This window comes from Streptomyces sp. NPDC031265, from assembly GCF_055570295.1.
On the sequence record NZ_JBVIHM010000003.1, the window covers coordinates 1 to 57,061 of the forward strand.

47 protein-coding genes, 1 rRNA gene and 1 pseudogene (1 of these 49 cut by a window edge) are annotated in these 57,061 nt (G+C 71.7%); 25 read left to right on the top strand and 24 right to left on the bottom strand.

Translation table 11 applies throughout. The features are described 5' to 3' along the window. Window positions 1-141 precede the first annotated feature (141 nt). Window positions 142-258 (top strand): 5S ribosomal RNA (gene rrf, locus ACZ499_RS06410). Between the two features lie 86 nt (window positions 259-344). On the opposite strand, the gene ACZ499_RS06415 is transcribed toward rrf, so the two are convergent. Continuing rightward, the gene (locus tag ACZ499_RS06415; protein ID WP_468672876.1) at window positions 345-731 is read right to left on the bottom strand and encodes a VOC family protein; all 387 of its coding nucleotides are present in this window, start codon (window positions 729-731) and stop codon (window positions 345-347) included. 59 nt (window positions 732-790) lie between these two features. Here ACZ499_RS06415 and ACZ499_RS06420 point away from each other — a divergent pair, with 59 nt between their 5' ends. The 3 genes from ACZ499_RS06420 to ACZ499_RS06430 all read left to right on the top strand — a co-directional run bounded on the left by ACZ499_RS06420 (window position 791) and on the right by ACZ499_RS06430 (window position 3,683). Further along, window positions 791-1,438: a nucleoside/nucleotide kinase family protein gene (locus ACZ499_RS06420; protein ID WP_468672878.1), complete on the top strand. Its 648-nt coding sequence runs from the start codon at window positions 791-793 to the stop codon at window positions 1,436-1,438. A gap of 83 nt (window positions 1,439-1,521) precedes the next feature. Further along, a complete protein-coding gene (locus ACZ499_RS06425) occupies window positions 1,522-2,481 on the top strand; it encodes a DUF1444 domain-containing protein (protein ID WP_468672880.1) in 960 nt (319 codons plus the stop codon). A gap of 71 nt (window positions 2,482-2,552) precedes the next feature. Next, window positions 2,553-3,683, top strand: coding sequence for an aminopeptidase P family protein (locus ACZ499_RS06430; protein WP_468672882.1), 1,131 nt, complete (start codon window positions 2,553-2,555; stop codon window positions 3,681-3,683). A 24-nt stretch (window positions 3,684-3,707) separates the two neighbouring features. On the opposite strand, the gene treZ is transcribed toward ACZ499_RS06430, so the two are convergent. Then, window positions 3,708-5,459, bottom strand: a complete 1,752-nt coding sequence (gene treZ / locus ACZ499_RS06435) for a malto-oligosyltrehalose trehalohydrolase (RefSeq protein WP_468672884.1) — start codon at window positions 5,457-5,459, stop codon at window positions 3,708-3,710. Window positions 5,460-5,576: 117 nt separating this feature from the next. On the opposite strand from treZ, the gene ACZ499_RS06440 reads away from it, so the two are divergent. The 3 genes from ACZ499_RS06440 (at window position 5,577) to ACZ499_RS06450 (ending at window position 8,474) form a co-directional block, all read left to right on the top strand. Next, window positions 5,577-6,926 (top strand): GH1 family beta-glucosidase, encoded by a 1,350-nt coding sequence (locus tag ACZ499_RS06440; RefSeq protein WP_468672886.1) that lies wholly within the window; start codon window positions 5,577-5,579, stop codon window positions 6,924-6,926. Window positions 6,927-7,324: 398 nt separating this feature from the next. After that, entirely contained in the window at window positions 7,325-7,879 is a 555-nt protein-coding gene (locus ACZ499_RS06445; RefSeq protein WP_371655300.1) for an FHA domain-containing protein, read from the top strand. A gap of 106 nt (window positions 7,880-7,985) precedes the next feature. After that, window positions 7,986-8,474: a GNAT family N-acetyltransferase gene (locus ACZ499_RS06450; protein WP_468672889.1), complete on the top strand. Its 489-nt coding sequence runs from the start codon at window positions 7,986-7,988 to the stop codon at window positions 8,472-8,474. A 15-nt stretch (window positions 8,475-8,489) separates the two neighbouring features. On the opposite strand, the gene lpdA is transcribed toward ACZ499_RS06450, so the two are convergent. Further along, the gene (gene lpdA, locus ACZ499_RS06455) at window positions 8,490-9,935 is read right to left on the bottom strand and encodes a dihydrolipoyl dehydrogenase (RefSeq protein WP_468672891.1); all 1,446 of its coding nucleotides are present in this window, start codon (window positions 9,933-9,935) and stop codon (window positions 8,490-8,492) included. Between the two features lie 120 nt (window positions 9,936-10,055). On the opposite strand from lpdA, the gene ACZ499_RS06460 reads away from it, so the two are divergent. Together ACZ499_RS06460 and ACZ499_RS06465 are read left to right on the top strand one after the other, a co-directional pair. Further along, a complete protein-coding gene (locus tag ACZ499_RS06460; RefSeq protein WP_468673316.1) occupies window positions 10,056-10,988 on the top strand; it encodes a LysR family transcriptional regulator in 933 nt (310 codons plus the stop codon). Between the two features lie 421 nt (window positions 10,989-11,409). Continuing rightward, window positions 11,410-12,318: a cytochrome P450 gene (locus ACZ499_RS06465; RefSeq protein ID WP_468672893.1), complete on the top strand. Its 909-nt coding sequence runs from the start codon at window positions 11,410-11,412 to the stop codon at window positions 12,316-12,318. Here ACZ499_RS06465 and treY read toward each other — a convergent pair. Further along, window positions 12,278-14,719 carry a malto-oligosyltrehalose synthase gene (gene treY / locus ACZ499_RS06470; protein WP_468672896.1) on the bottom strand — a complete coding sequence of 814 codons (2,442 nt, stop codon included), beginning with the start codon at window positions 14,717-14,719 and terminating at the stop codon, window positions 12,278-12,280. The genes ACZ499_RS06465 and treY overlap by 41 nt on opposite strands. A 599-nt stretch (window positions 14,720-15,318) precedes the next feature. Here treY and ACZ499_RS06475 point away from each other — a divergent pair. Beyond that, window positions 15,319-15,717 (top strand): annotated as a pseudogene (locus ACZ499_RS06475) (MFS transporter); the annotation flags it as partial. A gap of 135 nt (window positions 15,718-15,852) precedes the next feature. Here ACZ499_RS06475 and glgX read toward each other — a convergent pair. Continuing rightward, window positions 15,853-17,973 (bottom strand): glycogen debranching protein GlgX, encoded by a 2,121-nt coding sequence (gene glgX / locus ACZ499_RS06480; RefSeq protein WP_468672898.1) that lies wholly within the window; start codon window positions 17,971-17,973, stop codon window positions 15,853-15,855. Window positions 17,974-18,349: 376 nt separating this feature from the next. Between glgX and ACZ499_RS06485 the strand changes: the two genes are divergently transcribed. Both ACZ499_RS06485 and ACZ499_RS06490 read left to right on the top strand, forming a co-directional pair. Beyond that, a complete protein-coding gene (locus ACZ499_RS06485) occupies window positions 18,350-19,585 on the top strand; it encodes an SAV2148 family HEPN domain-containing protein (protein ID WP_468672900.1) in 1,236 nt (411 codons plus the stop codon). A gap of 88 nt (window positions 19,586-19,673) precedes the next feature. Further along, window positions 19,674-20,396: an exonuclease domain-containing protein gene (locus ACZ499_RS06490; protein WP_468672903.1), complete on the top strand. Its 723-nt coding sequence runs from the start codon at window positions 19,674-19,676 to the stop codon at window positions 20,394-20,396. Between the two features lie 134 nt (window positions 20,397-20,530). Here the strand turns inward: ACZ499_RS06490 and ACZ499_RS06495 are convergent, their stop codons facing one another. Then, window positions 20,531-21,334 carry a phosphotransferase enzyme family protein gene (locus ACZ499_RS06495; RefSeq protein WP_468673317.1) on the bottom strand — a complete coding sequence of 268 codons (804 nt, stop codon included), beginning with the start codon at window positions 21,332-21,334 and terminating at the stop codon, window positions 20,531-20,533. A 318-nt stretch (window positions 21,335-21,652) separates the two neighbouring features. Here ACZ499_RS06495 and ACZ499_RS06500 point away from each other — a divergent pair, with 318 nt between their 5' ends. From ACZ499_RS06500 to ACZ499_RS06510, 3 genes are read left to right on the top strand one after another with little or no spacing between them, the layout of a single operon-like run. Next, complete coding sequence (locus ACZ499_RS06500; protein ID WP_468672905.1) at window positions 21,653-22,582, top strand: carbohydrate ABC transporter permease; 930 nt, start codon at window positions 21,653-21,655, stop codon at window positions 22,580-22,582. After that, window positions 22,579-23,436, top strand: a complete 858-nt coding sequence (locus tag ACZ499_RS06505; RefSeq protein WP_468672907.1) for a carbohydrate ABC transporter permease — start codon at window positions 22,579-22,581, stop codon at window positions 23,434-23,436. Before ACZ499_RS06500 ends, ACZ499_RS06505 begins: the two co-directional genes overlap by 4 nt. Further along, window positions 23,436-24,728, top strand: coding sequence for an ABC transporter substrate-binding protein (locus ACZ499_RS06510; RefSeq protein WP_468672909.1), 1,293 nt, complete (start codon window positions 23,436-23,438; stop codon window positions 24,726-24,728). Before ACZ499_RS06505 ends, ACZ499_RS06510 begins: the two co-directional genes overlap by 1 nt. Before the next feature lie 229 nt (window positions 24,729-24,957). On the opposite strand, the gene ACZ499_RS06515 is transcribed toward ACZ499_RS06510, so the two are convergent. Then, window positions 24,958-27,219, bottom strand: a complete 2,262-nt coding sequence (locus ACZ499_RS06515) for an MMPL family transporter (protein ID WP_468672911.1) — start codon at window positions 27,217-27,219, stop codon at window positions 24,958-24,960. 410 nt (window positions 27,220-27,629) lie between these two features. Here ACZ499_RS06515 and ACZ499_RS06520 point away from each other — a divergent pair, with 410 nt between their 5' ends. The 4 genes from ACZ499_RS06520 to ACZ499_RS06535 all read left to right on the top strand — a co-directional run bounded on the left by ACZ499_RS06520 (window position 27,630) and on the right by ACZ499_RS06535 (window position 32,999). Continuing rightward, window positions 27,630-28,838, top strand: coding sequence for a S8 family peptidase (locus ACZ499_RS06520; RefSeq protein ID WP_468672913.1), 1,209 nt, complete (start codon window positions 27,630-27,632; stop codon window positions 28,836-28,838). Window positions 28,839-28,914: 76 nt separating this feature from the next. Then, window positions 28,915-29,463, top strand: a complete 549-nt coding sequence (locus ACZ499_RS06525) for a DUF1697 domain-containing protein (RefSeq protein WP_468672916.1) — start codon at window positions 28,915-28,917, stop codon at window positions 29,461-29,463. 89 nt (window positions 29,464-29,552) lie between these two features. Next, on the top strand, window positions 29,553-30,179 hold the full coding sequence (locus ACZ499_RS06530) for a mycothiol-dependent nitroreductase Rv2466c family protein (protein WP_468672918.1): 627 nt from the start codon (window positions 29,553-29,555) through the stop codon (window positions 30,177-30,179). Window positions 30,180-30,344: 165 nt separating this feature from the next. Next, on the top strand, window positions 30,345-32,999 hold the full coding sequence (locus ACZ499_RS06535) for a fibronectin type III domain-containing protein (protein ID WP_468672921.1): 2,655 nt from the start codon (window positions 30,345-30,347) through the stop codon (window positions 32,997-32,999). Window positions 33,000-33,151: 152 nt separating this feature from the next. On the opposite strand, the gene ACZ499_RS06540 is transcribed toward ACZ499_RS06535, so the two are convergent. Beyond that, a complete protein-coding gene (locus ACZ499_RS06540; RefSeq protein ID WP_468672924.1) occupies window positions 33,152-34,429 on the bottom strand; it encodes an MFS transporter in 1,278 nt (425 codons plus the stop codon). A gap of 90 nt (window positions 34,430-34,519) precedes the next feature. Between ACZ499_RS06540 and ACZ499_RS06545 the strand changes: the two genes are divergently transcribed. Continuing rightward, the gene (locus tag ACZ499_RS06545; protein ID WP_468672926.1) at window positions 34,520-35,500 is read left to right on the top strand and encodes an ArsR/SmtB family transcription factor; all 981 of its coding nucleotides are present in this window, start codon (window positions 34,520-34,522) and stop codon (window positions 35,498-35,500) included. Here ACZ499_RS06545 and ACZ499_RS06550 read toward each other — a convergent pair. The 11 genes from ACZ499_RS06550 to ACZ499_RS06600 form a co-directional block, all read right to left on the bottom strand. After that, on the bottom strand, window positions 35,490-36,248 hold the full coding sequence (locus ACZ499_RS06550; protein ID WP_468672929.1) for a sirohydrochlorin chelatase: 759 nt from the start codon (window positions 36,246-36,248) through the stop codon (window positions 35,490-35,492). The genes ACZ499_RS06545 and ACZ499_RS06550 overlap by 11 nt on opposite strands. Window positions 36,249-36,254: 6 nt before the next feature. After that, the gene (locus ACZ499_RS06555; RefSeq protein ID WP_468407676.1) at window positions 36,255-37,175 is read right to left on the bottom strand and encodes an ABC transporter permease; all 921 of its coding nucleotides are present in this window, start codon (window positions 37,173-37,175) and stop codon (window positions 36,255-36,257) included. After that, on the bottom strand, window positions 37,162-37,950 hold the full coding sequence (locus ACZ499_RS06560) for an ABC transporter ATP-binding protein (protein WP_468672930.1): 789 nt from the start codon (window positions 37,948-37,950) through the stop codon (window positions 37,162-37,164). The genes ACZ499_RS06555 and ACZ499_RS06560 overlap by 14 nt, the downstream gene beginning before the upstream one ends. 36 nt (window positions 37,951-37,986) lie before the next feature. Beyond that, window positions 37,987-39,099, bottom strand: a complete 1,113-nt coding sequence (locus tag ACZ499_RS06565) for an aliphatic sulfonate ABC transporter substrate-binding protein (RefSeq protein ID WP_468672932.1) — start codon at window positions 39,097-39,099, stop codon at window positions 37,987-37,989. Window positions 39,100-39,348: 249 nt separating this feature from the next. Beyond that, a complete protein-coding gene (locus ACZ499_RS06570; protein WP_468672934.1) occupies window positions 39,349-40,701 on the bottom strand; it encodes a sulfate adenylyltransferase subunit 1 in 1,353 nt (450 codons plus the stop codon). After that, window positions 40,702-41,640 carry a sulfate adenylyltransferase subunit CysD gene (gene cysD / locus ACZ499_RS06575; RefSeq protein ID WP_468672937.1) on the bottom strand — a complete coding sequence of 313 codons (939 nt, stop codon included), beginning with the start codon at window positions 41,638-41,640 and terminating at the stop codon, window positions 40,702-40,704. Continuing rightward, window positions 41,637-42,206 carry an adenylyl-sulfate kinase gene (cysC, locus tag ACZ499_RS06580; RefSeq protein ID WP_468672940.1) on the bottom strand — a complete coding sequence of 190 codons (570 nt, stop codon included), beginning with the start codon at window positions 42,204-42,206 and terminating at the stop codon, window positions 41,637-41,639. The genes cysD and cysC overlap by 4 nt, the downstream gene beginning before the upstream one ends. Continuing rightward, a complete protein-coding gene (locus ACZ499_RS06585) occupies window positions 42,206-42,913 on the bottom strand; it encodes a phosphoadenylyl-sulfate reductase (RefSeq protein WP_468672942.1) in 708 nt (235 codons plus the stop codon). Before ACZ499_RS06585 ends, cysC begins: the two co-directional genes overlap by 1 nt. Continuing rightward, complete coding sequence (locus ACZ499_RS06590; RefSeq protein WP_468407667.1) at window positions 42,910-43,089, bottom strand: hypothetical protein; 180 nt, start codon at window positions 43,087-43,089, stop codon at window positions 42,910-42,912. Before ACZ499_RS06590 ends, ACZ499_RS06585 begins: the two co-directional genes overlap by 4 nt. Continuing rightward, on the bottom strand, window positions 43,086-44,783 hold the full coding sequence (locus ACZ499_RS06595) for a nitrite/sulfite reductase (RefSeq protein WP_468672946.1): 1,698 nt from the start codon (window positions 44,781-44,783) through the stop codon (window positions 43,086-43,088). Before ACZ499_RS06595 ends, ACZ499_RS06590 begins: the two co-directional genes overlap by 4 nt. A gap of 113 nt (window positions 44,784-44,896) precedes the next feature. Next, window positions 44,897-44,980, bottom strand: a complete 84-nt coding sequence (locus tag ACZ499_RS06600) for a putative leader peptide (RefSeq protein ID WP_310591794.1) — start codon at window positions 44,978-44,980, stop codon at window positions 44,897-44,899. Window positions 44,981-45,161: 181 nt separating this feature from the next. Between ACZ499_RS06600 and ACZ499_RS06605 the strand changes: the two genes are divergently transcribed. Continuing rightward, complete coding sequence (locus ACZ499_RS06605) at window positions 45,162-48,095, top strand: NACHT domain-containing protein (protein WP_468672948.1); 2,934 nt, start codon at window positions 45,162-45,164, stop codon at window positions 48,093-48,095. Between the two features lies 1 nt (window position 48,096). Here ACZ499_RS06605 and ACZ499_RS06610 read toward each other — a convergent pair whose 3' ends face one another. The 3 genes from ACZ499_RS06610 to ACZ499_RS06620 form a co-directional block, all read right to left on the bottom strand. Continuing rightward, window positions 48,097-48,657: a GNAT family N-acetyltransferase gene (locus ACZ499_RS06610; protein WP_468672950.1), complete on the bottom strand. Its 561-nt coding sequence runs from the start codon at window positions 48,655-48,657 to the stop codon at window positions 48,097-48,099. 58 nt (window positions 48,658-48,715) lie between these two features. Further along, complete coding sequence (locus ACZ499_RS06615) at window positions 48,716-50,011, bottom strand: helix-turn-helix domain-containing protein (RefSeq protein ID WP_468672952.1); 1,296 nt, start codon at window positions 50,009-50,011, stop codon at window positions 48,716-48,718. 437 nt (window positions 50,012-50,448) lie between these two features. After that, complete coding sequence (locus ACZ499_RS06620; protein WP_468407658.1) at window positions 50,449-52,083, bottom strand: acyl-CoA dehydrogenase family protein; 1,635 nt, start codon at window positions 52,081-52,083, stop codon at window positions 50,449-50,451. A 17-nt stretch (window positions 52,084-52,100) separates the two neighbouring features. Here ACZ499_RS06620 and ACZ499_RS06625 point away from each other — a divergent pair, with 17 nt between their 5' ends. Next, window positions 52,101-53,270, top strand: coding sequence for a YihY/virulence factor BrkB family protein (locus tag ACZ499_RS06625; RefSeq protein WP_468672956.1), 1,170 nt, complete (start codon window positions 52,101-52,103; stop codon window positions 53,268-53,270). Here the strand turns inward: ACZ499_RS06625 and ACZ499_RS06630 are convergent. Further along, complete coding sequence (locus tag ACZ499_RS06630) at window positions 53,267-53,680, bottom strand: hypothetical protein (RefSeq protein WP_468672958.1); 414 nt, start codon at window positions 53,678-53,680, stop codon at window positions 53,267-53,269. The genes ACZ499_RS06625 and ACZ499_RS06630 overlap by 4 nt on opposite strands. Before the next feature lie 82 nt (window positions 53,681-53,762). Between ACZ499_RS06630 and ACZ499_RS06635 the strand changes: the two genes are divergently transcribed. Next, window positions 53,763-54,485 carry a DUF6597 domain-containing transcriptional factor gene (locus ACZ499_RS06635; RefSeq protein WP_468672960.1) on the top strand — a complete coding sequence of 241 codons (723 nt, stop codon included), beginning with the start codon at window positions 53,763-53,765 and terminating at the stop codon, window positions 54,483-54,485. On the opposite strand, the gene ACZ499_RS06640 is transcribed toward ACZ499_RS06635, so the two are convergent. Continuing rightward, window positions 54,425-54,817, bottom strand: a complete 393-nt coding sequence (locus ACZ499_RS06640) for a VOC family protein (protein WP_468407651.1) — start codon at window positions 54,815-54,817, stop codon at window positions 54,425-54,427. The genes ACZ499_RS06635 and ACZ499_RS06640 overlap by 61 nt on opposite strands. A 174-nt stretch (window positions 54,818-54,991) precedes the next feature. On the opposite strand from ACZ499_RS06640, the gene ACZ499_RS06645 reads away from it, so the two are divergent. Together ACZ499_RS06645 and ACZ499_RS06650 are read left to right on the top strand one after the other, a co-directional pair. Continuing rightward, window positions 54,992-56,509, top strand: coding sequence for a hypothetical protein (locus ACZ499_RS06645; RefSeq protein WP_468672962.1), 1,518 nt, complete (start codon window positions 54,992-54,994; stop codon window positions 56,507-56,509). Window positions 56,510-56,600: 91 nt separating this feature from the next. Then, window positions 56,601-57,061, top strand: the 5' portion of a protein-coding gene (locus tag ACZ499_RS06650) for a LysR family transcriptional regulator (protein ID WP_468673318.1). 496 nt of this gene lie beyond the right edge of the window; only the first 461 of its 957 coding nucleotides appear in the window; the start codon lies at window positions 56,601-56,603; the stop codon falls past the right edge of the window.

The following is a 57,061-nucleotide window of genomic DNA, read 5'->3' on the forward strand; positions in this document are numbered from 1 at the left end:
CCAGATGTGGAAGCCTCGTAAGGGGTGGAGCTGACTGGTACTAATAGGCCGAGGGCTTGTCCTCAGTTGCTCGCGTCCACTGTGTTAGTTCTGAAATAACGAACGGCTGTGTAAACACCAGCATCGTTAATTTCATAGTGTTTCGGTGGTCATAGCGTTAGGGAAACGCCCGGTTACATTCCGAACCCGGAAGCTAAGCCTTTCAGCGCCGATGGTACTGCAGGGGGGACCCTGTGGGAGAGTAGGACACCGCCGAACAAATTTTGAGAAAAGCCCCGTACCGGGATCCGGTACGGGGCTTTTCTGCGTTTACCGGCACCACATCAGGCGCCAAATGCCGACGTTCACGCGGGCTGGAGCAGGTCCCAGCGGTTGCCGTAAAGGTCCTGGAAGACCGCGACTGATCCGTACACCTCGTGGCGCGGCTCCTCCAGGAACCGGACGCCGGCCGCGGTCATCCGGGTGTGGTCGGCCGCGAAGTCCTCGGTGTACAGGAAGAAGCCGACGCGGCCGCCGGTCTGGGCGCCGATGCTGGCGCGCTCGGCCTCGTTCTTGGCGCGGGCCAGCAGCAGCGACGCGGTGCCGGTGCCGCGCGGGCGGACCACCACCCAGCGGGAGCCGTCCCCGCGGTCGGTGTCCTCGGCCAGTTCGAAGCCGAGGGCCTCGGTGTAGAAGGCGATGGCCTCGTCGTAGTCGCGGACGACGAGCGTGATCAGGGCGATATGGGACATGGCATGAGGTTATACGTATGACTGCCAGGGCGCCAAGCCGCCACGGGACAATGCCCGGCATGGAGATCGCTACGGAGAGCGCTGTGCTGAATCGTCTCGTCCAGCGCGCCCGGCTGCTCGCCGCCCCCGGCCGTCGGCGCGTGCTCGGTATCGCCGGGGCGCCCGGCGCCGGGAAGTCCACGCTGGCCGGGCGGCTGGTGGAGCGGCTCGGCGGGCAGGCCGTGCTCGTCCCGATGGACGGCTTCCACCTCGCCCAGGCCGAACTCGTCCGCCTCGGGCGCGCCGACCGCAAGGGCGCCCCCGACACCTTCGACGCCGCCGGATACGCCGCGTTGCTCACCCGGCTGCGGACACCCGAGCCCGGCGCTGTGGTGTACGCGCCGGCCTTCGACCGGTCGATCGAGGAGCCGGTCGCCGGAAGCATCCCGGTCGGTCCCGCCGTTCCGCTCGTCGTCACCGAGGGGAACTACCTCCTGCACGATCAGGACGGCTGGGCGCCGGTCAGGTCGCTGCTCGACGAGGTCTGGTTCCTGGAGATCGACGGCGCGGAACGGGTGCGCAGGCTCGTCGAGCGGCACGTGCGGTACGGGAAGGCCCGCCCGTACGCCGAACGGTGGGTCAGGGAGTCCGACGAGGCCAACGCGCGCGTGGTGGCAGGTGGCCGGGACCGTGCGGATCTTGTCGTCAGTCAGATGGGGGCTGGGTAGGCTCGGCCTTCACCGGGCGTGGGAACGGCGTAGGGATCTACCGCGGGGCTACCGTGTGACCCGTGTGACGGAAGGCAGCTGACGTGGGGATATTCCGACGGGGGCCGAAGCGTGACCGGAGCGATGCGCCCCGGGACGCGGAGTTCGGCTATTTCTCGGCCGACGAGGGCTCGCGGTTCCGTGCCCAGGTGCGCGAGGCGTTCGCCGAGCAGGGCCTGGAGGTGACCCTCTACGCGGACTCCGTGAAGGACAGCGGCGACCGCCGGTTCGGCCTCGCGAACCTCGCGGCGGTCTGTCACAACGACCGCCGGGGCCCCCGTGTGTGGCCGGAACTGATTCGTCGCCACGTCGGAATGGTGCTGCGCACCATGGACGGCCCCTCCGCACTCGACACCCTGCCGCCCGAGCAGATCCGCGCCCAGCTCTACCCCCGGGTGATCAGCGAGGCGGGGCTCGACCCGCAGACCTTCAGCTACGCGCGCGGTGTCGCACCGGGCTTGTACGAGATCCTGGCCCTGGATCTGCCGGAGAGCGTCATGATGCTCACCGACGAGGCGCTGGAACCCCTCGGCCGCCTTCCCGAACTGCGCGCCCAGGCCCTGCGCAACCTCAAGCAGCTGCCCGTCGAGTCGCACGAGAGCGTCAAGGGCGAGGACGGCATGCGGTTCGAAGTGGTCGTCGGGGACTCGTTCTACACGGCCAGCCGGGTGCTCGCCCTGGACCTCCTGGTGCCGCAGCTCACCGGGCGCGAACTGACACCGGACGGCGCCCTGGTCGCCATGCCGTTCCGGCACCAGCTCGCGTTCCATGTGATCCGCGACTCCGGCGTGATCCCGGCGCTCAACGCCATGGCGTCCTTCGCCGCGGCCGGCTTCGAGGACACACCGGGCGCCATCAGCCCGTTCGTCTACTGGTGGCGTGACGGCACGCTCACCCAGCTCAGCGACCGCGAGGACGAGGGCGACGGCCTGCGGATCGTCGTCGGCGACGACTTCCAGGAGCTCATCGAACGACTGGTGGGCGACAGCCAGGAGGGCGCCTGACGGCGTCCGGGCCGCAGCCCCGTTCGCCGTCCCGATCGCGTGCCCTGCGGCGTACGGGCAGGATGGGGCCCATGCCTATGACACCTGTTCCCGCGCCCTTCACCGCCGACGACTACCGGGCCAGGATGGTCCGCGCCGCCGAGTCCGCCGCCGACGCGGGACTTGCCGGGGTTCTGGTCGCGCCCGGACCCGACCTGGTCTATCTGACTGGGTATCAGCCGACCGCGACCACCGAGCGGTTGACGATGCTGGTGCTGGCGGCCGGGCAGGAGCCGGTCCTCGTCGTACCGAAGCTGGAGGCGCCGGACGCCGAGCGCGCCGTCGGGGCCGCGGCTCTCACCTTGCGGGACTGGACCGACGGCACCGACCCGTACGGAGTGACCGCGCCCCTGCTGGACGTGGACGGCCGGTTCGGCGTGAGCGACAACGCCTGGGCGATGCATCTGCTCGGACTGCAGCAGAAGCTCCCCGGAACCTCCTACGCGGCCCTCACAGAGGCGCTCCCGATGCTGCGGGCGGTCAAGGACGCGCACGAGCTGGCGCGCCTGGAGGCGGCCGGAGCGGCGGCGGACGAGGCGTACGGAGAGATCCTCAAGGTCCGGTTCGCCGGGCGCAAGGAGACGGACGTGGCGGCCGATCTGGCCGCGCTGCTCATCGAGTTCGGCCATTCGCAGGTGGACTTCACGGTCGTCGGGTCCGGCCCCAACGGCGCCAACCCGCACCACGAGGCGGCCGAGCGGACCATCGGGCGCGGTGACATGGTCGTCCTCGACTTCGGTGGCCTCAAGCACGGCTACGGCTCGGACACCACCCGTACCGTCCACGTCGGCGAGCCCGGCGCCGAGGAGCAGCGCGTCCACGACGTCGTACGGGAGGCCCAGCGGGCCGGGCGCGAGGCCGTGAAGCCAGGGGTGGCCTGCCAGGACGTCGACCGGGCCGCGCGCGCGGTGATCGAAGAGGCCGGATACGGCGAGTACTTCATCCACCGCACCGGCCACGGCATCGGTGTCACCACCCATGAGCCGCCCTACATGATCGAGGGTGAGGAGCAGCCGCTGGTGCCCGGCATGTGCTTCTCCGTGGAGCCGGGGATCTATCTGCCGGGCCGGTTCGGCGTACGGATCGAGGACATCGTGACGGTCACCGAGGACGGCTGGCGCAGCTTCAACAACACCGCGCGCGAGATGGCGCTCGTCGACTAGCCGACGAATCGGTGAGCCGGCCGGTCAGACGCTCGGCGGGCCGAGGACCGCGCACGACTCGGGCGGCAATCTGAACTCCCCGTCCGGGCGCGGTGGTTGCACCGGCTCCCAGGCGGCCAGCACCTGGCAGTTGTTGCGGCCCAGGGGGATCAGCGCGGGCTCCTTGCCGAGGTTGACCACGGTCCTGAGGTCGCCGCGCCGGAAGGTGAGCCAGCGCGCCTCCTCGTCGTGGACGACCTTGACCGCGGCGATGTCCGGGTCGGTGAGGTCGGGGCGGGTGCGGCGGAGCGCGATCAGCAGGCGGTACCAGGCGAGCACGCGCGCGTGGTGCTCCTTTCCCGGCTCGTCCCAGTCCAGACAGGAGCGCGCCCGGGTGGCGGGGTCCTGCGGGTCGGGGATGTCCTCCTCGGCCCAGCCGTGCGCCGCGAACTCCCGCCGCCTGCCCACCCGTACGGCTTCGGCGAGCTCGGGATCGGGGTGGTCGGTGAAGTACTGCCAGGGCGTGCGGGCGCCCCACTCCTCGCCCATGAAGAGCATCGGCGTGTACGGGCCGGTCAGCACCAGCGCGGCGGCGCAGGCGGTCAGGCCGGGGGAGAGCGTCGCCGAGAGGCGGTCTCCCAGCGCCCTGTTGCCGATCTGGTCATGGGTCTGGGCGTAGCCCAGGAAGCGGTGTGCGGGAGTCTTCGTGCGGTCGACGCGTCGTCCGTGGGTGCGGCCGCGGAAGGTCGAGTAGGTGCCGTCGTGGAAGAAGACCCGGGTGAGGGTCTTGGCCAGGGCGGCGAGCGGGGCGCGCGCGAAGTCGGCGTAGTAGCCCTGGGACTCGCCCGTCAGCGCGGTGTGCAGGGCATGGTGGAAGTCGTCGTTCCACTGGGCGTGCAGCCCGAGGCCGTTCTGCGCGCGCGGGGCGGTGGTGCGCGGGTCGCACCGGTCGGACTCGGCGACCAGGAAGAGCGGGCGCCCCAGCTGGACGGAGAGCACGTCGACTGCGGTGGAGAGCTCTTCGAGGAACGGCAACGCGCGCGTGTCGAACAGCGCGTGCACGGCGTCCAGGCGCAGCCCGTCGAGCCGGTAGTCGCGCAGCCAGGCCAGTGCGCTCTCCAGGAGGTACGCGCGCACCTCGTCGGATCCCGGGGCGTCCAGGTTGACGGCGGCGCCCCACGGTGTGTGGTGGGTGTCGGTGAAGTACGGGCCGAAGGCGGGGAGGATGTTGCCGGAGGGGCCGAGGTGGTTGTGGACGACGTCGAGGACGACTCCGAGGCCGTGGTCGTGCGCCGCGTCGACAAATCGTTTCAGCCCTTCGGGACCGCCGTACGGCTCGTGCACGGCCCACGGTGCCACGCCGTCGTACCCCCAGCCGTGCCGCCCCGGGAACGGGCACACCGGCATCAGCTCGACATGCGTCACCCCCAGTTCGGCCAAATGGGCGAGGCGGGCGGCCGCGGCGTCGAAGGTGCCCTCTTCGGTGTAGGTGCCGATGTGCAGCTCGTAGAGGACCGCGCCGGACAGTGGGCGGCCCTCCCAGGGGTGCTGCCAGGGGAAGTCGTCGTGGTCGACGAAGGCGCTGAGGCCGTCGGGCCCGTCCGGCTGGCGGCGCGAGCGCGGGTCCGGCAGCGGACGGCCCCCGTCCACGACGTACCCGTAGCGGTCGCCGTCCCGGGCCCCGGCCTCGGTCAGCCACCATCCGGTCCGCACCGGGTGCGGCTCCATGTCGTGGGTCGTGCCCTCCAGCTGGAGCGCGACCCGGTCCGCCCGCGGCGCCCACACCTCGAACAACATTCTTGATACCTCCCGTTGCCCGCGTACCGTCAAACCGTGCAAGAGGGCATCCATCGTCCGCGGAAGGCGGGATCAAGGTCTGGAGGTTGTGGTTACTCGCCATTAAGGTCCGGATCCATGACCCTGCCGCCGTTCCCGCACGGCTTCCTCTGGGGAGCCTCCGCCTCAGCCTTCCAGACCGAGGGGGCCGCCGCAGCCGAGGGCAAGGGCCCCTCCGGCTGGGACGCCTTCGCCGCCGAGCCCGGCCGCATCAAGGACGGCGCCGACGCCGCCCGTGGCACCGGCTTCCACGAGCGCTACCGCGAGGACGTCGCCCTGCTCGCCGGGCTCGGCGCCGGAGCCTTCCGCTTCTCCGTCAGCTGGCCGCGTGTCGTCCCGGGCGGCAGTGGCCCGGTCAACATGGCGGGTCTCGACTTCTACGACCGGCTCGTCGACGAGCTGTGCGCTCACGGCATCACCCCGGCGCCGACCCTCTACCACTGGGACACGCCGCTGGAGCTGGAGGAGGCGGGCGGCTGGCTCCAGCGTGACACCGCCTACCGGTTCGCCGACTACGCGCGCGTAGTGGCCGAAAGGCTCGCCGACCGCGTCCCCATGTGGATCACCGTCAACGAGCCGGCCGAGGTGACGCTGCTCGGCTACGCGCTCGGTGAGCACGCCCCCGGCGAGAAGCTCCTCTTCGACGCCCTCCCGGCCGCCCACCACCAGCTGCTTGCCCACGGCCTGGCCGTCGGGGCGCTGCGCGCGGCGGGCGCCCGGAGCATAGGCCTCGCGGTCTCGCACACCCCCGTGTGGCCCGCGGGCGAGAGCGAGGAGGACCGTTTCGGCGCGGACCTCTACGACACCATCAGCAACTGGCTGTTCGCGGACCCCGTCCTCACCGGCCGCTACCCCGACGAGAACTTCGCCGCCCTGATGCCGGGCCCGGTCGCGGACGACCTCGCCGTCATCTCGGCCCCGCTCGACTGGTACGGGGTGAACTACTACAACCCCACGCGCGTGGGCGCGCCCGCGCCCGAGGCCGTCGAGTCCTTTGCCGGGTTCGAGATGCCCGCCGAACTGCCCTTCGGGATCAGGGAGATCGAGGGGTACGAGACCACCGCCTTCGGCTGGCCGGTCGTCCCGGACGGCCTGCGCGAGATGCTCGTCCAACTGAAGGCACGCTACGGCGACCGGCTGCCGCCCGTGTACATCACCGAGAACGGCTGCTCCTACGACGGCATAGAGGATGCCGGCCGCATCCGCTACCTGGACGGGCATCTGCGCGCCCTGCACCGCGCCATGGCCGAAGGCGTGGACGTACGCGGCTACTTCGTGTGGTCCCTCACCGACAACATCGAGTGGATCGAGGGCGCCGCACAGCGCTTCGGCCTGGTTCACGTCGACTACCCGACGCTGCGGCGCACCCCCAAGGCCTCCTACCGGTGGTACCGGGACGTGATCCGGGCCCAGCGCGCCGTCGGCTGAGCCCGGAGAGACGTTTCAGCTGCGGGACTTCGTGGTCCGGCGGTGTCCACCAGGAGAGGCGGGCCAGCACCCGGTCCCCGTGCAGCGCCACCCACATCCATGCGGGCAGACGGCGCCCGGTGGCCAGATCGCCCTCGATCTCGTGGTCGAGTACGTAGGAGAGCTGCTGGAAGAGCCCGAGTTCCTCGGGCCCGGCGAGCGGACGGAAGGTGATGTCCGACGGGGATGTCGTCAAGGGGCTCCCCTCATGGGCTGTACACGGTCGCCAGACCCTAACAATCGTGCGCGGCGGCTCGGCAAGGGGTTTTCTGCGCAGGTCAGAGGGGGCGGGACGGGGAACTGAGGCAAAGTCCGGCCCTGCTGGACACACCGAGGCCGTCGGCCCGACAATCTCTGTTGTGACGTCGTCCTTCCAGTTCTCCACGTATCCCGCTCCCGCCCGGCTGTCGGACGACGAGCGCGACCGTGTGCTCGACGTGCTCAGAGAGGGCGCCGCGCAGGGAAAGCTGTCGCACGACACGTTCATGCGCCGGATGGAACTTGCCCTGTCCGCGCGCCGCTCCGACGAACTGGCCGCGCTCACCGCCGACCTGGACACACAGGGCCGCTGGTCGCGGGCGCTGTACGGGGCGGTGAGCCGGGTGTCCGGGTTCAGCGTCGCGATGCGCCGGGCGTGGCAGTCCGAGCGGCTGCCGAAGCTGCTGTTCCCCGTGCCCGGCCCCTACCCGCTGCGGATCGGCCGCGATCCGCACAACGGGCTGCGGCTCAGCCACGAGACGGTCTCCCGGGTGCACGCCGAGCTGAGCCACCAGTCCGGCGTGTGGGTGCTGCGCGACCTCGGCTCCACGAACGGCACGAGCGTCAACGGGCGCCGGGTGACCGGGGCGGTGGTCGTCAACGACGGCGACCAGGTGAGCTTCGGGCGGATGAGCTTCCGGCTCGCGACGCACTGATTTGCAGGGCACTGACTCACCGGGCAACGCACTGGCTCACACCGCGCTGAGCTGGGCGAACGCCGTCGCCGGGGCCGTTGTCAGTGGTGCCCCTCATCATGGCGGTATGAACGACGACCAGCAGCCCCGTGTGAGGCCCGCCCGCCCCTCCGACCTGCCGCGCCTGGCCGAACTCGCCGCGGAGCACGCGGTGTACGAGAAGGCCGCGCCGCCCGCGCCCGATCTCGCGGAGCGGCTCGGAGCCCTGCTCTTCGGCCAGGACAGGCCCCGGTTGCGCTGCTTCGTCGCCGAGATACCGGGCGGCGAGGTCGTGGGATACGCGAGCTGCGCACCCGAGCTCTCCACCTGGCAGGCGCGCGAGTACCTGCACATGGACTGCCTCTACCTCCGCGACGGCCACCGGGGCCTCGGCCTCGGCGCCCTGCTGGTCGACGCGGTGGCCGCCGAGGCCCGGGAGCTCGGGATGGACCAGGTGCAGTGGCAGACGCCGGTCTGGAACGAAGGGGCGCGGCGGTTCTACGAGCGAATGGGCGCGACCGGCCGCGAGAAGCTGCGCTACTCGCTTCCCGTCGGCCGGGACGAGGTCTCCGAGTAGCTTCGCGTACGGCCGTCACTGCTGGTGGAGGCCGCGTCCCGCGAGGGTCAGGAACGTCTCGCCGACCGCTTCCGACAGGGTCGGGTGGGCGTGGATGTGGCGGGCCACATCGGACGGTTCGGCGTCCCAGCCGACGATCAGCTGGGACTCGGCGATCATCTCGGAGACATGGGGGCCCACGAGATGGACGCCGAGGACCTGCCCATCGCGCTCGGCCACGACCTTCACCACACCGCTCTGGCCGTGCACCATCCCCTTGGCGACGGCCGTCAGGGGCATCGAGTTGACGACGACATCGTGTCCGCGGTTGCGGGCGTCCGCCTCGGTCAGACCCACCGACGCGGTCTGCGGAGAGGAGTACGTGACACGGGGCACCGCCGCGTAGTCGACCGGCGGTGGTGCCAGACCGGCGAGGGTCTCGGCCACCAGGAGGCCCTCGGCGAACGAGGCGTGGGCCAGGCCGAGGGAAGGAGGGGGCAGCAGATCACCGACGACATGGATGCCGGGAACGGCGGTTTCGAGCCGGGTCCAGTCGGCGGGGGCCACGAACCCGCGCTCGTCCGTGGCCAGTCCGGCCGCGGCCAGGCCGAGCCCGTCGGTCACCGGGGCTCGGCCCACGGCGACCAGCAGCCGCTCGGCCTCGACGGTACGGGTCTCGCCGCGCGCGGTGCGCAAGGTCGCTCGTACGCCGTTCTCCAGGATCCCCGCACTCAGGAAGCGGGCGCCGGTCTGGACGTCGATGCCGCGCTTCTTCAGGCCACGGGTCAAGTGGCGGCTCACATCGGCGTCTTCGAGCGGCACGAGCCGGTCGGCGGCCTCGACCAGGGTGACATCGGAGCCCATCGAGCGGTGGAACGAGGCGTACTCGACACCGATCGCGCCGCCGCCGAGAACCAGGACGGACTGCGGAAGGCCAGGAGCGAAGAGCGCGTCGTCGCTGGTGACCACACGCCGTCCGTCGGCCTCCAGACCGGGCAGCATCCGGGGGCGGGAGCCCGTGGCGAGGACGATGCCGCGCCGGGCGGTGAACTCGCCGTGCCCCTCCACGTGTACGGTCCGGGATCCGGTCAGCCGCGCGCTGCCCCGGACCACCATGACCCGGGCGTGCGAGAGGTGGCCCTCCACGCCCTTGTGGTTGCGGGAGACGATGTCGTCGCGGGTGGCGACCAGGGCGGGCCAGTCCACCGAGTCGAGCGTGGCCTTCACGCCCCACCGCTCGCGGGCCTCGGCGATGCCGTCGACGAGCTCGGCTGCGTGCAGCATCGCCTTGCTCGGGATGCAGCCGCGGTGCAGGCAGGTGCCGCCGACCTTGTCGCGCTCGGCCAGGACGACTGTCAGGCCGAGGGCGGCGGCGCGCAGCGCGGTGGAGTAGCCACCGGTGCCGCCGCCGATCACGATCACATCGGGCACGCGGTTCGCATCTGACGTGTGGTGCACGGGGGTTGCGGAGTTCTGGGTCATGGGTCCAGCCTCCGTCCGGACCTTGTCATGAGTCCAAGGCAATGTTCTTGTGGGGTCGATGCACAATGCTTATGGGAAAACGCTAATGGGAGAAGTGGGGTCGGAGTGAGTCTTCGGCAGATGGAGTACTTCGTCGCGGTCGTCGAGGAGTCCTCCTTCACACGCGCGGCCGAGCTGCTGCACGTCACCCAGCCCGCGCTCTCCCACCAGATCAAGGCGCTGGAGAGGTCCGTCGGCGGCGATCTGCTCGAACGGCTGCCGCGCGGGGTGCGGCTCACCCCCATGGGCCGCGCCTTCCTGCCCCATGCCCAGCTCGCTGTGCGCAGCGCCGCACGCGCCCAGCGGGCGGCTCGCGCCTCGGCCGGGGCACAGGGCGGCGAACTGCACATCGCGGCCGTGCACTCGGTGGCCGTGGGAGTCCTCCCCGACGTCTTCGCCCGCTGGCGCCGTGAGCACCCGGGCGTCGGCCTCGTCCTGCACGAGTACGCCTCCACCGAGGCGCTGGAGGAAGAGCTCGAACGCGGCACGGCCGACCTTGCCGTGGGACCCCGGCCGCGCCGCTGGGACGGGCCGGTGGTCGAGGTCGGGGACGAGGAGATCGCCCTCATCGTCCCCTTCGACGACCCGCTTGCCGGGCGGTCGAGCGTGCGGCTGGAAGAGCTGGCGGACCACAACTGGGTGCGGTGTGCGATGGAGCCGTCGGTCGACGGGGTGCCGTTCCTCGACCTGGTCTGCGGCAGAGCGGGCTTCGCGCCCCGCACCGCCCTGCGCACCGAGCACACCTCCACGGCGGTACGGATGGCCGCGGCCGGGGTCGGTGTTGTCGCCGCCCCGTCCCACGTGGTCCGGGGCGGGATCGGTGAGGACTGCGTGGTGCTGCCCGTCGACCCGCCGTGGAAGCGGGCCCTCGCGGTCTTCTCCCGCGTGGAGCTGACCGGTGCGGCGGCCGCCTTCGCCGAGCTGCTGCGCAGGTCCGCGCCGTACGGGGGCAAGGGCGTGTCACCCGTACGGCCGAACGCCGATCGCGACTGCGAGGCGCCGGTGGTCCGCTGAGAACAACCGCGCCCACCCGGGCGCCGACCGGGGAGGACACCTCATGCCGGTCGACCCGGGCGCACCGATACCGCCGACGCCGCCTCCGGCCGCGCCGACGGGCCGGGGCGCCGCGAGTGGGGCTGCGGCGGTTGTGCCGGCGGACCCTGCGTCTGACGTGGTTGGGGCGGTGGACCTCGTGCGCGACGCGGTTGTGCCGGTGGCCCTCGGGTCCGACACGGTGCCGGCGGGTTCCGGGCCTGACGTGGTTCGCCCGGTGGACCTCGCGCCGGACGCGGTCGGCCTGTCGGATCCCGCGTCCCGTGCGGCTGCCCTTGGCGGCCCCGGGCCCCACTCGGTTGTCCCAGCGGGCCCTGCGTCCCGCGCAGGTGCCCCTGCGCCCGGCGCGCCCGCTGCCCCCTCCCTCCTCGGCCCCGAAGCGGTGAGCGACCGGTACGGCTTCTATCGCACACTGCGCGAGTCGTACCCCCTCGTGTGGGACGACCGGCTCGGGGCGTGGCTGGTCAGCCGGTACGGGGATGTCGCGGCCGCGCTGGGCGACCCCGGGCTGGTCCGGCCGCGGCGTGGGCCGTGCTGCCGACCCGGTGAGGTGTGGTGCGAGGGGCCCCGCCGCGAGGTGGACGACGAGGCGTTCGGGGTTCTGCGCGAGGTGTCCGAGCGGACTGCCTTCGTGCTCGCGCGGCGGCTGGCGCAGCGCGAAGTGGCGGACTTGGCCGAGGAGTTCTGCCACTGGCTGCCCGTGGGGACCGCCGCCACCGCACTGGGGCTGTCGTGCGCGGAGCTGGCACGCGGCAACCGGGCCGGGGGCCGGCGTGCGGGCCCGGCCGCGTCGCTGGCCGTGCTCTGCGCCGATCGGTCCGCCCTGATCGGCAAGGCGCTTTCCTCCTTTCTCGCCAACCTCCTTGATCGTCCGGATGAGTGGGCAGCCGTGCGGGACGCGCCGGGCGCCCTCACGGCCGCGTGGGGCGAGTCCCTGCGGCGGAACCCGCCCGTCCATGTCGTGCTGAGGCGGGCGTGCGGGGACACCCGCATAGCCGACGGCACCATCCCCGCGGGCGCCGCGGTCGCCCTGCTGGTCGGGGCCGCGAGCCGGGACCCCGATCGGTTCGCCGCCCCGGACCGGTTCGACCCCCGCCGGACCGCTCCGGCCCAGCTCGCTTTCGGTCCCCCGGACTGCCCGTCCGCGCGCGTGGCCGAACTCCAGGCGGAGTGCGCGGTGCGGGCGCTGTGCGAGGCCATGCCGAAGCTCCGGTGGGCCGAGGGCTTCCGGCCCACCGAGACCGGGCTGCTCACCCGGGCCCCGCGGAACCTTCTCGTACGACCCGCCTGAGCAGCGCGACCGGACGGTCGGCGAACAGATCGCGCAGCTTCACCGCCCCCCTGAACTCCCGGCCGGACTGGCTGGAGCGGCTGGAGCGGTGGGACTGTCCGGAGTGGTCGGTCCTCAGGACGTCGGCCCACACTCCCTCCGGCAGCGCCAGCTCCGTCGGGCCCCAGCCGCCCGACTCGGCCAGCCGCAGGGAGAGCCGGGTCACCGCTGTCACCACCTCGCCGGAACGGCAGAACGCGAGGCAGTGGTCGGCGGCCGGCCCGGTGGCGATCAGCGGCTCGTACGTACTCAACTCTCCGAACACCTCCGGAAGTTCCCGCCTCAGCCGGAGAGCCGCCACGGATACCTCGCCCTTCTCGTCCAGGGGCGAGTCCAGGCCGGTCTCCGGGAAGTACACCGGGCGTCGGTTGTCCGGGTCTACCAGCGTCAGGCACTCCGACTCCGATCCCTGGTACACATCCGGCACGCCCGGCATCGTCAGATGCACCAGCGCGGCCCCCAGCACGTTCGCGCGCGTGGCCGACGCCAGGCCGCGGGAGAACTCCGCGATCTGCGCCGCGAGAGCCCCGGCGGTGCCGGACGCGGCGAAGTCGGTCAGCGCCCGCTCGTACACCGGATCCTGCTCGGTCCAGCTCGTACGCAGCCCCGCCTCGCGCGCGGCCTTGAGCAGGGCGCCGCCCAGCCGCTCCTCGGTGAGGCCGGTGCCGCCGAGGCCGACCGCCGTCTGCCAGGCGGTCCAGGCCAGCTGCGGATCGGGCGAGGGCGGCTGCGGATCGGGCGAGGGCGGCCCGGAGAGCTGATCGAGCAGGGCCCTCCACTGCCCCGGGCACTCGGACAGTACGGCGATCCGCGCCCGTACGTCCGCACTGCGCTTGGTGTCGTGCGTGGACAGCACGGTCCCGGTCGTCGGCCAGTCGCGGGCAATGCGGGTGCAGTAGGTGTGGAACTCGTCGGGGGACACGGATGGTTGCCCGGGGTCGCCGCCCACCTCGTTGGCGGACAGGAGGGCTACGTATCGATAAAACGCCGTGTCTTCCAGGGACTTTGCACGCAGAGCCGATGACGTCTGCGCGAAACGTGCCTGGAAGGAGCGCAGTTCGAAGTCGTCGGTGTCGGCCCCGACCCCGCACCGCCCGAGCACCAGATCCCGTACGGCGTCGACCGCCGCGGCCTCCTCCGGTACCGCGAAAGCCTCCCGCGCCCGGCGCACCATCTCCTGGGTCAGCACCTCCTGCGCGCCGGTCCGGTACGGTCGGTAGACCGGCATCCGAACCAGCAGCTCGCACAGGGCGAGGCGCAGTGCCCACGGCGCGTGGTCGCGCAGTCCCGGGTCGCGGGTGCACAGCCGGGCCGCCGCGCGCGTCAGGCGGTCCACTTCGGCGGCCAGGTCATGCGTGACCACCTCGTACGCGGCACGGCGGGCGGTCGGCTCCCAGTGCCCGCCCCGGTTGCCGTCCTGGCCCGTGAACTCCTGGTAGTGGCTCAGAAGTTCCCGATGACCGGCCGGATCGGTGAAGAGACCGTCGATCCGGCGGAGCGCGTCGTAGCCGGTCGTCCCGGCGACCGTCCACCCGGACGGCAGCGGCTCGGGGCGGGCGAGGATCTTCTCCACCACCGTCCAGGCGCCTCCGGTCGCCGTGTTCAGTCGCCGCAGATACGTTTCGGGATCGGCCAGCCCGTCCGGGTGGTCCACCCGGAGCCCGTCCACCACCCCGTCCCGGACCAGCTCCAGCACCTTGGCGTGGGTGGCGGCGAAGACGTCCTCGTCCTCCACCCGGACGCCGATGAGCTCCGAAATGGTGAAGAAGCGACGGTAGTTGAGCTCGGTGCGGGCCAGGCGCCACCAGCCGAGCCGGTACCACTGGGCGTCCAGCAGCTCGTGCAGGGGCAGCTCCTCCGTACCGGCGCGCAAGGGGAACTCGTGCGCCTCTCCGTACGTCAGTACCCCCTTTTCCCGGTCCATCGCCAACCGGTCCAGCTCGCCCCCGACCGGCCCGGCGAGGACCGGCAGCAGCACCTTGCCGCCGCCCGCCGCCCAGTCGATGTCGAACCATGGGGCGTACGGCGAGTCGGGGCCCTCGCGCAGCACCTCCCACAGCTGCCGGTTGTGGCGCGGCGCCGCCGCCATGTGGTTCGGGACGATGTCGAGCACCAGGCCGAGCCCGGCCGCCCGGGCGGTGCGGGAGAGCCGCCGCAGCCCCTCCTCACCGCCGAGCTCATCGCGTACGCGCGCGTGGTCGACGACGTCATAGCCGTGCGTCGACCCCGGCACCGACTCCAGGACCGGCGACAGATGCAGATGCGACACCCCGAGCGAGGCCAGGTACGGCACGGCACGCTCGGCGGCACGGAAGGGGAAGTCCGGCTGGAGCTGCAGCCGGTAGGTCGCAGTGGGTGTCATGCGAACGTACGTACCCCGATACGCGGCTTCTGTGCCTTCGGCCCATGCGTCCGCACCCGTCTGCCGCGTTGGCTTCGCCTGATGTCCGGAGCCCTGCACACGTATCGCAAGGTCATCGCCCTCACCGGGCTGCTGCTCCCTGTCGTCTCGTTCCTCGGACGGCCGCCGACGGCCGTGTGCCAGCCGGGCAGTGCTGCTGGTCGCCGAGACCAGTGCAGCCTGGCCACCGCCGGGCTCGCGGGCGGCGCGCTCGCCTCGGCCAGACCGCCGGCGGCCCGCTCCTGGGCCGCGCCGCCGACGGCGCGGGCAGCGGGGCGCGGTGCTCGCCGCCGCCCTCGCCCACCCGGCGGTCGCGCTGATGGTCGCGGCCGGGTTGCTCGCCGTCTGCGGCACCGCCTTTCGCCCTGCAGTCGACCGCCGGGCAGTTGGTGGCCGAGGGGCGCGTCAGGGCGCCGCGCACCCGGCTGCCGCGAGCGGTGTAGGCGCTGCGCGTCACCATGGTGCTCCAGGGCGCCGTGGTCGGCGCCTCCCAGGCGGGCATCACCGCCCTCACCGAACGGCTGGACCGGGCGTCGCAGTCCGGGCTCGTGTACGCCGCGATGGGTGTGATGAGCGCGGTGGCGGCCCCCGCCATGGTCGCCCTACCGGAGAGGCTCGCGCTACGCGCGCGTTGGCGGATCGCCACCGCCGCCCTGGTGGTGCTCTCCGTGCCGCTGCTCTTCGTGGGGTCGCTGGGAACTCTTTACGCGGTGGTGGTCCTACTCGGCGGGGCGTACGCCACGCATCTGATCGCCCTCTTCGCGCTGACCGAACGGCTCGTCCCCGCCGCCCGGTTGGCCGAGTCCATGGCCTTCCCTACCAGCGGGACCGTCGGCGGGCAGGCGCTCGCCCCCGCGCTGTCGGGGCGGCTGGCCCAGGACCACGGGCCGGTGGCGGCCTTCGCGGTCACGGTGGCCGCGACGGCCCTGTGCGCGGTCCTCTCGCGGTCCGTACGGGGCCTGCCGGTCCCCGCGCACGGCCCGAGGGATCCCGGGGCCCGCAGACGGCCGCTGAAGCCGACCACCGGCCCCCGCAGGCGCGAGCCCCGATCGCACCGGCACCGGCCGCCTCCGACGCACCCGCCCCGCGCCCGCTCAGGCTGGACGCCGCAGCACCGTCAGACTCCGCCCCACGAGGGTGACCCGCTCGCCCGCCGTCACCTTGGCGCCCTCGCCCGGCGGCACCCCCTCGCGGCGGCCCGTGTCGACCACCACCTGCCACTGCCTGCCGTGGTTGACCGGCACCAGGAAGTCGACGGTCTCGGCGCTCGCGTTGAACATCAGCAGGAACGAGTCGTCAGTGATGCGCTCGCCGCGCGGGCCGGGCTCCGAGATCGCGTTGCCGTTGAGGAAGACCGTCAGTGCCTTGGCGCTCGCCGCCTGCCAGTCCTGCTGGGTCATCTCTTCACCCTCAGGGGTGAACCAGGCGATGTCCGACAGCTCGTCGTGGGTGCCCTCCACCGGCCGGCCGTGGAAGAAGCGGCGGCGCCGGAACACCGGGTGGTCGCGCCTGAGCCACACCATCGTCCGGGTGAAGGAGAGCAGCGTTCCCTCCGGGTCGCTGCCCGGGTCGGGCCACTTCACCCAGCTGAGCTCGCTGTCCTGGCAGTAGGCGTTGTTGTTGCCGTGCTGGGTGCGGGCGAACTCGTCGCCGTGGCTGAGCATCGGCACGCCCTGCGACAGCATCAGGGTGGCGATGAAGTTGCGCATCTGGCGCTCGCGCAGCTCCACCACGCCCGCGTCCTCGGTGTCGCCCTCGGCGCCGCAGTTCCACGACCGGTTGTGGCTCTCGCCGTCCCGGTTGCCCTCCTTGTTGGCCTCGTTGTGCTTCTGGTTGTACGAGACCAGGTCGTGCAGGGTGAACCCGTCGTGGCAGGTGTGGAAGTTGATGGAGGCCAGCGGCCGCCGTCCGTCGTCCTGGTAGAGGTCGGAGGAGCCGGTGAGCCGCCCGGCGAACTCCGCGAGGGTGCGTGGCTCGCCCCGCCACAGGTCCCGTACGGTGTCGCGGTACTTGCCGTTCCACTCCGTCCACATAGGTGGGAAGTTGCCCACCTGGTAGCCGCCCTCACCGACGTCCCAGGGCTCCGCGATCAGCTTCACCTGGCTCACCACCGGGTCCTGCTGCACCAGGTCGAAGAACGACGACAGACGGTCCACCTCGTGGAACTGCCGGGCCAGCGTCGCCGCGAGGTCGAAGCGGAAGCCGTCCACGTGCATCTCGGTCACCCAGTACCGCAGCGAGTCCATGATCAGCTGGAGGACGTGCGGCGAGCGCATCAGGAGCGAGTTCCCGGTGCCGGTGGTGTCCTCGTAGTAGCGCGGATCGTCGGCGAGCCGGTAGTACTGCGCGTTGTCCAGGCCGCGGAAGGAGAGCGTGGGGCCCAGGTGGTTGCCCTCGGCCGTGTGGTTGTAGACCACGTCGAGGATGACCTCGATCCCGGCCTCGTGCAGCGCCCGTACCGCCTGCTTGAACTCCAGGACCTGCTGCCCCCGGTCGCCCCAGGAGGCGTAGGCGTTGTGCGGGGCGAAGAATCCGATGGTGTTGTAACCCCAGTAGTTGGACATCCCCTCGTCCGCGAGCCGGTGGTCGTTGACGAACTGGTGCACCGGCATCAACTCCAGGGCGGTGACCCCCAGTTCCGTCAGATGACCGATGACCGCGGGGTGCGCCAGGGCCGCGTAGGTGCCGCGCATCTCCGGGGGCAGCTCCGGGTGGAGCATCGTCAGGCCCTTCACATGGGCCTCGTAGAGCACCGTGCGGTGGTACTCGGTGCGCGGCGGCCGGTCGTCGCCCCAGTCGAAGTACGGGTTGACCACGACCGACGACATGGTGTGCGGAGCCGAGTCCATGTCGTTGCGGGCGTCGGGGCGGTCGAAGTAGTAGCCGTACACCGCCTCGCCCCAGTCGATGCTCCCGCTGACAGCGCGCGCGTAGGGGTCGAGGAGCAGCTTCGCCGAGTTGCAGCGGTGCCCCTTCTGCGGCTCGTACGGGCCGTGCACGCGGAAGCCGTAGCGCTGACCCGGCATCACTCCGGGCAGATAGGCGTGGCGCACGAACGCGTCGCTCTCGCGCAGCTCCACCGCCGTCTCCGACCCGTCGTCGTGCAGGAGGCACAACTCGATCCGGCGGGCGGCCTCCGAGAAGACCGCGAAATTGGTCCCGGCGCCGTCGTACGTGGCGCCGAGTGGGTACGCCTGTCCCGGCCACACCTGCATGGGCAAGACTCTTCCACTTCTGATCCGGGTACTGAGGGGCACTTGACGCAGATCCTCCCGGAAAAGAAGTCCGTCCCCTAGGACGCCGGAGTGCTCCGGAGGGTGATCCCCAGAGCGGTTACCCCCGTAGGGGGCTGGTACCCGGGGCGATCCGGACGGCCTGCGCGGGGCGGATCCGGCCAGTTTCCCGTGGCGCCCGGGATCCCTGCCCAGGTGGAACCGCTATGAATCAGCTCACTCCCTCCGAACGCGCCGCGCGGAACGGATCACGTCAACACGGGAGTTGAGAAACAGCCTTTCCATCCGGCTGCACCGCCTCCTGCTCGCGGAGTACTCTTCCTTGATCGTTGGAGGGGGACCGGAAGGCGGTGCGCGGGTGAGCTCGGGAGGGCTGGAGCTTCCCCCTGGTGACACGGGTCACGAGGGTGAGTCCGGCGACATCCCGCCCGGCGCGGTGTCCGTGGCGCGTCCGGTGGAGATCGGGGCGGAACTGGACTGGGGCACGGACGACTGGAGTGAGGTCCGTACGCGCGCGCAGCGGGCCGGCCGGGCGTACATCTGGCTGAACCTGGTGGAGCAGCGGCTGCGGGCCGTGGTGGCCGCCGTGCTGCGCCCCATCTACGAGCCGGTCCACGGCGACGACTGGGTGGTCGCGGCGGCGGGCCCGGCCGGGCAGGAGTGGGTGCAGCGGGCCGTCGCCGTACGGGAGGTCTCGCGCCGCAAGGGCTATCTGCTCGACCCCGCCGACGACAACGTCCTGAGCTTCCTCACCCTGCCGCAGCTGCGCGAGCTGATGGTGCAGCACTGGCCGTGCTTCGAGCCGTACGTGGACGACCGGCGCGATGTCGAACTCGCCCTGGACGAGCTGGAGGTCGCGCGGAACGTGGTCTCGCGCAACCGCGCGCTCAACGAGGCGGTCCTGGCCCAGGCCGAGCGGGCCTCGGCCCGGCTGCTCGACGTGCTGGGCGGCGGCGCGGGCGCGCCCGCCGCACACCGGCTGCCCATCGACGCGGTCGAGGACCTGGTGGGCGACCGGTACGCGGACGTGGTCTCGGTCCACTCCGACCGGGTGCGGCTGCAGCGCCAGCTCCCCGCCGAGGATTTGTTCAGCCATGCCCGCCGGCTCGACGCGATAGGCATCGGCCTCAATCTGCTGGTCCAGAACTACTCGGGGCGCCGGCTCGTGCGGCTCGCCGAGTCGGGCTGCCGCGTCCGGCTGCTCTTCCTCAACCCGGCGAGCAGCGCGGTCAAGCGGCGCGAGCGCGAACTGGGGCTGAAGAAGGGCGAGCTGAGCCGCTCGGTCGAGATGAACATCCTCCACATGCGGCGGGTGCGGGCCCGGCTGCGCGACCCCGGGGCCTTCGAGATCCAGGTGTTCGACGAGACCCCGCGCTTCACGGCGTACCTGGTCGACGGGGACGGCACCGACGGCCTCGCGGTCGTCCAGTCGTATCTGCGCCGGGCGCGCGGGATGGAGGCGCCGGTGCTGGTGCTGCGCGGGGGAGCGCGGCGGGACGTCGTGCGCCCCGACCAGGATGCGGAACACGGACTTTTCGGGACATACCGTGAGGAATTCGAGTCGGTGTGGGCCGACTCGCGCCCCGTCTCCTGACCAGCCGCAGGGCCGCCCTGGCCCCGTTGTCAGTGGTGCGTGCGAGGCTGGTCGTCACTGGGGGAGAGCACCAAAAGGGAGGGCCAAGATGGGGTGGCACCGCGAACCGCTGGTCGGATTCGACCTGGAGACGACCGGTACGGACCCGCTGGAGGCGCGGATCGTGACGGCCGCGATCGTCGGCGTCCAGGGCGGTGAGCCGGTCCGGCAGCGGAACTGGCTGGCGGACCCGGGGATCCGGATCCCGGCGCAGGCCTCGGCGATCCACGGCATCAGCAACGAGCGGGCGGCGTCGGAAGGCCGCCCGGTGCGCGAGGTCGCCGACGAGATAGCGAAGACGATCACGGGCTACTGGGCGCAGGGCGTGCCGGTCGTGGCCTACAACGCGGCCTTCGACCTGACGCTCCTGGCGGCGGAACTCCGCCGGCACGGACTGCCGTCGCTCACCGACCGGCTGGGCGGCGCGGCCATGGGCCCGGTCGTCGACCCGTACACGATCGACCGTGCGGTCGACCGCTACCGCAAGGGCAAGCGGACACTGGAGGCGGTGTGCGTGGAGTACGGAGTGGTGCTCGACGGCGCCCATGAGGCGGGCGCGGACGCGCTGGCGGCGGTCCGGGTGGCCGTGGCGATAGCCGAGCGCCATCCGCAGGTCGCCCGGCTGCTTCCGGCGGATCTGCACGAGCAGCAGATCGAGTGGTACGCCGCGTGGGCGGCCGACTTCCAGCGGTTCCTGCGCAGGAAGGGCACGCTGGACGCGATAGTCGACCCGGCGTGGCCGGTACGGGAGCTGGCTCCGGCCCAGGGCTGAGACACGCGACCGGCGCGGGCGCGGCGGCGGTGCGCCGGAGGACGGCGCCGCGGCTCACAACGAGGTGCATCGGCTCACAACGAGGCGTGGAGGTTCGCAATCAGGCGCACCTGCTCACGACGAGGCGTGGCGGTTCAGAACGGGTACCAGCGGACCTCGGGATCCCCGTCCCGCAGTGAGGCGACCCGGCGGCGGAACTCGTCGAGCGCCTTGGGGTTGGCCGGTGCGTGCTGGGCGACCCAGGCGCAGCTGGCCGTCTCCCGGGCGCCGCGCAGCACCGCGCACCCGTCCCACTCCCGCACGTCCCACCCGTACGCCTTGGTGAACGCGTCGTACTGCTCGTCCGGCAGCCCGTACCGGTCCCGGGAGAGGGCCATGACCACCAGGTCGTGCTCCCGGAAGTCGGCCGAGAACGTCTCCAGGTCGACCAGGACCGGGCCGTCGGGGCCGACATGGACGTTACGCGGCAGCGCATCGCCGTGGATGGGGCCCGGCGGGAGATGGGGGGTGAGGGCGGCGGCCGCGTCGGCGAAGCCGTCCCGGCGGGTGCGGAGATACGCCGCGTCGGCGGGGTCGATCGCGTCGCCGGCCAGCCGCAGCCAGCGCTCCACCCCGCCGAGCAGTTCGCGGCGGGGCAGGGCGAAGGCCGGGGCGGGCAGGGCGTGGACGAGCCGCAGCAGTTCGGCGAGGTCGCGCGGGCCCGTGGGGCGGACGGCGGCGGGCAGCCGGTGCCAGAGCGTCACCGGGTGGCCGTCCACCAGCCGGGGCGCGGGCTCGGCGGCCCGCACCGCCGGGACGCCGCACTCCACGAGCCAGCCCGCGATGGCGACCTCGCGCTCGGCCCGCGCCAGGAGTTCGGGGTGGCGGGTCGCGTCGCGGCCGACCTTGATCACCAGGTCGCCGGTCGCGAAGACGGCGTTCTCGCCGAGGGCGATCAGCTCGGCGGGGGCTCCGCCGGGGCTGTTCCCGTCCGCCGCGTCCGCCGCGTCCGCCGCGTCCGCCGTGCCTGACGCACCTGCCGTGGCCGCCGCGCCTGCCTTCGGCGTGCCCGTCCGTGCCGCGTCGAGTCCCGCCGCGGCCAGCACCTCGCGCGCCCGTGCCTCGTCCACTGTTCGCTCCCGGTGATCGTTCCGTACCGGCCAAGTCTCGCATTCACGCAGGTCGTCTCGGGGAGGAGGCAGGTCGTCTTGACGAACCGACGGACCGTCAGCACGATGACGGGGGTCATTCGGCAATCCCGGCAAAGGGGTCGAACAATGACATTGGTCACCGCAACGGCGCGGTCGGGCAGGCGCTCCGGCAGGCGCTCCGGCAAACCCCCGGACCACAGGGCCTGGTTCCTGGTCCTGCCCGCGCTGATCCCGATCCTCGTACTGAGCGTCGGACCACTGCTCTACGGCATCGCCCTGGCCTTCACCGATTCCCAGGCGGGCCGCACCACGCCCACCCAGTGGACCGGGCTGCTCAACTTCAGGGACCTGCTGCACGACACCCTGTTCTGGGAGTCGTTCAGGATCGGTCTGCTCTGGGCGGTCGGGGTCACCGTGCCCCAGTTCCTGCTCGCCCTCGGACTCGCCCTGCTGCTCGACCAGAACCTCCGCTTCCGATGGCTGGCGAGGGCGCTCGCGATCATCCCCTGGGCGATGCCGGAGGTCGTCGTCGGCATCATGTGGCGGCTCGTCTACAACCCGGACGCGGGAATCCTCAACGAGACGATCGGCGATCTCGGGCTCGGCGACGGCCGGGACTGGCTGACCGGACTCGGCACCGCGCTGCCCGCCGTCATCGTCGTCGGCGTCTGGGCGGGTCTGCCGCAGACGACGGTGGCCCTGCTCGCCGGGCTCCAGAACACCCCGCACGAGCTGCACGAGGCGGCCGCGATAGACGGCGCGGGTGCCTGGCGCCGGTTCCGTACGGTGACCTGGCCCGCGCTCAGACCCGTGGCGCTGGCGATCACCGCGCTCAACTTCATCTGGAACTTCAACTCGTTCGCCCTGGTCTATGTGCTGACCAACGGTGGCCCGGGCGGCAAGACCCGGCTGCCCATGCTCTTCGCCTACGAAGAGGCCTTCCGGTACGGGCAGTTCGGGTACGCGGCGGCGATGGGCTGTGTGATGGTCGCGGTGATCTCGGTGTTCCTCGCCTTCCACCTGGTGGCGCGGCTCGGCGGAGGTGAGGACGGATGACGTTCCGTACCGGTTCGACCGGTTCGACCGGCTCATGGGGGCGCGCCGGGCAGTATCTGGCGCTCCTGGGCTATCTCGTCTTCCTGGCGTTCCCGTTCCTGTGGCTGATCTCCACTGCCTTCAAGCCCGCACGCGAACTGGGCTCGCTGCACCCGACGTGGATCCCCAGGCACCCCACCCTCGACAACTTCCGGCAGGCCTTCGACGAACAGCCGCTGCTGCGCGCGGGGCTCAACAGCCTGGCGGCGGCGGCCTCGGCCGCGCTGATCGCCGTGGTCGTGGCGACCCCGATGGCGTACGTGATGGCGCGCAGACGGGGCAGGCTGGCGACGGCGGCGACCGGCTGGGTGGTGGTCAGCCAGGCGTTCCCCTTCGTCCTGCTGATCATTCCGCTCTTCCTGGTCCTGAAGAACCTCCACCTCATCGACTCGGTCGCGGGGCTGGTCATGGTGTACGTGGTGTGGTCGCTGCCGTTCGCGCTGTGGATGCTCGCCGGGTACGTCCGGGCCGTTCCCCTGGAGCTGGAGGAGGCGGCGGCCGTGGACGGGGCGGGGCGGCTGCGCACGCTGGTCTCGGTCACCGCGCCACTGCTCGCCCCCGGCATCGTGGCCACCGGGCTCTTCGCCTTCATCACCGCGTGGAACGAATTCTTCTTCGCGCTCGTTCTCCTCAAAACACCGGAGAAGCAGACCCTGCCGGTCGTCCTCACCCACTTCCTCGGCGCGGAGGGGGCCGCCGACCTCGGTCCGCTCGCGGCGGCCGCCTTCCTCGCCACCCTGCCGTCGCTGGCCGTCTTCGCCGTCATCCAGCGGCGGATCACCAGCGGGATGCTCGCCGGGGCGGTGAAGAGCTGATGCGCGCACGCCTGTTGATCCTGGCCGGGGTTGTGCTCGCCCTCCTGCTCTCCACCCTCACCGGCTGCTCGGACAGCGGCTCGGGCACCGGCGGGAAGGTCAGGCTCCGCTTCCAGTCGCTGGCCTGGCAGAAGGAGTCGGTGACGGCCACCAGGGCGCTGGTGAAGGAGTGGAACGCGGCACACCCCGAGGTTCAGGTCCAGTACGTACAGGGCAGTTGGGACACCGTCCACGACCAGCTGCTCACCGCGTTCGAGGGCGGCGAGGCGCCGGATGTCATCCATGACGCGTCCGACGACCTCGCGGACTTCGCCTACGGCGGCTACCTCGCCGATCTGCGCACCCTGCTGCCCTCCGGACTCAAGGCGGGCATCCCCGCGCGGAGCTGGGAGACGGCGACGTTCGGGAACGGGGTGTACGGAGTGCCGTTCCTACAGGAGCCGAGGGTCCTGATCGCCAACACCAAGATCCTCAAGTCCTCCGGGGTGCGGATCCCCACTGCCGAACAGCCCTGGACCTGGGAGGAGTTCCGGGAGGTTGCGAAGAAGCTGAGCGGCAAGGGGCGGTACGGGATCGCCTGGCCCCTCAAGGAGCCCGTGTCGATCACGCTGAACCTGGGGCTCTCCACCGGCGGCCGGCTGTTCCACCGGGAGGCGGACGGCAAGGTGAAGGTGGCGTTCGAGGAGGCCGACGCGGCCGTCCCCTCGGTCGTCCACGATCAGGTCAACGTGGACGGGAGCGCCGCGCGGACCACGCTCGGCATGGGCGGATCCGACACCCTGCCGGGCTTCTTCGGCGGCAGGTACGCGATGGCCGCGCTGGGCTTCTCGTACCGTCAGCAGATCGTCCAGCAGGCACCCAAGGGGTTCGAGTGGACCGTTCTCCCCGCCCCGGCCGGAAGCGAAGGCCTCGCGCAGGGGGTCAGCCCGCAGACCCTCTCGGTGGCCGAGGACAGCCCGCACAAGAAGGAGGCGGCCGAGTTCATCGGCTTCCTGCTGCAGCCGCGCAACATGGTCCGGCTGGCGCAGGGCGACTGGATGCTGCCGACGGGGACCGCCGCGCTGAAGGACCCGGCCCTGCACACCGCGCAGTACGGCTGGGCGACCGGCGCCGCGCTCGCGGGGGCACTGCGCTCGGCCCCCGCGCAGTCGGTGCGGGGATACCCGGAATGGAAGGACAAGGTCGCGACCCCCGCGCTCCAGGAGTACTACAGCGGTGCGATCGACCTCGGACAACTGCGAAAACGCCTGGTCAAGGACGGGAATCTGGTGCTGGCCCGCTACCAGCGCTGATCCAAGACCAAAGGGTCATTCCGGGCCTTTCGAAGGGGGCGACAGTAAACAGAGCGCACCTGATCGAGGCGGCCCTCACTGGCTGATGTCCGGCGCCGGTCCCCGGGCCTCACCAGGGGGACCCACCCCGACCCGCCAGGGCCCCAACAGGCAGGGGTCCGAGGAGCGTTACTCCCCGGGCCCCTGCTCGTAACGCCTCACGCACCTCGCCCGTGACGACCGCTAGGGGTCAGACCCGGACCACCCGGTCCCGGTCCTCGTCGCCGTGGTGGGCGGTGACCGGCGGCACGGCGGCCGACTCGTCGTGGGTGAGGTCCGGCAGCCAGCGCAGCCACTTCGGCAGGTACCAGTTGCGTTCGCCCAGCAGGGCCATGACCGCCGGGAGCAGTACGCCCCGGATGACCGTGGCGTCGATCAGTACGGCGGTGGCGAGCCCGACGCCCATCTGCTTCATCGACTGCATCGACAGCGTGCCGAAGATCGCGAACACCGCCACCATGATGATCGCCGCGCTCGTCACCACGCCGGCCGTCGTCACCACGCCGTGCTGGATGGCGTCGCGGGTCGTCCGGCCCGCGAGCCGGGCTTCCCGGATCCGCGAGACCACGAACACGTGGTAGTCCATCGACAGACCGAACAGGATCACGAACAGGAACAGCGGCAGCCAGGAGACGATCGCGCCGACGCCCTCGGCGCCGACCAGCGAGGCGCCCCAGCCGTGCTGGAAGACGGCGGTCAGGATGCCGTAGGCCGCGCCCACCGAGAGGAGGTTGAGCACGATCGAGGTGATGGCGATCGTCAGCGAGCGGAAGCAGAGCAGCATCAGCAGGAAGGCGAAGACCACGACGAAGGCGAAGACCGGGGTGACCGCGCCGACGATCCGGGCATTGAAGTCCTTGGACCCGGCGACCTGACCGGTGATCGGCGCTTCCAGACCGCGCACCTTGCCCAGGGTGTCGGGCCGTACGTGGTCGCGGAGCAGGTCGAGGCTCTTCTCCGCCTTCTTCTGGTCGGAGCCGCCGATCAGCGGGACGTCGACGAACGCCACGTTCTCCGCGCTGTGCAGGGTGATCTTGATAGGGCCGTCCGAGGCGCCCCGGCTGACCGCCTGCGTACGGAAGTCCGCGATGGCCTGCTTGACCTCCGGCGCGTTGATGTCGGCGGCCTTGATGACGACGTTCGCCGGGCTGGCGCCGCCGGGGAAGGTCTCGTTGACGCGGTCGTAGGTGCCGACGATGGGCAGCGAGTCACCGAACTCCTGGTCAAGGGTCAGGTTCTGGGTGTGCATGCCGACCGCCGGCAGGGTTATCGCGATCAGCGCGCCCGCCGCCATCACCAGGGCGGCCTTCGGGCGGCGCAGCACCGCGCCGAGGACGGCGCGCCAGAAGCGGCTCTCGCCGTTGTTGTTCCGCTTGCCGCGCTTGATGCGGTTCAGGAACGGCAGCCGGCCCTTCTCGACGCGCTCGCCGAGCAGTGAGAGGAGCGCGGGCAGCACGGTCACCGAGCCGACCATGGCCACCGCGACCACCATCAGCGAGGCCAGACCCATCGCCTCGAACTCCGCGAGCCCGGTGAAGAGCATGCCCGCCATCGCGACGCAGACGGTGACACCGGAGACGATGATGGCCCGGCCGCTGGTCGCGGCGGCGATGCGCAGGGCCGTCTGGGCGTCGCGCCCGGCCTCCCGCTCCTCGCGCTCGCGGCGCAGATAGAAGAGGCAGTAGTCGACGCCGACGGCCAGACCGACCAGGAGCATCACGGAGTTGGCGGTGTCGCTCATCGCCTGGAGGTGGCTGACGATGGCCATCAGGCCCATGGTGGCGATGATCGCCGTGAGCGCGAGGGCCACCGGCAGCAGGGCGGCGACAAGGGCGCCGAACGCGATGAGCAGAATGCCGAGGGCGACGGGCACCGCCGAGTACTCGGCCTTCTTGAAGTCGTCGCCGAAGGCGTCCTTGAACGTCTTGCCCATGCTGGCGCTGCCGATCTCCTCGATCCGCAGCCCCTTGTGCTCGCCCTGCACCTTCTTCACCGCGTCGAGCACCGGTGTGATGCGGTCGGGCGCCGTGTCGGCGTCGCCGAGCACGTCGAACTGGATCAGCGCGCTGCGGCCGTCCTTGGAGAGGGTCTTCGCGGCGTACGGAGAGGTCACCTTGGTGACCTGGCCGGTGGCGTCGACCGACTTGATCACGGCGTCCACGGCGGCGTGGAACGCGGGGTCGGTCGCCTTCGTCGAGCCGTCGACGGCCTGGATGAAGACGGTCTCGCCGGCCGGTTCCTTCAGCCCCGCGTCTTCGATGATCTTCTGCGCCTGGCCGACCTCGCCGGGCAGCTGGTTGTCCTTGACGTTGACGCGCCCGGCCGCCGAGCCGATGCCCATGGCCAGAACCACGAAGAGCACCCAGATCACCACCGCCGCCCAGCGGTGACGGGCGCTCCACCCGCCGGCTCGCGCGGCTACGCCGCGCACTCTTGTGACCCCGTTGACCATGGTGTGACGCCCCCTGACGAGTGGTGGCAGCCCGGCGCCGCCATCCGAGTACGACGCTAGGGGCAGGATTCAGCCGTCTCGTCGTGCTCCCTGGTGAACCGGCCCTCCGGTATCTACTCCCAGCGATGTGGGGGCATCCCCTACAAGTCGGATTCAAGCCCCTTACACGTAAAGCCGATTGAGGGGGAAGTTCCGCTCCCGTGTCGCCACGAGGTGTCCACCAACCCTGCACAACACCCGAGTTGACCTACGCTGGCCTGTTCTTTATTTCGAAACCTTGTTGTGTAAGTCACAGCTGCGTGGAGCCCTTGATCTGCGCTCGTCAATCGGCAAGGGTTTCGAACCAGCCCCGGAAGGTTTCCATCCGGTAGGCCAACCCCCCACAGAATCTGACGAGGAGACCCCTCTTCATGGCAACTCACAAGCGCAAAAGCCGCCTCAAGCTCACAGCCGGGATAACCGCCGTGGCGGCTGCGGCCGGAGTCACCGTCATGACCACCCAGATGGCCGGCGCAGCCGCGCCGGCCGAGGGCACGGTCTACGGGCTCGACGCCAAGGGCGCGATCGACGGCAGCTACATCGTCCTCCTGGACGAGAAGGCCTCCCAGGACGCCAAGCGCAAGCTCGCCGACGAGTACGGCGGCACGCTCCAGCGCGACTACGCCTCTACGGTCAACGGGTTCTCGGCGAGCGGGCTTTCGCAGTCCGAGGCCAAGCGGCTCGCCGCCGACCCGGCGGTCGGCAAGGTCGTCCAGAACAAGAAGTTCCACATCACCGCCAGCCAGGCCAACCCGCCGTCGTGGGGGCTCGACCGGATCGACCAGGCCGAGACCGCCGGGGACGGCAAGTACACCTACCCGGACAGCGCGGGTGAGGGCGTCACCGCGTACGTCATCGACACCGGCGTCCGCATCAGCCACAAGGACCTCGGCGGCCGGGCCTCCTACGGCTTCGACGCGGTCGACAACGACAACACCGCCGACGACGGCAACGGCCACGGCACGCACGTCGCCGGCACCATCGCCGGAACCGCGCACGGCGTCGCCAAGAAGGCGAAGATCGTCGCCGTCCGCGTCCTCGACAACCAGGGCTCGGGCACCACCGAGCAGGTCGTCGCGGGCATCGACTGGGTCACCAAGAACCACCAGGGCCCGTCGGTGGCCAACATGAGCCTGGGCGGCGGCGCCGACCCCGCGCTCGACACGGCCGTACAGAAGGCGATCGCCGCCGGTGTGACCTTCGGTGTGGCGGCGGGCAACGAGTCCACCGACGCGGGCCAGGGCTCGCCCTCCCGGGTCAAGGAGGCGATCACCGTGGCCTCCTCCACCAAGGACGACAAGCAGTCGGACTTCTCCAACTTCGGTTCGGTGGTGGACCTCTACGCCCCCGGCTCGGACATCACCTCCGACTGGAACACGGACGACAACGCCACCAAGACGATCTCGGGCACGTCCATGGCGACCCCGCACGTCGTCGGCGCCGCCGCCGTCTACCTCGCGGGCCACAAGGACGCCACCCCGGCCCAGGTCTCGGACGCGCTGACCGGCGGAGCCACCGCCGACAAGATCTCCAACCCCGGCGCGGGCACCCCGAACAAGCTGCTCAAGGTCGTCGAGTAACCGTCCCCAGGCAGTCGTGAAAGACGGCTTCCGTGCCATCCCCCACGAGGCACGGGGGCCGTCCTATTGTGTGGACATGACGACGATGTACGCCGCCCTGCTGCGCGGGATCAATGTGGGCGGCAACAAGAAGGTCCCGATGGCCGAGCTCAGAGCACTGCTCACCGAGCTCGGCCACGGCTCCGTACGCACTTATCTGAACAGCGGCAACGCGGTCTTCAGCAGTGACTCCCACGACCCGGACGCGCTCGCCGCCGACCTGGAGCGGGCCATCGAGAAGCACTTCGGCTTCCGTGTCGCCTGCATGGTGCGCACCGGCGCGTATCTGAAGGCCGTCGTGGACGCCTGCCCCTTCCCGGCCGACGAGCTGGAGGGCAAGCAGCTGCACGCCACGTTCTTCTCCGGACCGGCCGACCCCGAGCGCTTCGCGGGCATCGACACCAAGGCGTTCCTGCCCGACACGTTCCGCCTCGGCGACCGGGTCCTCTATCTGTACGCACCCGACGGCATCGGCCGCTCCAAGCTCGCCGAAGCACTCGCGAGGCCCGCCCTGCTCAAGGGCATCGACGCGACGGCCCGCAACTGGAACACGGTCAAGGCGCTCGTGGAGATGACCGGCGCCTGACCGGCGCCTGAGCGTGCCCCTGAGTGGCCCAGTCGGACGATGCGCGAATGGCCCGGACCCCGGTGCCAATCCACCGCTACCTTCGTCCCATGAACACCATCGAGCACACCGGCACCACCGCCGTCGACTTCTACTTCGACCCCGCCTGCCCGTTCGCCTGGATCACCTCGCGCTGGATGCTGGAGGTGGAGCGGCACCGGAACATCGACCTGCGGTTCCGGGTGATGAGCCTGTATCTGCACAACACCGGCAATGAACTGCCGCAGTGGTACCGAGAGTTGGTCGACAAGTCGATCCGCCCGGTACGGGTGGCCGTCGCGGCCGCGCAGGACCACGGGGACGGGGTGCTGCGCGACCTCTACACCGCGTACGGAACCCGGATACACCAGCAGAAGAACGAGGACTTCGACGAGGTCATCGCCCAGGCGCTGGCCGAGCTCGGCCTTCCGGCGGCGCTCGCGGACGCCGCGCACGACCCCGCGTACGACGAGGCGGTGCGGCGCAGCCACGACGCGGGCAAGGACCCGGAGGCGGACGCCTATGTCGGCACGCCGACGATGCACCTCGACGGGACCGTCTACTTCGGCCCGGTGCTCAGATCCATCCCGCGCGGCGAGGAGGCGGCCCGCCTCTTCGACAGCGTGCGCGTGATCGCCTCGAACCCCGACTTCTTCGAGCTGAAGCGGACCCGGACCGGCGGTCTCCACTTCGACTGAGTCGTCCCAAGTGATCCGATGACTGGCCGGAGTTGAGTGCTCACGTGGAGAAAACTCGGCTCATGCGTTGACCGTTCCATCTCAGTGCTCCTATGTTTCCCTGGGCTTATCAGGCTGATCCCGGCGCATCCCCGCCGCTCTCGGCCGGCCCCCAGAGGAGGCAGCATGCCCGCGCTCCGGAGCACGCCCGTACGAGCCGTACTGACCGGTGTGCTCGCCGCCCTGGTCCTGAGCGGCCCCGGTCTGGTGCCGTCGGCCGGGGCCGGGTCCCGTGCGGCGCCGCGCACCGCCGACGTCTACGTCTCCCCCTCCGGCCGGGACGCCGCCGACGGCACGGCGGGCCGCCCCGTGCGCACCCTGACCCGCGCCCGCGACCTGGCGCGCGAGAAGGCCGCGCACTACGGCGTCGCCCACTACTCCGGCGACATCACCGTGCACCTCGCGTCCGGTACGTACCGGACGACCGGGCCGCTCGTCCTCGACGGGCGCGACTCCGGCCCGGCCGGGCACCGGACCGTCTGGCAGGGCGCGGGGGCCGGTTCGACACTGATCAGCGGCGGGCGCAGGGTCGAGGGCTGGCGGCCGGTGGCCGGGCGCCCCGGGCTCTGGTCCGCTCCCGCGCCCCAAGGGCTCACCGACACCCGGCAGCTGTACGTGGACGGGGTGCGCGCCCAGCGCGCCCGTGGCGAGGTCCCGGTCGGCCTGACGGTGACGGCGACCGGCTACACCGCCACCGCCGACACCCTCGCGCGCTGGCGTCATCCCTCCGACGCCGAGTTCGTCTACACCGGCGGCGAGTCGCTGTGGAACGTCGAACGCAACGGCCTCGGCCAGTGGACCGAGCCGCGCTGCCGCGTCGCCTCGGCGCGGGGCGCCGCCATCACCATGGTCCAGCCCTGCTGGGACAACTCCAACAAGCGCGTGGAGTTCCCGGACCGGCCCGGCCGGACCGTGAGCATGGTGGGCCCGGCCCGTCTCACCGACAGCGGTCGGGCCTCGTACGTGGAGAACGCCTATGAACTCCTCGACCGGCCCGGCGAGTGGTACCTCGACCGCTCCGCGCACACCGTGTACTACCTGCCGCGCACGGGCGAGGACCTGAGCCGCGCCGATGTGGAGGCGGCCGCCGCCGAGAAGCTCGTCGACGGACGCGGCACCAGGGCCGCGCCCCTGCACGACATCGCCTTCCAGGGCCTCCAGTTCGGCTACGCCACCTGGCTGACGCCGTCCGGGCCCGAGGGGTTCTCGGAGATCCAGGCCGGTTACACCATCACCGGCCCGAAGGGCTGGGCGACGCAGGGCCTCTGCGGCTTCGTCGACGGCGGCACCTGCCCCTTCGCCTCCTGGACGAAGATGCCGGGCAACGTGTCCTTCACGTACGGGCAGCGCATCGGCATCAGCGACAGCGTCTTCGCGCACCTGGGCGCGGCCGGGCTCGACCTCGGTGCCGGGACCACGGACTCCTCCGTGCGCGGCAGCGTCTTCACCGACATCTCCGGCAACGGACTGGAGATCGGAGGCGTGGACGGCCAACAACCCTCCTCCGGCGTGGAAGTGACGAACAATCACCTCTACGCGCTGCCGCGTGAGTACCACGGCGGCGTCGGCATCCTCGACGGCTACACCCAGCACACCACCATTGCCCACAACCAGCTCGACCACCTCGGCTACAGCGCGATCTCCCTGGGCTGGGGCGGCTGGCCCGACAAGATCGGCTCACCCGCGACCCCCAACCCGAGCCACGACAACACCGTGCGCGACAACCTGGTCTTCGACTACATGCAGCTGCTCGACGACGGCGGAGGCATCTACACCCAGGGCCTGACCGGCACCTCGATGGCCGACGGCGAGAAGGTCACCGGCAACGTCATCCACGACCAGTGGGGCCTGGGCAAGAGCGTCTACACCGACAACGGCTGTACGTACGAGACCGTGCGGGGCAACGTCCTCTACGGAGCGGCGTACGCGAACGTCGCCAGCCGCCACACCGACTACCGCGACCCGCTCGGCAACAACGACCCGACGCTGATCGCGGGCAACTGGTGGGAGGAGGGCGCCGCCGACAGCTCCAACAAGGGCCTGGTGACCAGCGGGAACCACCTCATGGCCGGACTGTCCGACGTCCCCCCGGAGGTCATCGCCAACGCCGGGATCGAGCCCGCGTACCGGAGCGTGCTCACCCGTACGACGGGAGCGGTCTCCGTACCGGAGGCGCCCGCCCGCGTCGGGACGAGCGCGGCGGGGAGCGACGGCTTGTACGTCACGTTCAACCCCGGCTACGTCGACGGCGGTTCACCGGTCATCGGGTTCATGGCGCACGCCCTGCGCGCCGACGGTTCGGAAGCGGCTCGGGCGAGTGTCGACGCTGCGGACTTCAAGCGCCTCGCCGTGGTGCGGATCGGGCAACTCAAGGCGGGGGAGGGGCCGTTCCGGGTGGTCGTGACCGCGCGGAACGCGTACGGGGAGAGCGCGCCCTCGCTTGCGTCGGCGCCGCTCGCGCCGACGCCGACGTCCGTACTGCCCGCCGCGCCCACCGGCGCGAAGCTGCGCACCGCCGCCCACGCGGCCACGGTCGTCTGGACGCCGCCCACGGCCACGGGTGATGCCGAGGTGATCGGATATCGGATCACCGTTTCCGACGGCCGGGTGGTGCCGGTCGGCGGGCGGGACGTGCTGGTGACCCGGCCGTCGGGGAAGGGGATGTTCCGGGTGGTGGGCTCTCTGAAGCCCGGGACCTCGTACACCTTCACGATCGCCGCCGTCACGGCGGCGGGGACCGGTCCGGCGGCGACCGTGACGGCCAGGACACCTGCGGTGTAGGCGGAGTGGTCGTTTGTCTGCGGACCGTGCGTGGCTGGGCGCGCAGTTCCCCGCGCCCCAGGTAGTACGGGGCTCGGCCCCCGTCAGTCGCGCCCACGCGGCGGAGCCGCGCGGTGTCGCAGCCCCGCGCCCCGAGGTCGTGCGGGGCTCGGTCAGCGTTCGCCCCGCCACTCCCCGTCCCGTTGGGCCCACCGCACCGCTGGTCGTACAGCCAGCCCCGCCACCGCGAACAGCCCGGCCAGGACGGCCCAGCCCGCGAAGCCGTGCCCCACCGCCGTGACCGTGACCAGGGCCGGACCGGCCATCATCGCGACCGCGCTGCCCGAGCTGTACACGCCCTGGTAGACGCCCTGCGCCCGGGAGTCGGCGAGCTCGTAGCCCAGGGTCCAGCCGCCGGCCGAGGACAGGACCTCGGCGAGCACCTGGATCACCGCGCCGGCGACCAGGACCGCCACCGCCCACAGCGGGGAGAGCCCGGCGGACAGCGCGAAGACCACACACGCCGCCGCCAGCAGCAGCCCCGCGCGACCCATCGCCCGTACCGCGCCCAGGACGTCGGAGGCACCCCGGGTCGCGCGCACCTGTAGCAGCGCCACCAGCACACAGTTGACGATCATCACCAGCGCCACCGACCAGCGCGGAGCCTCGGTGTTCTCCACGATCCACAGCGGCATGCCCACTTCGAGCAGGCTGAACTGGAGGGTGGTCACCGCGTTGAGGACCGTCACCGCCAGATAGGGCAGGTCCCGCATCGCCCGCCAGCGGCCGTCCGCCGGGGTGTCCGCCTTGCCGTCGGCGCCGCGCGCGGCGGTGGCGGCGGCGTTGAGCGGCAGGCTCCGGATGAGCACGGCGGGCACCATGTACGTGGCCGCGTTGACCAGGATCAGGGTGAGATAGGCGGCGCGGGTGTCGGCCTGGAGGGCCACCGCGCCGATCGCGCCGCCCACGCCCATCGTCACATTGGTGATCATCCGCAGATAGCCGCGCGCCTCGACCCGGGTCGCGGCGGGCAGCACGTCCGCGAAGAGCGCGCCCTTCACGCCCCAGCTCGCCTGGTTGAGCGCGGCGAAGCAGATGGCCGCGACGAGGAAGCCCGCATAGCCGTCGACCAGTGAGTACGCGGCCATCGTGGCGCCGCAGCCCAGCCACAGCGCGGCGATCACCCGGCGGCTGCCCCAGCGGTCGGACGCCCGCCCGGCGGGGATGCCCGCCGCCACCCCGAAGAGCCCGGCCACCGTGAGCCCGAACCCGACGTGGGTGGCGCCGATGCCGCAGACGCGGGTGAAGTACAGCACGCTGACGGGGAAGAAGAGGCCGTTGCCGAAGGAGTTGAGGGACGTCATCACGGCGAGGCGGCGCAGCACCGGGTCGACGGGGAGGAGGCCGGCTCTGGTGGCGGGTGGGGTGGGGGTCTGCACGGTGGCGGTCATGCGGTCACTCAACCCGGTGTGTACACGCCAGGGGCAATGATTTAGTGTCCGGCTATAGCGTGGGGCCACGGGGGACGGCGGGGGCCGGGTGTGATCGAGTTCAGGTTCGGCGTCGGCGACCTCGCGAGTACGTCGTTCGCGTACTCGCCGTTCCAGGAGGCGGTGTTCTCGCTGTGGGGCTGGTGGGACCCGTCGCGCTTTCCCCATCAGCGGCCCTGGCTGCGCCGGTTGCGGCCGCTCTACGAGCGTCAGGACACCGAGCTGCTCGCCGCACTCGTCGCCCCGCACGGCTTCATCCCGGACTTCCTGACGCCCAGGCCGCAGAAGGTGCGGTCCACGTTCGCCGAGCAGCTGGCGCGCCTGCGGGCCACGCCGCTGGAGCTGATCGGGCCGGATGTGCTGCGCACCTTCGGCGGCGCGGAGCTGCCGCCGCTGCTCCGCGACGGACTCGCCGATCCGGCCGCCTTCCTGGAGCGCATCGCCGCCGCGCTCGACCGCTACTGGCATGAATGTCTCGCCCCCGACTGGTGGCCGAGGGCCCGCGCGGTCCTGGAGGCCGATCTCGCCCGGCAGTCACGGGTGCTGGCCGAGCAGGGCGCGGCCGTGCTCTTCCCCGCCCTGGACAAACGGCTCACCTGGCACGGCGACCGGGTGCGGCTCAAGCACCCGGTGCCGGACACCTGGCCCGCGGCCGACATCCGGGTCGCGGGCCGGGGCATGGTCCTGATGCCGACGACGTTCGCGCGCGGAGCCATCTCCACCGTCGACCCGGGCCTGCCGCCGGTCCTCAACTACCCGGCGCACGGCAGGGGAACGCTCAGCGAGATGCCGCCGCCGGTCAACGACCGCGCGCTGGTCCGCCTCCTCGGCCCGGCCCGCGCCCGTCTGCTGACCCTGCTCGCGGAACCCGCCACCACCACCGAGCTCGCCCGGCGTCTGGAGATCACCCCGGGCGCGGTGAGCCAGCACCTGTCGGTGCTCTACGACGCGGGGCTGCTGTACCGGTCCCGGCGGGGCCGAAGCGTCCAGTACGCCCGCACCTCGCTCGCCGAGGACCTGCTCAGGCGGTGAGCGCGGCCGGGCCGGCCGCCCGTGCCCGCGCCGCCTCCTCGTACCGTACAAGCAGCAGCCGGGCCAGCTCCGGGGCCGCGCCCAGTACATCGGCCAGCACGTTCGCGTCGTGCGCGCCCCGGGCGATCCGGTCGGGCAGGAAGCCGGGGGCGATGACGTACGGGGCTACGGCGACGCGCCGCACACCGGATTCCCGCAACTCCCGTACCGCGTCCTCGGTGCGGGGCAGAGCAGCGGAGGCGAACGCAGGTCGCACGGCGCACCAACCGGTGTGCCGCAGCTCCCGCGCTACATCTGCGATCACTGCGATCGCCTCCGGGTCCGTGGAGCCCGCCGAGGCCAGGACGACCCCGGTCGAGCGCTTGTCGGCGGGGGCGAGCCCCGCCTCGTACAGGGCCTCCTGGAGCCGTCGCTCCACCGTCGAGAGCAGCAGCGGCGACGGGCCGAGGACGTCCGCGATGTGGATGTCCAGCTGCGGCGGCGCCTGGGCGAGCACCGCCGGGATGTCGGCCTTGGCGTGGAAGGCCCGGGTCAGCAGCAGCGGCAGCGCCACCACTTCGCGTACGCCTTCGAAGGCCAGGCGCTCAAGGACCTGCGGCACGGCCGGGGCGTTGAAGTCCAGGAAGCCGGTCTCCACGCGCAGCCCCGGCCGCAGCCACCGCACGCGCCGCACCAGGGCGTGCACGGTCGCCGCGTGCCGCGGATCGCGGCTGCCGTGGGCGATGACGAGGAGGACCGGTCCGTACATCGTGGCTCAGCTCTTCACCAACAGACCGCGGCTGCGCAGCACATAGCGCTCCAGCGGGCTGAAGATGAGCAGGTCGATCGCGATGCCGACGATCAGGATCAGGAAGATGGCGAGGAAGACGCCCGGCATGTCGGAGTTGTTGCGGCCGTTCTCCAGCAACTGGCCGAGCCCCAGGCCCAGATCGGGGGAGGACGCGATGATCTCGGCGGCCATCAGCGAGCGCCAGGAGAACGCCCAGCCCTGCTTCAGACCCGCCAGATAGCCGGGCAGCGCGGCGGGCATCACGATGTGCCAGGTGCCGCGCAGGCCGGTGGCGCCCAGGGTGCGGCCCGCGCGCAGGAACAGCGGCGGGACCTGGTCGACGCCGGAGACGAGGCCGTTGGCGATCGAGGGCACCGCGCCCAGCAGGATCACCGCGTACATCATCGAGTTGTTCAGGCCGAGCCAGATCACCGCCGGGGGCACCCACGCCACCGACGGCAGCGACTGGAGGCCGGACAGGATCGGCCCGATGGCGGCGCGGATGAACTTCACCCGGGCCACGATCAGCCCCAGCGGCGTCCCGATCGCCAGCGCGAGCAGGAAGCCGAGCAGCCCGCGCGAGACGCTGGTCCAGACGATGTCGAGCAGGGTGCCCTGGAGCCAGAGCTCCTTGAGGCCCGACCAGACCGAGGACGGCGAGGGCAGCTTGGTGTCGTCGGCGGCCTTCGCCCACACCAGGCCCTGCCAGACCACCAGGACCAGCGCGATCGCCGACAGGGGCGGCAGGATCTTCTGGACCAGGGTCTCGCGGAACGGGGTGCGCCCGCTCTGCACCGTCTCAAGCGCGTCGAGGCCCGCCTCCAGACCGGCCAGGTCGTGGGTGTCCTTGTCGGCCTTGACGGTCTTGGCGGCCTCGCCGGCCGCCGACGTCTCAGTGCTGGCCATGGCGGCGGATCTCCCCACGCAGTTGTTCGGTGATCTCTACGGAGAGCTCCGCGACGGCGGAGTCCTCGATGCGGCGCGGCTGCGGGATGTCCACGGTCCACTGGTGCGCCACCCGGCCCGGCCGGGACGAAAGCAGCACCACGCGCTGGGCGAGCCGGACGGCCTCACGCACGTTGTGCGTGACGAACAGGACGGACAGGTTCGTCTCGCGCCAGATGCGGGTCAGCTCGTCGTGCAGGACGTCCCGGGTGATGGCGTCGAGCGCCGCGAACGGCTCGTCCATCAGCAGCAGTTGGCTGTCCTGCGCGATCGCGCGGGCCATCGCCACGCGCTGGCGCATACCGCCGGACAGCTCGTGCACCCGCTTGCCGTACGCGCCGGTCAGCCGCACCAGTTCGAGCAGTTCCTCGGCGCGTTCGCGGCGCTCGGCCTTGGGCACGCCGCGCAGCCGCAGCGCGAGCTCGATGTTCTTGCCCGCGGTCAGCCACGGGAACAGCGCGTGCTCCTGGAACATCAGCGCGGGCCGCCCGCCGGGCGTCTCGATGGTCCCGGCGGTCGGCTTGTCGAGCCCTGCCACCAGGTTCAGGAGCGTCGACTTGCCGCACCCGGAGGCTCCCAGGAGGGTGACGAACTCGCCCGGCGCGACATCGAGGGTGATGTCGTCGAGCACGAGCTGGGGGCCGGCGGGACCCGCGAACGACTTCGACACGTGCCCGATCCGGGCGGCGTACTCCACCGTCGTACGGTCCGCGGCCTCGGCGACTGCAAGGGCCATGGTCGTCACCTCCTGGGAACTGGTACGGGTACGGGGTTACTTGACGCCGTAGCCGGCGTCGGCGACCGCGGGCCTGCCCAGGGCCTTGAGGACCTTGTTGAGCGGAGCCAGGTCGTAGATGCCGTCCAGGTCGGGCTTCTTCAGCAGACCGGCCTTGACCGCGTGGTCGGCCTCGATGCCGAGGGTGGCGGCCAGCGGGTCGTCGGTGGTCTTGATCGACTGCCACGCCGGGTCCAGGACGTTCGCGGGCAGCGCCTTGCCGCTGAGCGACTTCAGCGCGGCGTTCGCGGACGCCTTGGCCTTGTCCGGGTTGGCCTTGATCCAGTCGTTGGTCTTCACCGAGCCGCGCAGCACCGCCTCGACGACGTCGGGGTGCGCCTTGAGGAACTTCTGCGACACGATGATGTTCGTGATCACGAACTCCTTGTCGGCCCACAGGTCGGCCTCGTCGAGGAGGACCTTCGCGCCCTGCGCGACCAGCTTGGACGCGGTCGGCTCCGGCACCCAGGCGCCGTCGACGGAGCCGGACTTGTAGGCGTCCGGGGTGATCTTGTTGTCCGTACGGACCACGGAGACGTCGCCCTTGCCGCTCTGGGCGTCGACCTTCCAGCCCTTCTCGGCGATCCAGTTGAGGAAGGCCACGTCCTGGGTGTTGCCTAGCTGCGGGGTGGCGATCTTCTTGCCCTTGACGTCGTCCAGGGACCTGATCTTGTCCGGGTTGACCACCAGCTTCACGCCGCCCGACGCGGAGCCGCCGATGATGCGCAGGTTCTGGCCCTTGGACTTGGTGTAGCCGTTGATCGAGGGGGAGGGGCCGATCCAGCCGATGTCGATCGACCCGGCGTTGAGCGCCTCGATCTCGGAGGGGCCCGCGTTGAAGGTGGAGGTCTTCACCTCGGTGCCGCCCAGTTCCTTCTGGAACAGGCCCTCCTGAACGCCGACCAGCGCGGTGGCGTGGGTGAGGTTCGGGAAGTAGCCGATCTTCACGCTGTCCGCCGACAGCTTCTTGGCGTCGGAGGCGACGCCGGCCTTCTGGCTGTCGTCGGACTTGTCCTTCTCCGACCCGTAGCTGCAGGCGGCCAGGACGAGCAGCGGGAGGGACGCGGCGACGGCGAGGCCGCGGCGGAGGGCGGTGCGGTTGGCAGGCACGGGAGGGGTTCCTCTCGTTGGCCCGGCGGTCAACTCCCCCTGGGGACGGGGAAGATGGCCGGGAAGTCGGCAGGTCTTCGTCTGTGCGGATGGAGCGGGTCGTGCGGGTCGAGCCGCGGGGCGCGCGAGCGGTGCGCGTACGTCATCGCGCACATCGGCCCACTCCGCCCTGCCCGCTGCCGAGGGCGCCGCTGCCGACGCGGCCGCCCTCCTTCGCGAACGTGGAGTAGAAGTCGTGGATGGTCACGGTCAGAAGTCCCACCCGTCGTAGTCGACGTCGGCCTTGACCGGCTCGGGCGACGCGAACGACTCGCCGACCATGCCCGCGGTGAGCGTGGTGCCGTCGGCCGGGTCGATCAGGATGAAGGCACCGGTGCGGCGGGAGTCGGCGTACGAGTCGAGCGGCAGCGGCTCGGCGGTACGGATCTTGACGCGGCCGATGTCGTTGGCGACCAGCTGCCCCGGGTGCGGGTGCAGCGACAGGTCGTCGAGGGTCAGCCGGGACGGGATGTCCTTGACGATCGCCTTGACCGTACGGGTGCCGTGCTTGAGCAGCACACGGTGGCCCACGGAGAGCGGCTGGTCGGCCACATGGCAGACCGTCGCCTCCACGTCCTGCGTGGTCGCGGGCGCGTCCCCGCTCGGCACGATCAGATCGCCGCGCGAGATGTCGACGTCGTCGTCGAGGAGCAGCGTCACGGACTGCGGGGTCCAGGCCACGTTCACCGACTCGCCGAGCAGGTCGATCCCGGAGATCTTCGAGGTGCGGCCCGAGGGCAGTACGGTCACGCTCTCGCCGACGCGGAAGGTGCCCGCGGCGATCTGGCCCGCGTAGCCCCGGTAGTCGGGGTGCTCGGCGGTCTGCGGGCGGATCACGTACTGCACGGGCAGCCGGGCGTGGCAGCCGGTGAGGTCGTGGCTGACCGGGACCGTCTCCAGGTGCTCCAGGACGGTCGGACCGCCGTACCAGTCCATGTGGGCGGACGGCTCCACCACGTTGTCGCCGGCCAGCGCCGAGATCGGGATCGCGGTGATCTCCGGCACGCCCAGTTCGCCGGCGTACGTGGTGAACTCCTCGGCGATCGCCGCGAAGACCTTCTCCTCGTATCCGACCAGGTCCATCTTGTTGACCGCGAGCACCACGTGCGGCACCCGCAGCAGGGCGGCGACCGCGGCGTGCCGGCGGGTCTGCTCGACCACGCCGTTGCGGGCGTCGACCAGGACCAGGGCGAGGTCGGCGGTGGAGGCGCCGGTCACCATGTTCCGGGTGTACTGCACGTGCCCGGGGGTGTCGGCCAGGATGAACCGGCGCCGCGGGGTGGCGAAGTAGCGGTAGGCGACGTCGATGGTGATGCCCTGCTCGCGCTCGGCCCGCAGGCCGTCGGTGAGCAGCGCCAGGTCCGGGGCGTCCTGGCCGCGCTTGGCGGAGGCGGCCTCGACGGCCTCCAGCTGGTCGGTGAGGACCGACTTGGAGTCGTGGAGGAGGCGGCCCACCAGGGTGGACTTGCCGTCGTCGACGGACCCGGCGGTCGCGAAGCGCAGCAGGGTGGTGGCTGAACTGCCACCGGCGATCTCCGCGAACTGCTCGATGGTGGTGGACATTTAGAAGTACCCCTCGCGCTTGCGGTCTTCCATCGCGGCCTCGGACATCTTGTCGTCGGCGCGCGTCGCGCCCCGCTCGGTGAGCCGGGAGGCGGCGATCTCGGCGATCACGGCGTCCAGCGTCGTCGCGTCGGAGTCGACGGCGCCGGTGCAGGACATGTCGCCGACCGTGCGGTAGCGGATCAGCCGGGTCTCGACGCTCTCGTCCTGCTTGGGGCCGCCCCAGTCGCCCGCGGTCAGCCACATACCGGCCCGCCGGAACACCTCGCGCTCGTGCGCGAAGTAGATCTGCGGCAGCTCGATCTCCTCGCGGGCGATGTACTGCCACACGTCCAGCTCGGTCCAGTTGGAGAGCGGGAAGACCCGGACGTGCTCGCCCGGCGCGTGCCGGCCGTTGTAGAGCTGCCACAGCTCGGGGCGCTGGCGGCGCGGGTTCCACTGCGAGAACTCGTCGCGCAGCGAGAACACCCGCTCCTTGGCCCGGGCCTTCTCCTCGTCGCGCCGTCCGCCGCCGAACACGGCGTCGAAGCGGTGTTGCCGGATGGCCTCGGTCAGCGGCACGGTCTGCAGCGGGTTGCGGGTGCCGTCCGGGCGCTCCTTGAGGACGCCGCGGTCGATGTACTCCTGCACGGAGGCGACGTGCAGCCGCAGCCCGTGCTCGGAGACCGCGCGGTCCCGGTACTCGAGCACCTCGGGGAAGTTGTGCCCGGTGTCGACGTGCAGCAGCGTGAAGGGGACCGCCGCGGGGGCGAACGCCTTCAGCGCCAGGTGCAGCATGACGATCGAGTCCTTGCCGCCGGAGAAGAGGATCACCGGCCGCTCGAACTCGCCCGCCACCTCGCGGAAGATGTGCACCGCCTCGGACTCCAGGGCGTCGAGGTGGGTCAGCGCGTACGGGCTGTCGGTGCCCTCGGTCAGGGCGGCAGCGGTCGTCGTCATGCGAGACCCCTCTCGGTGAGCAGTGCGTGGAGGGCGGACGCGGACTCCCGCACGGTCTGCTGGTGCGACTCGATCCGCAGGTCGGGCGATTCGGGGGCCTCGTAGGGGTCGTCGACCCCGGTGAGCCCGCTGATCTCGCCGGCCGCCTGCTTGGCGTACAGGCCCTTCACATCGCGTTCGGAGCAGACCTCCACGGGAGTGGCGACGTGTACCTCCAGATAGGCGGTGCCCTCGGACCGGTGGCGCCCCCGGACCGCGTCACGGCTGTCTGCGTACGGGGCGATCACCGGCACCAGCGCCTTGACGCCGTTGGAGGCGAGCAGTTCGGCGACGAAGCCGATCCGCTGCACATTGGTGTGCCGGTCCTCGCGGCTGAAGCCGAGCCCGGCCGAGAGGAACTCGCGGATCTCGTCGCCGTCGAGCACCTCGGCCCGGTGGCCCTCCCCGCGCAGCCGGTCCGCCAGCTCGTACGCGATGGTGGTCTTGCCCGCGCTGGGCAGCCCGGTGAGCCAGATGGTGGCTCCGGTGGTGGCCCCGCTCACTTGGTTCTCCTGGGTGTTGGTCATCAGCCGTGCAGCCCGCACTCGGTCTTGTCGCGCCCGGCCCAGCGGCCGGCCCGCGCGTCCTCGCCCTCCGCCACGCGGCGGGTGCAGGGCGCGCAGCCGATGGACGGATAGCCGTCCATGAGCAGCAGGTTGGTGATCACGCCGTGCTCCGCGACGTACGCGTCCACGTCGTCCTGCGTCCAGCGGGCGATCGGGGAGACCTTGACCTTCTGCCGCTTCTCGTCCCAGCCGACCACCGGGGTGTTCGCCCGGGTCGGGGACTCGTCGCGGCGCAGGCCGGTCGCCCACGCGGAGTACGCGGTCAGGCCCTCCTGGAGCGGCTTGACCTTGCGCAGCGCGCAGCACAGGTCCGGGTCGCGGTCGTGCAGCTTCGGGCCGTACTGGGCGTCCTGCTGGGCCACGGTCTGACGCGGTGTCAGCGTGATGAGGTTGACGTCCAGCACGGCGGCCACCGCGTCCCGGGTGCCGATGGTCTCCGGGAAGTGGTAGCCGGTGTCGAGGAACACCACGTCCACGCCGGGCAGCGCGCGCGAGGCGAGATGGGCGACCACCGCGTCCTCCATCGAGGAGGTCACGCAGAACCGCTTGCCGAAGGTGTCGGCCGCCCAGCGGAGTATGTCGAGGGGCTCGGCCTCTTCGAGTTCGCGCCCGGCCGCCTCGGCCAGTGCCCTGAGCTCGTCGGCCGAGTGCGCCTGAAGGGTCGTCATGAGGTCTCCTCCCGCAGGTGTCCGGTCCGCGGCCCACGGGCCAGCAGTCCGAGGAACGAGAGCCGGAACGCGCGGTTGCAGCTCGCGCATTCCCAGGCCGTGTGGCCCTCCTCGGACGGACGGAGGTCCTCGTCCCCGCAGTACGGGCAGTAGAAGGGCGCCGCTCGCTCGCTCACGACAGGGCCTCCTCGTCGGCGCGCGCGGTCCAGGAGGCGAACCGCTCGCCGGTCTCGCGCTCGGCCTCGAAGCGCTTGAGGACCCGCTCCACGTAGTCGGGCAGCTCGGCCGAAGTGACCTTCAGACCGCGGACCTTGCGGCCGAAGCCCGCCTCCAGGCCGAGCGCGCCGCCCAGGTGCACCTGGTAGCCCTCGACCTGCTCGCCCTCGTCGTTCAGGACCAGCTGCCCCTTGAGACCGATGTCCGCGACCTGGATACGGGCGCAGGCGTTCGGGCAGCCGTTGATGTTGATGGTGAGCGGCTCGTCGAAGTCCGGGATGCGGCGCTCCAGTTCGTCGATGAGCGCGGCGCCGCGCGCCTTCGTCTCGACGATCGCGAGCTTGCAGTACTCGATGCCGGTGCAGGCCATCGTGCCGCGGCGGAAGGGGGACGGCGCGACCTTCAGGTCCAGTGCCTCCAACCCCGCCACCAGCGACTCGACCTGCTCCTCCGCCACATCGAGCACGATCATCTTCTGCTCGGCGGTGGTGCGCAGCCGGCCGGAGCCGTGCGCCTCGGCGAGCTCCGCGATCTTGGTGAGGACGGTGCCGTCGACGCGGCCGACGCGGGGCGCGAAGCCGACGTAGAAGCGGCCGTCCCGCTGCTTGTGGACGCCGAGGTGGTCGCGCCAGACGGCGGGCGGCTGCTGGGGCGCCGGTCCGTCGGTCAGCTCGCGCTTCAGGTACTCGTCCTCCAGGACCTGGCGGAACTTCTCCGGGCCCCAGTCGGCCACCAGGAACTTCAGCCGGGCGCGGGTGCGCAGTCGCCGGTAGCCGTAGTCGCGGAAGATGGCGATGACACCGCCGAACACGTCCGGCACCTCCTCCAGCGGCACCCAGGCGCCCAGGCGCACCCCCAGCTTGGGGTTGGTGGAGAGCCCGCCGCCGACCCACAGGTCGAAGCCGGGGCCGTGCTCGGGGTGTTCGACGCCGACGAACGCGATGTCGTTGATCTCATGCGCCACGTCGAGCAGCGGCGAGCCGGAGATCGCGGACTTGAACTTGCGCGGCAGGTTGGAGAATTCGGGGTTGCCGATGAACCGGCGCTGGATCTCGTCGATCGCGGACGAGCCGTCGATGATCTCGTTCTCGGCGATGCCGGCGACCGGCGAGCCGAGGATGACCCGCGGGGTGTCGCCGCACGCCTCGGTGGTCGACAGGCCCACGGCTTCGAGCCGCCGCCAGATCTCCGGCACGTCCTCGATGCGGATCCAGTGGTACTGGATGTTCTGCCGGTCGGTGAGGTCGGCCGTCCCGCGCGCGAACTCCTGCGAGATCTCACCGATCACCCGCAACTGCTCGGTGGTCAGCCGCCCGCCGTCGATCCGTACGCGCAGCATGAAGTACGAGTCGTCGAGCTCCTCCGGCTCCAGGATCGCGGTCTTGCCGCCGTCGATCCCGGGCTTGCGCTGGGTGTACAGACCCCACCAGCGCATGCGTCCGCGCAGGTCGTTGGGGTCGATGGAGTCGAATCCGCGCTTGGAGTAAATCGTCTCAATACGTGTCCGCACATTGAGACCGTCGTCGTCCTTCTTGAACTGCTCGTTCCCGTTGAGCGGCGTGAAGTGACCGACGGCCCACTGACCTTCACCACGGTGGCGCCCCGGCTTGCGGCGGGGTGCGGTGGAGGCGGGCTTGTCTGGGGTGGCGGCCATGGAGATACGTCCTTCGGGACTGCAGGAGGGCGGCTCTGACCTGCACACTCGCGCTGACGGTGCGGCGGTGCGCAAGTACGGTGAAGAAGCTGGGGCGGCGGTGCTGGGGTCTCTCAGCGGGCCGGACAGATGGCGCTGGACATACGGCCCAGGTCGACGTGTCGTCGACTCACCAAGGCAATTCCAGTTCCGGACATGACGGAAGCGTGTCACGCGCATCTCGGGCCAGTCCACCACTATCCAAAATGTGGACAACAATGTCCCGCATCATGAGACGGTGTGTTGTGGGTCACCTCGGGCGTCCGCCGGACGCGGGACCGGCGCCGCTCCTATCCTGCCTTGTGCCGGGAGGCGCCGGGGGGCGAAGGGGGCACGCGCGTGTGGAGTCAGCTGCAGTCATGGGGCCTGGCCGCGGGGGCCTTCGCCGCGGGGGTCCTGGTCCTCAAAATGAAGGACTGGTTCAAGTCGCTCGTGGACAAGGTCGCGGCCCTGCTCTACGACCGGCTCGCGGGCAGCGCGCTGCTCGCCCGCACGGCACTGCGCCGCTATATCGTCCGTGTCCACGAGCGCCACGAGCGCTTCTCCGTCTCCTTCCGGTTCGAGGATCCGCAGGCCATGGACATGTCGCAGGTGTACGTGCCGCTGCGTACCGCGTCCGGCTTCGGCGCGGGCGCGCAGCAGAGCGAGGCGGCGGCGTCGCTCCACGAGGCCCGCCGGGCCGTGGTCCTCGGCGTACCCGGCGCGGGCAAGACGATGCTCCTGCGCCACACCGTCCTCGCCTGGTGCCGCGAGCGCTACCGCCCGGACGGCCCGCCGCGCCGCACCTGGTACGGACGCCGCCGCCCGCCCAAGGCGGAACCGGGTGAGCTCGTCGACGTACCGGTCCTGCTGAAGCTGCACGAGGTGAACCTGGAGAAGGGGGATCTCCGTGACCACATCGTGAAACACTTCGCGGACCATGACTTCCCGGGCGCGGGGAAGTGGACCGACCGGGCGCTCGCTGAGGGCCGCCTCGCCGTGTACTTCGACGGCCTGGACGAGGTCCCGACGGCCCAGCGCAAAGAGGTCGCGGACGCGATCGGCCAGTTCATGCGCACCCAGGCGAAGTGCCGGACGGTGGTGACCTGCAGGATCGCGGTCTACCGGGGCGAGTTCAACGAGGACGCCGACCGCACCCTGCGGGTCCAGGAGTTCGACGAACGCCTCGTCCGCCGCTTCCTGCACGGCTGGCCCTGGCCGGAACGCCTGGCGCCCGACACGGTGGAGCAGCTGCTCGGCGCCCTGCGCGACACCCCGCAGCTGATGCCGCTTGCCCGCAATCCGCTGCTCCTGACGATGATCGCGTACCTGTACTGCAATGTGTACGCGGGCACGGACCAGGTGCTTCCGCATACCCGCGCCGACTTCTACAAGCAGGTCACGGGCAGCCTGCTCGGCGACCGACAGCGCGACGCCCGCTTCCCGCCCCCGGCGAAGAAGGCGGTCCTTCAGGCCCTCGCCCTCGCGGCGCAGGACGTCCCCTCGAACGTCCACGACCGCCTGGCCCTGCCGGAGCGGGAGGTCCTGTCGTGCGTACGGGCCGCCCTGGAGGAACAGGGGCGTCCGGCGGATCAGGCGCAGGAGGTACTGGAGGAGATCGTCGAGCGCAGCGGGCTGCTGCTTGCGGTGGACAGCGGCGAGCGCTACCAGTTCGCCCACCTCACGCTCCAGGAGTACCTGGCCGCGACGCGTCTCGCGGCCGACCCGTCGGGCCTGCTCGACCGCTACCGCCGCGACCCCGCCGCCTGGCGGGAGACGGTTCGGCTGTGGTGCGGGGCGGAGACGCGGGACTGTACGGAGGTGGTGCGGGCGGTGCTGGCGCTGGATGAGGTGCTGGCGTTTCAGTGCTTGGCGGATGCGCGGGTGGTGGACGAGGGCCTCGCCGACGAGATCGTGGGGAGGTTCCGGGAACGGCTGGGGCGGGAGACCGGTGCGGACCTCCAGGCGGTGATCGCCGCGTTCGGCCTGGTGGCGGCGGATCGGCGACCGCGAGGGGCGGCGGTGTTCCGCATGCTGTCGACGTTCGCCGCCGATGGGCGGCGCTCCGTGCGCCAGGAGGCGGCGCTGGCCGCGCTCGCCGCCACCAATCTGCCGAGGGCGGCCGAGCGGCTCGCGGAACTGCTGCCCACGGTTCCAGGGGCCGGACCGGCCCTCGTGCGGATGGGCGACCTGGCGGTGCCGGCACTGAGGGAGGCTGTGCGGTGGGGGGAAGGGGCCGTGGTACGGCTGCTGTGGGAGATACGGACCCCACGTGCGGCCGTCGCGTTGGCCACGCTCCCTACGGACGAGACCGGTTACGGGTGGTTGTGGGCGGCGGACCGGGCGTTCTTCCTCGCGGACCTGCTGCGGGACCTGGAGATCGAGAGTGCGCTGCGGGAGCTCCCGCAGAGGTCCTTCGACGGGGACTTCCTCTGGGTGTGGCAGCCATTCGCCAAGGGAGAGGGGGACCCTCTCGTAAAGCGCGTGAGCCTGATCGCGGCGGCGATCTGGGCTGCGGTGGAGTCCCCGCCGGAGGGCGTACGGGCCGATCCGCGCATCCTCGCCGCGCTGGCCCTGGTGGGAGGGGAAGCGCGTGCCGGTCTCGCCGCCTCGGTGACCGATGATGCGCTGGCGGGCGAGCTGGGACGCCGGGCCGGCGCCGCCATCTCTTCGGCCGAGATGGCGTCGGCCCTGGAGTCCGGCAGCCCAGCCGCGCGGGGGGAGCGGTTCCTGCGGCTGGCCGGGCTTTCCGCACTTCAGCTGCACATGCTCGCCCTGCTCCCGGACCGCCTGCGTGCCTCGGTCGCAGCCGTGCTCTGCAGACAGAGCGCGATCACCACAGACGCCTGGGAACGGGTCAACGAGCCGGTCCGGGACTACCACCGGATCAGCGTTTGGCCGGTCCGGATTCTGGTCGCGATCGGCGTCACCGTCTCCGGCGTTGCGGCGGAGCGTGCGGCGGAGGTGGCCGTCGGCTGGCACCCCTGGGGGCCCGAGTGGCTGGGCTGGGTGGTGATGTTCGGGATCGTCGGCGGCTGGGCGATGCTCTTCGCGCATTCGGAGATCAGCGATGTCGCATTCGCCACCGGAGTGGTGGTGCTGGCGGTCGCGGTCGGCGTGTACGCCACGGTGGCGGCGCACGACTGGTGGGGGACCGCCATCGTGGTGGAGGTCTGGGGGGCCATGGTGAGCGTCTGTGTGGCGCTCGGCGCACTGGCGGTGGCCTTCGACCGCCGCGCCGTAGCCTCCCGCACGCCCCTGCGCCGCTTCGTCCAGGGCCACCTGAACCCGTAACTCACGCCCCCGGCCAAGCCCCCGGCGCCGCCACCTCCGCCTGCTCCTCCACCTTCGTGTCGAACAGCCGGAACCCCCGCCGCACGTAGTTGTCCATTGCGTGCTCCCCGTCCAGCGAGCACGTGTGCAGCCACACCCGCTTGGTCGGAGCGCGGTCCGGCCACCGCTCCGCCAGGTCCCAGGCGCGGGCGATGCCGTACGACAGGAGGTGGCCGCCGATGCGGCGGCCCCGGAACGCGGGGATCAGGCCGAAGTAGACGATTTCCACCGCGCCCTCGTCCTGCGCGTCGAGCTCGACGTAACCGGCCGGGGTGCCGTTCTCGTACGCCACCCACGTCTCCACGCCCGGCTTGGCCAGGAACTCCTGCCACTGTGCGTACGACCACGACAGACGGTCGATCCAGCGGATGTCGCCGCCCACCGCCGTGTAGAGGAAGCGGCTGAACTCGGGCGAGGGCGCCGCCGCCCGGACGATCCGGACGTCCCCGGCGGGCTCGGCCGCGGGGCGGAGGTCGCCCGGAGAGGTCTGTTCCAGCGACCACGTGGTGACGTCGATGTTCATGCCGTTCAGAGAATCACGGTCGCCGCCCCGACCCCAAGCCGGGGCCGGAAGCCCCCGCTCAGTGCGGGTGGTGGCGGGCGCCGAGGACCGCCGGGGCCGTCGAGTGGGGGAGCAGGTCCGCCGGGTGGGCAGGCTGGATCACCGCCACCTCCACGTCCTCCGCGAACCGGTACGGCCGGTGGGCGAGCACCTCGGCGAGATGGCGCCGCAACCGGGACATCTCCGCCCGTACGGTCACCGTACGCGTAGGGTCCTCGAAGATGTCGTGGGCCAGCTGCGCGGCCGTGCGCCCGGCGCGGTGCAGGGCCAGTAAGTAGAGGAGCTCGGCATGGCGTGGGCTCAGCTCCTGCGCCCAGCTGCCCGCGTCCCCCGAGACCGTCACCGACGAGCGGCGCGGGCGGCTCAGATCCAGCACCACCCGCCGCGGTGGCGCGTCCGCCCGCCGTACGTCGTCGTCCACCGCCTGCACCAGCCAGCCGCCCGGCAGCGGCTCGACCGCGCACATGCCGAGCGAGGGCAGCCAGACGCGGCCCGCCCGGAACGACTTCGGCAGCGGCAGCCGGTCCACCGGCGGCATCCCCGTCACCGCGGCCGTCCAGCCGTTGGTGTCGACGGCGAGCGCCCGGCCGCCGACCCGGCACAGCACGGGAGCCGCCACCGTCCGCAGCCGTTCCACGGCGGCGAGATGGCGGGTGCGCAGCTCGGCCTCGGCGAGGCGCGCGACGGAGATGACGAACGCGAGAGTCGCCGGGTGCATCGTCGACAGCGGGCCGCTCACGTCCACCACGCCGAGCAGCCGCCCGTCGCGCGGGTCGACGACCGGCGCGCCCGCACACGTCCAGGTGTGGTGGGCGGAGACGAAGTGCTCGGCCGAGTACACCTGCATCGGGCGGCCGGTGATCAGCGGGGTGCCCACCCCGTTGGTCCCCACCACGCCCTCGCTCCAGTCGGCCCCGACCTCGAACCCCAGTGCGTCGGCGTTCCTGAGGACGGAGGCGTGGCCCTCGCGCCACAGCAGCTTTCCGTCGGCGTCGGAGACGACCATGATGTGCTGCGCGGCGTCCGCGACCGACACCAGCGCCTCCCGCAGCACCGGCAGCACCTCCTTGAGGGGAGAGGACCGGCGGCGCCGCTCCACCTCCTCCAGCGGCAGCAGCCCCACGTGGTTGTCGCCGTCCGGGTCCACCCCGTGGTCGAGCACCCGGCGCCAGGACGCGTCGATCTCCGCGCGCGGGGTGACCTTGGAGGGCCGGCCGGCGAGTGCGGCCGCCCGCATGCCCTTCAGCAGCCGGGTGGCTTCCCGCACGTCCATCGCGGCCAGCCGGGCCGGGTCGAGGGGGGTGGTGTCCTGCATGGGGCCTCCTGCCGGCACCGGCGATCCGAGGGGGAGTTGAACGCGGGTGCCATGAATTCATCGTGCCCGCCCGGGCGTTCGCGCGCGGCGATATGCCGCACATGGGTTGCAACCCTTTGCAACTCTCGCGAACGGCCGTGTGTGTGTACGAAGGTGGTGGAACACCGGACGTCCGGTCGTCATGGCCCGTAAGGGCGCATGAGAGTGCGGGGGTGGTGCCGTGTCGGCGCAGCACCACCCCCGACGGACGTTCCGGTCCAGCGTACGACCGCCCCACGGACGGCCGTAGCCGACTCGGACGCACCGACCAGAACTGTCCGGACGTACAGGCCACGACCGTCCGGACGTACAGGCCACGACCGTCCGGACGTACAGGCCACGACCGTCCGGACGTACAGGCCACGACCGTCCGGACGTACAGGCCGCAACCGCCCGGCTCAGACCTGAGCCCGCGCTCGCTCCACGACCGTGCCCAGGTCGAGCGTGTGCGGCAGCGTCCCGAAGGCCGTGCCCCAGTCGCCGCCGAGCCGGGACGCGCAGAACGCGTCCGCGACCTCCGACGGCGCCCAGCGCACCAGCAGCGCCCCCTGGAGCACCAGCGCCATCCGCTCCACCAGCCGGCGCGCCCGGGCCTCGATGCCGTCCAGGTCGGCCAGCTCCGTCAGCAGGTTCTTGATCGCCCCGTCCAGGCGGTGGTCCGCGCCTCGCGCGCGGCCGACCTCCTGGAGGAAAGCGTCCAGGGCGTGCGGCTCGCGTTGCAGCGCCCGCAGTACGTCCAGCGCCTGGACGTTGCCCGAGCCCTCCCAGATCGAGTTCAGCGGTGACTCGCGCAACAGCCGGGGCAGCCCGGACTCCTCCACGTACCCGTTGCCGCCCAGACATTCGAGGGCCTCGGCGACGACCGGCGTACAGCGCTTGGTCACCCAGTACTTGGCGGCCGGCACCGCGAGCCGCAGCAGCGCCCGCTCCTCCTCGCTGCCGGAGTCGTTGGCCGCCGCGAGCCGCAGCGCCAGCGTGGTCGCCGCCTCCGACTCCAGGGCCAGATCCGCCAGCACGTTCTTCATCAGCGGCTTCTCGATCAGCACCCCGCCGAACGCGCTGCGGTACGCCGCGTGGTGGATCGCCTGCGCCACGCCCTGCCGCATCAGCGCCGCCGAGCCGACCACGCAGTCGAGCCGGGTCGCCGCCACCATCTCGATGATGGTGCGCACCCCGCGCCCCTCCTCCCCGACCCGGCGCGCCCACGTCTCGTCGAACTCGACCTCGCTGGACGCGTTCGACTTGTTGCCCAGCTTGTCCTTGAGCCGCTGGATCCGGAACGTGTTACGGGTCTCGTCCTCCAGGACCCGGGGCACCAGGAAGCAGGTCAGCCCGCCCGGCGCCTGCGCGAGCACCAGGAACCCGTCGCACATCGGCGCCGAGCAGAACCACTTGTGCCCGGTCAGCAGATATTCACCGCCGTCCCCGAGCGGCCTCGCCTGGGTGGTGTTGGCCCGGACGTCACTGCCGCCCTGCTTCTCCGTCATGCCCATCCCGAAGAGCACCCCGGCCTTCCCGGCGGCCGGCCGAAGCCCCTCCTCGTACACATGCGAGGTGAGCCGGGGCTCCCACTCGGCGGCCAGCGCCGGATCGGTCCGCAGCGCGGGCACGGCCGCGTGCGTCATCGACAGCGGGCACCCGTGGCCCGCCTCGGCCTGCGTCCACACCAGGAACCCGGCGGCGCGCCGCACATGGCCGCCCGGCCGTCCCCAGGCGTCCGTGAGCCCCGCCCCGACGGCGTGGCCGAGCAGTCGGTGCCAGCTCGGGTGGAAGTCGACCTCGTCGATGCGGTTGCCGTAGCGGTCGTGGGTGCGGAGCTTGGGCGGGTTCTCGTTCGCCAGCACGCCCCACTCCTGCGCCTGGGCGGAACCGGCGGTGCGCCCGAGGGCGCTGAGCTCGTCCCGCGCCTCCTCGACGAGATCGGGCGCCAGATGCCGTTCCACCCCCTCGGCAAGAGCGCGGTCGGACGAGAATACGTCGTATCCCACCAGGGGCGGAGCCTGGTTGGTCACTGTGTGGGTGGTGGCTGCCATGCCGATACGGTAAGGAGGTGCAGCCAGCAAATGAAACACCCGAGCGGCCATGGGGCCGACTCCACCGGGCCCCCAGCAGACTCCACCGGGCCCGCGTCCTCTACCGCAACGTATCGAAGCGGAAGACGGCCTGGCTGCTCCTGAAGGACACCGTCAACTCGTGCATCGAGTACCGCATCCTCGGGCTCGCGGCCGAAGCGGCCTTCTTCACCCTGCTCTCGCTGCCTCCGCTGCTGCTCAGCCTGGTCGCGCTGCTCGGCTACGTGGACGGCTGGACCAACACGCACACCGTCGCCAGCATCAACAAGAACATCCTCACCGCCGCCCAGTCGGTCCTCTCCGACCGGGGCGTCCACGATTTCGCCGAGCCGCTCCTGGCGGACGTCACCAAGGGGAAACGGCCGGAAATCGTCTCCATCGGCTTCGCCTTCGCGCTCTGGTCGGGCTCCCGGGCCGTCAACGTCTTCATCGACACCATCACCGTGATGTACGGGCTCGACGGCCACCGGGGCATCGTGCGCACCCGGATGCTCTCACTGCTGCTCTACATCGTGGCCCTGCTGATCGGCGCGGTGGTGCTGCCGCTCGCGGTGGTGGGCCCGGACCGGGTGGTCGAGCTGATCCCATGGGGAACGGACCTGATCAGCGTTCTGTACTGGCCCGTGATGATCCTCCTTTCGGTGGCATTTCTGACCACCCTCTTCCACGTCTCGGTGCCGGTCCGCTCCCCGTGGATCGAGGACGTGCCGGGCGCGCTGGTGGCCCTCGCCATGTGGGTGCTCGGATCGTTCCTGCTGCGGATCTACCTCACCAACACGGTCGAGGGCCCCACGATCTACGGCTCGCTGGCCGCGCCCGTCGCCGTGCTGCTGTGGATCGGGGTCTCGGCCTTCGCGGTCCTGGTGGGCGCGGCCGTCAACGCGGCGATCGACCGGGTCTGGCCGTCGGTCGCCACGGCCGCCGCCCGCGCCGCCAACGAGCGGGTCAAGGCGGCCCAGGCCGCCGAGATCGTGGCCCGCGCCGCCCAGGCCCGGGCCGCCTACCAGCCCGACCCGGACGACCCCGACCCCGCCGACCCCGGGATGCCGTCGGAGTACCCGGAGCGGTGGTCGCGCTTCCTGCCCCCGGACGACGTGAAGTCCCGACTGCACGGGACGCGGGACCCGCACGGCAAGGACAGGCCCTAGTCGTTCTGCAGCGCGTCGGTGATCGCGCCGAGCGACGTGGTCACCGGCGTCGCCCCGGCCGCCCTCGGGTCCGCCGCCGAGCCTGCCCCGTCGGCGATCCCGACGTACGGGACGCCGAGCCGGGCGGCGGCCGCCGCGGCACCGGGCATGCGCCCGACGACGAGCGCGCTCGTTTCCTGCGGCGCAGCCGGTCCATGACGACGACCGGTGACACACCGCCGAGCGGCGGCTCGATGCAGTGCGGACTCGGCGGCCGCCCCGATGCCCTCAAGCGCGCTGTCGCACGTACGGGCCGCCTCGGAGACGGAGTTGTCGCCCCGGCGTACCGACCTGGCGCCGGAGGCATGCCGTTCGACCTCCACCACGACCTGCGCACCGTCGTCCGTCTGGAACTCCAGCAGCGCACCCATCGCCGCTCCCTCGCAGCCGTGCCGGACCGGGCGGCCATTGTGGCGGAGCGGCCCCGCCGCTGTCCGGGTTAGCCTCGAAGACATGTACCGAGAGCGTGCCTCGCGGCTGGCCGGCGCGGTGGTCTGGGCGCGCACGGTGGGGCCGGGCGCCGTCCGCCCCGTCCTGCCGGACGGCTGCATGGACCTGCTGTGGCGCGACGGGAGACTGTTCGTCGCCGGTCCCGACACGCGCGCGTACGTACCGGAGGCGGCCGCCGGGGTCCGGTTCGCGGGCGTGCGGTTCGCGCCGGGCGCCGGCCCGGCGGCCCTCGGCGTACCGGCGCACGAACTGCGCGACCGGCGTGTGGACCTCGCCGCGCTCTGGCCGGGAGGCGTGGTGCGCCGCCTCGCCGAGCGGATCGCGGAGGCACCGGACCCGGCCGGCGCCCTGGAGGCCGTGGCGCTGGACAGGGCCGGGGAGCCGGACCCGCTGATGCGGGCGGTGGCCGAGCGGCTCGCGGCGGGCGCCCCGGTCGCCGCGACGGCCGAGGCGGTCGGGCTCGGCGCCCGCCAGCTGCACCGCCGCTCCCTGGACGCCTTCGGCTACGGCCCCAAGACCCTCGCGCGCGTCCTGCGCCTCCAGCGGGCGCTCGATCTCGTCCTTGCGGGCGTGCCGTACGCGCGGGCGGCGCTCGCCGCCGGGTGCACCGACCAGGCACACCTCGCCCGCGAGATGCGCGACCTGGCCGGGACCACGCTCACCGCCTACGCGGAGGCGGCGAAGAGCGAGACGCCCACCCCGTCCGGGTCGTGGAGCGTCGCGTAACGCTGCCCCCAGAAGGCGTCGAAGGGCTTGAGGTGACCGGCGTACCCGGCCGCCACCAGCTCCTCGTACATCCGGTCCACCTCGTCCGGCCCGTCGCAGACGAAGGCCAGGTCGGCGCGGCCGCCGCCCTGCGGGCGGGTCCAGTCCGGGTCGAAGGAGCGCAGCACCTCCTCGGTGTCCCACAGGATCCGGGTGCCGCCCGGGAGCGTGTGCTCCACGTGCGGCTCGGTGTCGGCCTCGGCCGGGATGTCCAGGCCCAGACGGCGGTAGAAGGCGAGCGAGGCGGCCATGTCGGAGACGACCAGGCCGATGGAGTCGAATCGTGCGTTCATGGCTTCAACGTAGGCGGGGCCGGACCGCGGGTCTTGTAAGAAACGGACACGCACGCGTGCCGTCGGGCCTGAGAGGCCGTTGCCCGCGTACGACACGCGCGTTCCCCTGCTCCACACTCCACCCGTTGGCGCACTCTCCCGGCCGGGCCCCGCCCGGCCGCGTAACGTGTGCGCATGTCTGCCGCCGATCAAGCGACCCGGTCCGTGCCGAGCCGAGAGGCCGTGCGCCCCCTGCGCCGGGACACCGTCCGGTTGGCGCTGGTCGGGGCCGTCCTCGCGCTCGCCTGCGGCGCCGTCCAGCTGGCCACCGGCGCCTGGCGGCTGCCGCTCGGCTGGGACGAGACCGTGTACGTCAGCCAGGTCGACCCCCGCGTCCCCGACGCCTTCTTCAGCGAGCCCCGGGCCCGTGGCATCAGCTGGCTCGCCGCGCCCGCCGCCCAGCTGACGGGCTCGGTGCCGGTGCTGCGCACCTGGATGCTGCTGCTCGCGGCGGCCGGGCTCACGCTCGCCTTCCGTCCCTGGCTGACCCTGGTGGGCCGCAGGGTCGTGCTGCTCGCCGCCGTGCTCTTCGCCGGGCTGTGGGTGGTGCAGTTCTACGCGGGCGAGGTCATGCCCAACCTGTACGTGGCGTACGGGGCGCTCGCCGGGGCGGGTTGGTTCCTGCGCGCCGCCGGGGACCGCGACGGGCGGCGCGGCCCGCTGCTCGCGGTGGGGCTGAGCGTGGCGTTCACGGCGCTGGTGCGGCCGTACGACGGCGGCTATCTGGCGGTGGCCCTGCTCGCGGCGGTCCTCGCGGTACGGGCCTGGCGGCGGAGGCGCCTCGCCGTCGCGGTCCTCGGCGGACTGGCCGTCGGGGTGCTGCCCTGGGTGATCGAGGCGTATCTGCGCTTCGGCGGCCTGATGGAGCGGGTGCACGGCGCGGGCGAGGCGCAGGGCGGGCTGAGCCTGCACAACGCGCTCGGCATGAACCTGATGACCCTCAACGGCCCGCTGCTGTGCCGCCCCTGCACCTCCGGCTGGCCCAACCCGCATCTGAGCGCGGTGTGGTGGCTGGCCCTTCCCGTGCTGACCGCCCTCGGCGTGCTGTGCGCGGCCCGGGCGAGGCGGGCGCGTACGGCGCTGCTCGCGGTGTGGTGCGCGGCGGTGCTCGGCGTGCCCTACCTCTTCGGCATCGGCTATGCGGCGCCGCGCTTCCTGATCCCCGCGTACGCGCTGCTCGCGCTGGTCGTCGCGGAGTGTGCGGCCGGGGCGGTGGAGGCGGCGAAGGGGCGGTGGCGGCCGGTGGTGGTGGCCGCCGTCGCGGTGTGCCTGGGGCTCCAGCTCTGGGGCCAGTACGGGATCATGGACCGGCGCACGGCACGCCAGCAGGCGCTGCGCTCCGACGACCAGTGGCTGGTGGCCCGGCTCGCGGAGTACGGCATCCGCCCGCCCTGCACCATCGTCGGCGACGAGTCCCAGCCGCAGGCCTTCTACGGCGGCTGCTCCTCGCAGGCCAGCGACCGCGCGAACCGCACCCAGACGGTGCCGGGCATCGTGGCGGCGGCGCGGCGCACCCCGCTGGCCCTGGTCCAGGAGGCGTCGAGCCCGCCCGCGTACGCCCGCTCGTGGGCCGCCCACAAGGTGGTCACGCCCCGGACGGGGACGGTCTGGTACGTCTTCCTGGCGCCCGCTCCGGAGTCCGTCCCCCGCTGAGCCGAGCTGTGTGCACGGGGCCGCCCGATCCATAAGTCGGCTCGATACTTGACGGGTGACCGATAGAAATACGCATGGCGCGGCCCGGCCGGTGCGGCGCCCGCAGGACGGCCCGACGGCTGCGGCGGGCCGCCCCGTCCGCCCCCACGCCCCCCTCGACCTCACCCACCTGCGCACCTTCCTCGCCGTCCACCGCACCGGCAGCTTCACCGCCGCCGCCCGGCTGCTGAGCCTGTCCCAGCCGACCGTCACCACCCAGATCCGCTCCCTGGAACGGCAGCTCGGGCGCGAGCTGTTCGAGCGGCTGCCGCGCGGGGTGGCGCCGACGCCGTACGCCGACGACCTCGCCGCACGGGTCGCCGCCCCGCTCGACGCGCTCGCCCTCGTCGCCGACCGGGGCCCCGGCGACGGCGCGCCCGCGCAGCCCGTACACCTGGCCGGACCGGCCGAGTTCCTCTGTGTCACCGCGCTGCCCGCGCTCGCGCCGCTGGTCGCGGACGGGGTGCGGCTGCACGTCGTCACCGGCCTCTCCGACGAACTGCTCGACGGTCT

Coding starts and splice junctions, on each gene's coding strand:
- ACZ499_RS06415 (WP_468672876.1), bottom strand. CDS start 731: ATGTCCCATATCGCCCTGATCACGCTCGTCGTCCGCGACTACGACGAG.
- ACZ499_RS06420 (WP_468672878.1), top strand. CDS start 791: ATGGAGATCGCTACGGAGAGCGCTGTGCTGAATCGTCTCGTCCAGCGC.
- ACZ499_RS06430 (WP_468672882.1), top strand. CDS start 2,553: ATGCCTATGACACCTGTTCCCGCGCCCTTCACCGCCGACGACTACCGG.
- treZ (WP_468672884.1), bottom strand. CDS start 5,459: ATGTTGTTCGAGGTGTGGGCGCCGCGGGCGGACCGGGTCGCGCTCCAG.
- ACZ499_RS06440 (WP_468672886.1), top strand. CDS start 5,577: ATGACCCTGCCGCCGTTCCCGCACGGCTTCCTCTGGGGAGCCTCCGCC.
- ACZ499_RS06450 (WP_468672889.1), top strand. CDS start 7,986: ATGAACGACGACCAGCAGCCCCGTGTGAGGCCCGCCCGCCCCTCCGAC.
- lpdA (WP_468672891.1), bottom strand. CDS start 9,935: ATGACCCAGAACTCCGCAACCCCCGTGCACCACACGTCAGATGCGAAC.
- ACZ499_RS06460 (WP_468673316.1), top strand. CDS start 10,056: ATGGAGTACTTCGTCGCGGTCGTCGAGGAGTCCTCCTTCACACGCGCG.
- treY (WP_468672896.1), bottom strand. CDS start 14,719: ATGACACCCACTGCGACCTACCGGCTGCAGCTCCAGCCGGACTTCCCC.
- glgX (WP_468672898.1), bottom strand. CDS start 17,973: ATGCAGGTGTGGCCGGGACAGGCGTACCCACTCGGCGCCACGTACGAC.
- ACZ499_RS06490 (WP_468672903.1), top strand. CDS start 19,674: ATGGGGTGGCACCGCGAACCGCTGGTCGGATTCGACCTGGAGACGACC.
- ACZ499_RS06500 (WP_468672905.1), top strand. CDS start 21,653: ATGACATTGGTCACCGCAACGGCGCGGTCGGGCAGGCGCTCCGGCAGG.
- ACZ499_RS06505 (WP_468672907.1), top strand. CDS start 22,579: ATGACGTTCCGTACCGGTTCGACCGGTTCGACCGGCTCATGGGGGCGC.
- ACZ499_RS06510 (WP_468672909.1), top strand. CDS start 23,436: ATGCGCGCACGCCTGTTGATCCTGGCCGGGGTTGTGCTCGCCCTCCTG.
- ACZ499_RS06515 (WP_468672911.1), bottom strand. CDS start 27,219: ATGGTCAACGGGGTCACAAGAGTGCGCGGCGTAGCCGCGCGAGCCGGC.
- ACZ499_RS06520 (WP_468672913.1), top strand. CDS start 27,630: ATGGCAACTCACAAGCGCAAAAGCCGCCTCAAGCTCACAGCCGGGATA.
- ACZ499_RS06525 (WP_468672916.1), top strand. CDS start 28,915: ATGACGACGATGTACGCCGCCCTGCTGCGCGGGATCAATGTGGGCGGC.
- ACZ499_RS06530 (WP_468672918.1), top strand. CDS start 29,553: ATGAACACCATCGAGCACACCGGCACCACCGCCGTCGACTTCTACTTC.
- ACZ499_RS06535 (WP_468672921.1), top strand. CDS start 30,345: ATGCCCGCGCTCCGGAGCACGCCCGTACGAGCCGTACTGACCGGTGTG.
- ACZ499_RS06540 (WP_468672924.1), bottom strand. CDS start 34,429: ATGACCGCCACCGTGCAGACCCCCACCCCACCCGCCACCAGAGCCGGC.
- ACZ499_RS06550 (WP_468672929.1), bottom strand. CDS start 36,248: ATGTACGGACCGGTCCTCCTCGTCATCGCCCACGGCAGCCGCGATCCG.
- ACZ499_RS06555 (WP_468407676.1), bottom strand. CDS start 37,175: ATGGCCAGCACTGAGACGTCGGCGGCCGGCGAGGCCGCCAAGACCGTC.
- ACZ499_RS06560 (WP_468672930.1), bottom strand. CDS start 37,950: ATGGCCCTTGCAGTCGCCGAGGCCGCGGACCGTACGACGGTGGAGTAC.
- ACZ499_RS06570 (WP_468672934.1), bottom strand. CDS start 40,701: ATGTCCACCACCATCGAGCAGTTCGCGGAGATCGCCGGTGGCAGTTCA.
- cysD (WP_468672937.1), bottom strand. CDS start 41,640: ATGACGACGACCGCTGCCGCCCTGACCGAGGGCACCGACAGCCCGTAC.
- cysC (WP_468672940.1), bottom strand. CDS start 42,206: ATGACCAACACCCAGGAGAACCAAGTGAGCGGGGCCACCACCGGAGCC.
- ACZ499_RS06585 (WP_468672942.1), bottom strand. CDS start 42,913: ATGACGACCCTTCAGGCGCACTCGGCCGACGAGCTCAGGGCACTGGCC.
- ACZ499_RS06595 (WP_468672946.1), bottom strand. CDS start 44,783: ATGGCCGCCACCCCAGACAAGCCCGCCTCCACCGCACCCCGCCGCAAG.
- ACZ499_RS06600 (WP_310591794.1), bottom strand. CDS start 44,980: ATGTCCGGAACTGGAATTGCCTTGGTGAGTCGACGACACGTCGACCTG.
- ACZ499_RS06610 (WP_468672950.1), bottom strand. CDS start 48,657: ATGAACATCGACGTCACCACGTGGTCGCTGGAACAGACCTCTCCGGGC.
- ACZ499_RS06615 (WP_468672952.1), bottom strand. CDS start 50,011: ATGCAGGACACCACCCCCCTCGACCCGGCCCGGCTGGCCGCGATGGAC.
- ACZ499_RS06620 (WP_468407658.1), bottom strand. CDS start 52,083: ATGGCAGCCACCACCCACACAGTGACCAACCAGGCTCCGCCCCTGGTG.
- ACZ499_RS06630 (WP_468672958.1), bottom strand. CDS start 53,680: ATGGGTGCGCTGCTGGAGTTCCAGACGGACGACGGTGCGCAGGTCGTG.
- ACZ499_RS06635 (WP_468672960.1), top strand. CDS start 53,763: ATGTACCGAGAGCGTGCCTCGCGGCTGGCCGGCGCGGTGGTCTGGGCG.
- ACZ499_RS06640 (WP_468407651.1), bottom strand. CDS start 54,817: ATGAACGCACGATTCGACTCCATCGGCCTGGTCGTCTCCGACATGGCC.
- ACZ499_RS06645 (WP_468672962.1), top strand. CDS start 54,992: ATGTCTGCCGCCGATCAAGCGACCCGGTCCGTGCCGAGCCGAGAGGCC.